At 70.6% G+C, this 55,071-nt stretch carries 53 protein-coding genes and 4 pseudogenes (2 of these 57 cut by a window edge); 35 read left to right on the top strand and 22 right to left on the bottom strand.

What is annotated here, in order from left to right:
• Positions 1-410, top strand: partial view of a CitMHS family transporter gene (locus ABCR94_RS21415; protein WP_347121241.1) — the 3' end only. The gene continues 997 nt to the left of window position 1, outside the view; only the last 410 of its 1,407 coding nucleotides appear in the window; the start codon falls outside the window, past its left edge; its stop codon occupies positions 408-410.
• A gap of 203 nt (positions 411-613) precedes the next feature.
• On the opposite strand, the gene ABCR94_RS21410 is transcribed toward ABCR94_RS21415, so the two are convergent.
• Positions 614-1,522, bottom strand: a complete 909-nt coding sequence (locus ABCR94_RS21410; RefSeq protein WP_347121239.1) for an alpha/beta fold hydrolase — start codon at positions 1,520-1,522, stop codon at positions 614-616.
• Between the two features lie 132 nt (positions 1,523-1,654).
• On the opposite strand from ABCR94_RS21410, the gene ABCR94_RS21405 reads away from it, so the two are divergent.
• The 4 genes from ABCR94_RS21405 (at position 1,655) to ABCR94_RS21390 (ending at position 4,451) form a co-directional block, all read left to right on the top strand.
• Entirely contained in the window at positions 1,655-2,302 is a 648-nt protein-coding gene (locus tag ABCR94_RS21405) for a TetR/AcrR family transcriptional regulator (RefSeq protein WP_347121237.1), read from the top strand.
• 245 nt (positions 2,303-2,547) lie between these two features.
• Positions 2,548-3,123 (top strand): hypothetical protein, encoded by a 576-nt coding sequence (locus tag ABCR94_RS21400; protein ID WP_347121235.1) that lies wholly within the window; start codon positions 2,548-2,550, stop codon positions 3,121-3,123.
• Positions 3,110-3,814, top strand: coding sequence for a class F sortase (locus tag ABCR94_RS21395; protein ID WP_347121234.1), 705 nt, complete (start codon positions 3,110-3,112; stop codon positions 3,812-3,814). Before ABCR94_RS21400 ends, ABCR94_RS21395 begins: the two co-directional genes overlap by 14 nt.
• A 172-nt stretch (positions 3,815-3,986) precedes the next feature.
• Positions 3,987-4,451, top strand: a complete 465-nt coding sequence (locus tag ABCR94_RS21390; protein WP_347121233.1) for a DUF3574 domain-containing protein — start codon at positions 3,987-3,989, stop codon at positions 4,449-4,451.
• Here ABCR94_RS21390 and ABCR94_RS21385 read toward each other — a convergent pair.
• The gene (locus tag ABCR94_RS21385; RefSeq protein ID WP_347121232.1) at positions 4,403-4,900 is read right to left on the bottom strand and encodes an ATP-binding protein; all 498 of its coding nucleotides are present in this window, start codon (positions 4,898-4,900) and stop codon (positions 4,403-4,405) included. The two genes, ABCR94_RS21390 and ABCR94_RS21385, sit on opposite strands and share 49 nt — an antisense overlap.
• Before the next feature lie 157 nt (positions 4,901-5,057).
• Here ABCR94_RS21385 and ABCR94_RS21380 point away from each other — a divergent pair, with 157 nt between their 5' ends.
• The 5 genes from ABCR94_RS21380 to ABCR94_RS21360 all read left to right on the top strand — a co-directional run bounded on the left by ABCR94_RS21380 (position 5,058) and on the right by ABCR94_RS21360 (position 10,635).
• A complete protein-coding gene (locus ABCR94_RS21380; RefSeq protein ID WP_347121231.1) occupies positions 5,058-5,888 on the top strand; it encodes a helix-turn-helix domain-containing protein in 831 nt (276 codons plus the stop codon).
• The gene (locus tag ABCR94_RS21375) at positions 5,885-6,130 is read left to right on the top strand and encodes a DUF397 domain-containing protein (protein WP_347121230.1); all 246 of its coding nucleotides are present in this window, start codon (positions 5,885-5,887) and stop codon (positions 6,128-6,130) included. Before ABCR94_RS21380 ends, ABCR94_RS21375 begins: the two co-directional genes overlap by 4 nt.
• 128 nt (positions 6,131-6,258) lie before the next feature.
• Positions 6,259-7,671, top strand: a complete 1,413-nt coding sequence (locus ABCR94_RS21370; RefSeq protein WP_347121228.1) for an aldehyde dehydrogenase family protein — start codon at positions 6,259-6,261, stop codon at positions 7,669-7,671.
• 46 nt (positions 7,672-7,717) lie between these two features.
• Positions 7,718-8,797, top strand: coding sequence for a Zn-dependent alcohol dehydrogenase (locus ABCR94_RS21365; protein ID WP_347121226.1), 1,080 nt, complete (start codon positions 7,718-7,720; stop codon positions 8,795-8,797).
• Positions 8,798-9,288: 491 nt separating this feature from the next.
• Positions 9,289-10,635: an MFS transporter gene (locus ABCR94_RS21360; protein ID WP_347121225.1), complete on the top strand. Its 1,347-nt coding sequence runs from the start codon at positions 9,289-9,291 to the stop codon at positions 10,633-10,635.
• Here the strand turns inward: ABCR94_RS21360 and ABCR94_RS21355 are convergent.
• Positions 10,589-11,578, bottom strand: coding sequence for a DMT family transporter (locus tag ABCR94_RS21355; RefSeq protein WP_347121224.1), 990 nt, complete (start codon positions 11,576-11,578; stop codon positions 10,589-10,591). The two genes, ABCR94_RS21360 and ABCR94_RS21355, sit on opposite strands and share 47 nt — an antisense overlap.
• A gap of 32 nt (positions 11,579-11,610) precedes the next feature.
• Positions 11,611-12,327, bottom strand: a complete 717-nt coding sequence (locus ABCR94_RS21350; RefSeq protein ID WP_347121223.1) for an ArsR/SmtB family transcription factor — start codon at positions 12,325-12,327, stop codon at positions 11,611-11,613.
• A 271-nt stretch (positions 12,328-12,598) separates the two neighbouring features.
• Here ABCR94_RS21350 and ABCR94_RS21345 point away from each other — a divergent pair, with 271 nt between their 5' ends.
• Positions 12,599-13,663 carry a class I SAM-dependent methyltransferase gene (locus ABCR94_RS21345; RefSeq protein WP_347121222.1) on the top strand — a complete coding sequence of 355 codons (1,065 nt, stop codon included), beginning with the start codon at positions 12,599-12,601 and terminating at the stop codon, positions 13,661-13,663.
• Here the strand turns inward: ABCR94_RS21345 and ABCR94_RS39160 are convergent.
• Both ABCR94_RS39160 and ABCR94_RS21340 read right to left on the bottom strand, forming a co-directional pair.
• Positions 13,645-14,001, bottom strand: a pseudogene (locus tag ABCR94_RS39160) (HNH endonuclease); the annotation flags it as partial. The gene ABCR94_RS21345 and the pseudogene ABCR94_RS39160 sit on opposite strands and share 19 nt — an antisense overlap.
• A 160-nt stretch (positions 14,002-14,161) precedes the next feature.
• Entirely contained in the window at positions 14,162-14,815 is a 654-nt protein-coding gene (locus tag ABCR94_RS21340; protein WP_347121221.1) for a TetR/AcrR family transcriptional regulator, read from the bottom strand.
• Between the two features lie 77 nt (positions 14,816-14,892).
• Here ABCR94_RS21340 and ABCR94_RS21335 point away from each other — a divergent pair, with 77 nt between their 5' ends.
• From ABCR94_RS21335 to ABCR94_RS21325, 3 genes are all read left to right on the top strand, one after another.
• Positions 14,893-16,044, top strand: a complete 1,152-nt coding sequence (locus tag ABCR94_RS21335) for an acyl-CoA dehydrogenase family protein (protein WP_347121220.1) — start codon at positions 14,893-14,895, stop codon at positions 16,042-16,044.
• Between the two features lie 90 nt (positions 16,045-16,134).
• Complete coding sequence (locus tag ABCR94_RS21330; protein WP_347121218.1) at positions 16,135-16,425, top strand: YiaA/YiaB family inner membrane protein; 291 nt, start codon at positions 16,135-16,137, stop codon at positions 16,423-16,425.
• Positions 16,426-16,523: 98 nt separating this feature from the next.
• Positions 16,524-17,150 carry a TetR-type transcription factor C-terminal domain-containing protein gene (locus ABCR94_RS21325; RefSeq protein WP_347121217.1) on the top strand — a complete coding sequence of 209 codons (627 nt, stop codon included), beginning with the start codon at positions 16,524-16,526 and terminating at the stop codon, positions 17,148-17,150.
• Between the two features lie 48 nt (positions 17,151-17,198).
• Here the strand turns inward: ABCR94_RS21325 and ABCR94_RS21320 are convergent, their stop codons facing one another.
• On the bottom strand, positions 17,199-17,660 hold the full coding sequence (locus ABCR94_RS21320) for a MaoC family dehydratase (RefSeq protein ID WP_347121216.1): 462 nt from the start codon (positions 17,658-17,660) through the stop codon (positions 17,199-17,201).
• Between the two features lie 131 nt (positions 17,661-17,791).
• Between ABCR94_RS21320 and soxR the strand changes: the two genes are divergently transcribed.
• A complete protein-coding gene (gene soxR / locus ABCR94_RS21315; RefSeq protein WP_347121215.1) occupies positions 17,792-18,295 on the top strand; it encodes a redox-sensitive transcriptional activator SoxR in 504 nt (167 codons plus the stop codon).
• Between the two features lie 66 nt (positions 18,296-18,361).
• Here soxR and ABCR94_RS21310 read toward each other — a convergent pair whose 3' ends face one another.
• The 3 genes from ABCR94_RS21310 to ABCR94_RS21300 all read right to left on the bottom strand — a co-directional run bounded on the left by ABCR94_RS21310 (position 18,362) and on the right by ABCR94_RS21300 (position 21,858).
• On the bottom strand, positions 18,362-18,973 hold the full coding sequence (locus tag ABCR94_RS21310) for a hypothetical protein (RefSeq protein ID WP_347121214.1): 612 nt from the start codon (positions 18,971-18,973) through the stop codon (positions 18,362-18,364).
• Between the two features lie 148 nt (positions 18,974-19,121).
• Positions 19,122-20,435, bottom strand: coding sequence for a serine-threonine protein kinase (locus ABCR94_RS21305; RefSeq protein WP_347121212.1), 1,314 nt, complete (start codon positions 20,433-20,435; stop codon positions 19,122-19,124).
• A gap of 148 nt (positions 20,436-20,583) precedes the next feature.
• Positions 20,584-21,858 carry an exo-beta-N-acetylmuramidase NamZ family protein gene (locus ABCR94_RS21300; protein ID WP_347121211.1) on the bottom strand — a complete coding sequence of 425 codons (1,275 nt, stop codon included), beginning with the start codon at positions 21,856-21,858 and terminating at the stop codon, positions 20,584-20,586.
• Between the two features lie 167 nt (positions 21,859-22,025).
• Here ABCR94_RS21300 and ABCR94_RS21295 point away from each other — a divergent pair, with 167 nt between their 5' ends.
• The 3 genes and pseudogenes from ABCR94_RS21295 to ABCR94_RS21285 all read left to right on the top strand — a co-directional run bounded on the left by ABCR94_RS21295 (position 22,026) and on the right by ABCR94_RS21285 (position 23,676).
• The gene (locus ABCR94_RS21295) at positions 22,026-22,790 is read left to right on the top strand and encodes an SDR family oxidoreductase (RefSeq protein WP_347121209.1); all 765 of its coding nucleotides are present in this window, start codon (positions 22,026-22,028) and stop codon (positions 22,788-22,790) included.
• Between the two features lie 129 nt (positions 22,791-22,919).
• Positions 22,920-23,048: pseudogene (locus ABCR94_RS21290) on the top strand (AMP-binding enzyme); the annotation flags it as partial.
• A 34-nt stretch (positions 23,049-23,082) separates the two neighbouring features.
• A complete protein-coding gene (locus ABCR94_RS21285) occupies positions 23,083-23,676 on the top strand; it encodes a TetR/AcrR family transcriptional regulator (protein WP_347121208.1) in 594 nt (197 codons plus the stop codon).
• Between the two features lie 154 nt (positions 23,677-23,830).
• Here ABCR94_RS21285 and ABCR94_RS21280 read toward each other — a convergent pair whose 3' ends face one another.
• The 4 genes from ABCR94_RS21280 to ABCR94_RS21265 all read right to left on the bottom strand — a co-directional run bounded on the left by ABCR94_RS21280 (position 23,831) and on the right by ABCR94_RS21265 (position 27,503).
• Complete coding sequence (locus ABCR94_RS21280) at positions 23,831-25,045, bottom strand: acyl-CoA dehydrogenase family protein (protein ID WP_347121206.1); 1,215 nt, start codon at positions 25,043-25,045, stop codon at positions 23,831-23,833.
• Between the two features lie 6 nt (positions 25,046-25,051).
• Positions 25,052-26,089 carry a phosphotransferase family protein gene (locus tag ABCR94_RS21275; protein ID WP_347121204.1) on the bottom strand — a complete coding sequence of 346 codons (1,038 nt, stop codon included), beginning with the start codon at positions 26,087-26,089 and terminating at the stop codon, positions 25,052-25,054.
• A 94-nt stretch (positions 26,090-26,183) separates the two neighbouring features.
• On the bottom strand, positions 26,184-27,095 hold the full coding sequence (locus ABCR94_RS21270; protein ID WP_347121202.1) for an MBL fold metallo-hydrolase: 912 nt from the start codon (positions 27,093-27,095) through the stop codon (positions 26,184-26,186).
• A gap of 111 nt (positions 27,096-27,206) precedes the next feature.
• On the bottom strand, positions 27,207-27,503 hold the full coding sequence (locus ABCR94_RS21265; protein ID WP_347121201.1) for a hypothetical protein: 297 nt from the start codon (positions 27,501-27,503) through the stop codon (positions 27,207-27,209).
• 170 nt (positions 27,504-27,673) lie between these two features.
• On the opposite strand from ABCR94_RS21265, the gene ABCR94_RS21260 reads away from it, so the two are divergent.
• Complete coding sequence (locus ABCR94_RS21260; protein ID WP_347121200.1) at positions 27,674-28,600, top strand: NADP-dependent oxidoreductase; 927 nt, start codon at positions 27,674-27,676, stop codon at positions 28,598-28,600.
• A gap of 161 nt (positions 28,601-28,761) precedes the next feature.
• Here the strand turns inward: ABCR94_RS21260 and ABCR94_RS21255 are convergent, their stop codons facing one another.
• The 3 genes from ABCR94_RS21255 to ABCR94_RS21245 are packed head-to-tail and all read right to left on the bottom strand — an operon-like array spanning position 28,762 to position 30,057.
• Positions 28,762-29,100: a DUF202 domain-containing protein gene (locus ABCR94_RS21255; protein ID WP_347121198.1), complete on the bottom strand. Its 339-nt coding sequence runs from the start codon at positions 29,098-29,100 to the stop codon at positions 28,762-28,764.
• Positions 29,097-29,492, bottom strand: coding sequence for a YidH family protein (locus ABCR94_RS21250; RefSeq protein ID WP_347121196.1), 396 nt, complete (start codon positions 29,490-29,492; stop codon positions 29,097-29,099). The genes ABCR94_RS21255 and ABCR94_RS21250 overlap by 4 nt, the downstream gene beginning before the upstream one ends.
• Positions 29,493-29,502: 10 nt before the next feature.
• Positions 29,503-30,057 (bottom strand): NUDIX hydrolase, encoded by a 555-nt coding sequence (locus ABCR94_RS21245; RefSeq protein ID WP_347121194.1) that lies wholly within the window; start codon positions 30,055-30,057, stop codon positions 29,503-29,505.
• A gap of 105 nt (positions 30,058-30,162) precedes the next feature.
• Between ABCR94_RS21245 and ABCR94_RS21240 the strand changes: the two genes are divergently transcribed.
• From ABCR94_RS21240 to ABCR94_RS21225, 4 genes and pseudogenes are all read left to right on the top strand, one after another.
• The gene (locus ABCR94_RS21240) at positions 30,163-31,818 is read left to right on the top strand and encodes an FAD-binding dehydrogenase (protein WP_347121193.1); all 1,656 of its coding nucleotides are present in this window, start codon (positions 30,163-30,165) and stop codon (positions 31,816-31,818) included.
• Positions 31,819-31,912: 94 nt separating this feature from the next.
• Positions 31,913-33,076 carry a substrate-binding domain-containing protein gene (locus tag ABCR94_RS21235; protein ID WP_347121397.1) on the top strand — a complete coding sequence of 388 codons (1,164 nt, stop codon included), beginning with the start codon at positions 31,913-31,915 and terminating at the stop codon, positions 33,074-33,076.
• 80 nt (positions 33,077-33,156) lie between these two features.
• Positions 33,157-34,186, top strand: a pseudogene (locus ABCR94_RS21230) (hydroxyacid dehydrogenase).
• Positions 34,183-36,144, top strand: a complete 1,962-nt coding sequence (locus ABCR94_RS21225) for a DUF2264 domain-containing protein (RefSeq protein ID WP_347121191.1) — start codon at positions 34,183-34,185, stop codon at positions 36,142-36,144. Before ABCR94_RS21230 ends, ABCR94_RS21225 begins: the two are co-directional and overlap by 4 nt.
• 235 nt (positions 36,145-36,379) lie before the next feature.
• Here the strand turns inward: ABCR94_RS21225 and ABCR94_RS21220 are convergent, their stop codons facing one another.
• Positions 36,380-36,820 (bottom strand): ASCH domain-containing protein, encoded by a 441-nt coding sequence (locus ABCR94_RS21220; protein ID WP_347121190.1) that lies wholly within the window; start codon positions 36,818-36,820, stop codon positions 36,380-36,382.
• 159 nt (positions 36,821-36,979) lie between these two features.
• Between ABCR94_RS21220 and ABCR94_RS21215 the strand changes: the two genes are divergently transcribed.
• The 4 genes from ABCR94_RS21215 to ABCR94_RS21200 all read left to right on the top strand — a co-directional run bounded on the left by ABCR94_RS21215 (position 36,980) and on the right by ABCR94_RS21200 (position 41,029).
• Positions 36,980-37,930 carry a hypothetical protein gene (locus tag ABCR94_RS21215; RefSeq protein ID WP_347121188.1) on the top strand — a complete coding sequence of 317 codons (951 nt, stop codon included), beginning with the start codon at positions 36,980-36,982 and terminating at the stop codon, positions 37,928-37,930.
• A gap of 26 nt (positions 37,931-37,956) precedes the next feature.
• Complete coding sequence (locus tag ABCR94_RS21210; protein ID WP_347121187.1) at positions 37,957-39,540, top strand: APC family permease; 1,584 nt, start codon at positions 37,957-37,959, stop codon at positions 39,538-39,540.
• Between the two features lie 186 nt (positions 39,541-39,726).
• Positions 39,727-40,392 (top strand): molybdopterin-dependent oxidoreductase, encoded by a 666-nt coding sequence (locus ABCR94_RS21205; protein WP_347121396.1) that lies wholly within the window; start codon positions 39,727-39,729, stop codon positions 40,390-40,392.
• On the top strand, positions 40,376-41,029 hold the full coding sequence (locus ABCR94_RS21200) for a cytochrome b/b6 domain-containing protein (protein WP_347121186.1): 654 nt from the start codon (positions 40,376-40,378) through the stop codon (positions 41,027-41,029). The genes ABCR94_RS21205 and ABCR94_RS21200 overlap by 17 nt, the downstream gene beginning before the upstream one ends.
• On the opposite strand, the gene ABCR94_RS21195 is transcribed toward ABCR94_RS21200, so the two are convergent.
• Complete coding sequence (locus ABCR94_RS21195; RefSeq protein ID WP_347121185.1) at positions 40,991-42,388, bottom strand: GntT/GntP/DsdX family permease; 1,398 nt, start codon at positions 42,386-42,388, stop codon at positions 40,991-40,993. The two genes, ABCR94_RS21200 and ABCR94_RS21195, sit on opposite strands and share 39 nt — an antisense overlap.
• A gap of 68 nt (positions 42,389-42,456) precedes the next feature.
• Entirely contained in the window at positions 42,457-42,966 is a 510-nt protein-coding gene (locus tag ABCR94_RS21190; protein WP_347121182.1) for a gluconokinase, read from the bottom strand.
• A 134-nt stretch (positions 42,967-43,100) separates the two neighbouring features.
• Here ABCR94_RS21190 and ABCR94_RS21185 point away from each other — a divergent pair, with 134 nt between their 5' ends.
• The 4 genes from ABCR94_RS21185 (at position 43,101) to ABCR94_RS21170 (ending at position 47,780) form a co-directional block, all read left to right on the top strand.
• Positions 43,101-43,802, top strand: a complete 702-nt coding sequence (locus ABCR94_RS21185; protein WP_347121180.1) for a FadR/GntR family transcriptional regulator — start codon at positions 43,101-43,103, stop codon at positions 43,800-43,802.
• Between the two features lie 135 nt (positions 43,803-43,937).
• Entirely contained in the window at positions 43,938-44,666 is a 729-nt protein-coding gene (locus tag ABCR94_RS21180) for a FadR/GntR family transcriptional regulator (RefSeq protein WP_347121178.1), read from the top strand.
• A gap of 3 nt (positions 44,667-44,669) precedes the next feature.
• Positions 44,670-46,136, top strand: a complete 1,467-nt coding sequence (locus ABCR94_RS21175; RefSeq protein ID WP_347121177.1) for an amino acid permease — start codon at positions 44,670-44,672, stop codon at positions 46,134-46,136.
• Between the two features lie 63 nt (positions 46,137-46,199).
• Positions 46,200-47,780 carry an IS1182 family transposase gene (locus ABCR94_RS21170; RefSeq protein ID WP_347119510.1) on the top strand — a complete coding sequence of 527 codons (1,581 nt, stop codon included), beginning with the start codon at positions 46,200-46,202 and terminating at the stop codon, positions 47,778-47,780.
• Between the two features lie 118 nt (positions 47,781-47,898).
• Here ABCR94_RS21170 and ABCR94_RS21165 read toward each other — a convergent pair whose 3' ends face one another.
• Positions 47,899-48,618, bottom strand: a complete 720-nt coding sequence (locus tag ABCR94_RS21165; protein WP_347121175.1) for a TetR/AcrR family transcriptional regulator — start codon at positions 48,616-48,618, stop codon at positions 47,899-47,901.
• Positions 48,619-48,730: 112 nt separating this feature from the next.
• Between ABCR94_RS21165 and ABCR94_RS21160 the strand changes: the two are divergent.
• The 4 genes and pseudogenes from ABCR94_RS21160 to ABCR94_RS21145 all read left to right on the top strand — a co-directional run bounded on the left by ABCR94_RS21160 (position 48,731) and on the right by ABCR94_RS21145 (position 53,533).
• A pseudogene (locus ABCR94_RS21160) lies at positions 48,731-50,048 on the top strand (APC family permease).
• Between the two features lie 44 nt (positions 50,049-50,092).
• Positions 50,093-51,736, top strand: coding sequence for an amidohydrolase (locus ABCR94_RS21155; RefSeq protein ID WP_347121174.1), 1,644 nt, complete (start codon positions 50,093-50,095; stop codon positions 51,734-51,736).
• Positions 51,737-51,818: 82 nt separating this feature from the next.
• The gene (locus tag ABCR94_RS21150) at positions 51,819-52,904 is read left to right on the top strand and encodes an S-(hydroxymethyl)mycothiol dehydrogenase (protein WP_347121173.1); all 1,086 of its coding nucleotides are present in this window, start codon (positions 51,819-51,821) and stop codon (positions 52,902-52,904) included.
• Positions 52,904-53,533: an MBL fold metallo-hydrolase gene (locus ABCR94_RS21145; protein ID WP_347121171.1), complete on the top strand. Its 630-nt coding sequence runs from the start codon at positions 52,904-52,906 to the stop codon at positions 53,531-53,533. Before ABCR94_RS21150 ends, ABCR94_RS21145 begins: the two co-directional genes overlap by 1 nt.
• 272 nt (positions 53,534-53,805) lie before the next feature.
• Here the strand turns inward: ABCR94_RS21145 and ABCR94_RS21140 are convergent, their stop codons facing one another.
• Positions 53,806-55,071, bottom strand: partial view of an FAD-binding oxidoreductase gene (locus tag ABCR94_RS21140; protein ID WP_347121169.1) — the 3' portion only. It continues 144 nt past the right edge of the window; 1,266 of the gene's 1,410 nt are visible here — the last part of the coding sequence; the start codon falls outside the window, past its right edge — the gene reads right to left on this strand; the stop codon is at positions 53,806-53,808.

Raw genomic sequence — 55,071 nt, 5'->3', positions numbered from 1 at the left:
TCGCCGCGGCCGTCTTCACCGGAGTTCTCACCGGCACCGGCATGGTCGAGCACATGGCCGACTGGCTCGTCGGCGCGATCCCCGAGGGCATGGGCCCGCACATGGGCATCGTCACCGGCCTGCTGAGCCTCCCGCTCACCTACTTCATGTCGAACGACGGCTTCTACTTCGGCGTCCTGCCCGTCCTCGCCGAGGCCGGCGCCGCGCACGGCGTCTCGTCGCTGGAAATCGCCCGCGCCTCGCTGGTGGGCCAGGCCCTGCACATGTCGAGCCCGCTCGTTCCCGCCGTATACGTTCTGGTCGGCATGGCCAAGGTCGAGTTCGGCGACCACACCAAGTTCACGGTGAAGTGGGCCGCGCTCACCTCGCTGGTGGTGCTCGGCGCCGGAATACTCTTCGGCATCATCTGATGGAAAAGCTGGGGAGCCGGGGCTGGCTGCTGCGCCTGGTCATTGCCTTCGGCTTCGCGCAGGCGGCGGCCCCGGCCGAGGTGGCGCCCGCCCCCACCCCACGACGCCTGCACGACGTCTGTACGGGAACAGACACTCCCCAGTTCGAAACGCGCCCTTTGACGGACCCTTCCCGTCCGTTTCCATGCACAAGCACCGGCCGGTTAGTTGTTGTTGATGAAGTGCAGCATTTGGGTGTTGGTTTGGGCGGCGTGGTCGATTTGGGGTCCGTGGCCGGTGTTGGAGACGATCTCGGCGCGGGCGCCCGGGATCAGGTGGGGGACGCGCTCCACTTGCCGCTGCGGGTGTACGAGAAGGCTTCGCTTGCCGAGCAGCAGATGGAGCGGGGTGCGGATGGTGCGCAGCTCGTCCTCAAGGAGTGGGAGCGGGGCCGGGCGGCGGATGCGGTAGGCGCGGACGCCGGACCTGATCATGGTGCGCAGCTCGGGCACGATGAGGACCGGCTGCTCCAGCCAGGCTGCCAGGCGAGGGCGGAGCGCTTTGGGTGCGAAGGTCGCGAAGAGGCTGGCGAAGATCCAGACGAAGAAGCGGAGCCCTACTTTCTCCAGCCCGCCGGGGTCGAGCAGGGTGACCGAGGCGAGGCGTTCGGGCCTGCGGTGCGCCTGGTTCAGGGCGAGCCATCCGCCGTAGGAGGAGCCGATGAGGTGGACGCGGTCGAGGCCGAGGCCGGTGAGCGTCTCGTCGAGCCATTGGGCGGCGCGTTCGGGCCGGTGGATGGGTTCGCGCTGCACGCTGCGGCCCGGGTCGCCGGGGGTGTCGATCGCGTAGACCGGGCGTTCGGCGCTGAGCGCGGCGGTGTTCGGGTACCACATGGCGGAGCAGGAGCCCGCTCCGTGTACCAGGACGACCGGGGTGCGGGACTGGGCGGCGGCATCCGTGGGGCCGTACCGGTAGACGTGGGTGGTGCCGGCGCTGGTCTCCACGTCCATCTCCGCGAACGCGGGCGCTCCCAGGGCGTAAACCGCGTCGCAGGCCGCGAAGTACCGGTCGCGCAGGGTCTCGTTCACATAGCGGCCGACATCGGCCTGGGGGCGGGGTGTGGTCTCGGGCATGGGTGGGCCACCTCCGGGAGTGTGCGTTCTTCGTGGTACGACCGCACCATCATGATGATACGGGCGTATCATGAAGGTGGCCTGCGCAGGTGCAGGGCTCAGAGTTGAGGACCGATCAGCGGAGGCGCGGCGATGCCCAAGCGTGTGGACCACGATGTGCGGCGCACCGAGATTGCCGAGGCGCTCGTGCGAGTCGCCGGGCGGCGCGGATTGCATGCCGTGGGGATGCGTGATGTGGCCGCGGAGGCGGGGGTGTCGCTGCGGCTGGTGCAGTACTACTTCCAGACCAAGGAGAAGCTACTGCTCTACGGGCTGCACCACTTGGCCGCCGGGTTCGGCGAGCGGGTCGCAGCCCGGGTCCGGGCGGCCGGGGACGACCCGGGGCCGCGCGCGATGATCGAGGCGATGCTGATGGCGTCGTTGCCGACCGACGAAGAGAGCCGCACCTTCCACCTCGTCTACACCTCGTACGCCGTACTGGCCGTCACGGACGAGCCGCTTGCCGCGCAACCTTTCATCGACGGCCCCAATGCCGCCGAGGAGGCCGTGGCCGGACTGCTGCAGAAGGCGAAGGATGCCGGGCTCGTCGGACCTGATGTGGATACGCGTGCGGAGGCGATCAGCCTGCTCGCCATGTCGGCGGGGCTCGGCATCAGCATTCTGGTCGGCAAGCGCGAACCGGAGTCCGCCGACGAGGTTCTGGGCTACCACTTGGATCGGCTTTTCCGAGGCGGGCGTCGTGGGGGCGATCCCGTTCGGACTGGGCGGGCGCCGGCGTGAGGTTGCCGTTGCAGTAATTGACCCTGGCCACCGGGGAATCGGTGATCCGGAAGTCGGAGATCTGGTGGCACGGGACCGCGCCCAGGCCCTCCGGTATGTACGACGCGGGCGCCACGGGGTAGGGCCGGACGGGGGAACGCCGGAGGGCGCGTGGGCGTTTCTCCCGCCTGTCGTGTCCTTTGTGTGACAGATAGTCGGATTAGCTGTTGATCTGTCCGACATCTTCACGCTCTGGAGGACCCCGCATGACCGTCAAAACCCTTCTGCGCACCACCGTCGCCGGGCTCACTGTGGGCGGAGTGACCCTCGCAGGGGCACCCGCGGCCATGGCTGCTCCCGGAGACAACGGCGACGTGAAGATCCACGCTGTCGGTACGCCCTTCAACGATCAGCGCAACGAGCCCAAGGTCTGCGCGTTCTATCTCGCCGCGTTCAACTTCGACACGCTTCAGGAGGTCACCTGGAGCATCGCTCCCCAGCCGCCCAAGGTGAACGGTGCCAACCGCGACGGGCAGATCACCCTCGCCACCGGCACGGGACACACCATGCCGCTCTCGCTGCCCAACGGCATGTACAAGCTCACCTGGACCTTCGCGGGGGAGAGCGGCGCCGGCAAGATGAAGGTGTTCAAGGTCGACTGCCCGGACGGCGGCAACGGCCAGCCGAACGGACCCGTCGGTGCGGGCGGCGGCGGCACCGCCACGCCCGCCGCCGACAGTTCCTCGTTCGGCGTCGGTGCGACGCTGGCCGCGGGCCTGGCGGGAGCGGCCGGACTGATCCTCGTGCGCCGATCCCGTCGCCGCAGCGATGGCGCGTCCTAGGTCCAGGTACTCGCGCAGGCAAAGACGCCTCCTGCGTCTCGCCAGGACGCTGGTCCTGGTTCTGCTGCTCTTCGGCGGCATCCGGTGGGCCCTGGGCGGAGATCCGTCGGGCCCGCCGGCCACTGCCGGGACAGCAGCCGACGGGCCGGTGCAGGCGGCCCCGGGGCCCCGGGCCGAGCCGAAGGCCCGGCCCCGGCCCGCGCCGCGTCCACCGCCTGCACCACTGGCACCGTCGCGCGCGATACGTCTCGCCGTCCCGTCGATCACGGTCGAAGCGCCGGTCGTGGGGCTGGGACTCGACCGGTCCGGGCACCTCCTCACCCCGCCGGTGGACCATCCGCGTCTGGTCGGCTGGTACCGGGGCGGTCCCACCCCCGGCGAGGCGGGAACCGCGGTGGCCGTCGGACACCGCGACACCCGGACCGGGCCGGCCGTCTTCCTCAACCTCAACTCGCTCAAGCCCGGCAACACCGTCCGGGTCACCCGCAAAGACGGCCGTACCGCCGTGTTCACGGTCGACTCGGTGCGGACGTACGAGAAGTCGAAGTTCCCCGACGACGAGGTGTACGGCGCCACCGGCCGCCCGGAGCTCCGACTGCTCACCTGCGGGGGCGCGTTCGACCCCAGGGCGGGCTACGCGTCCAACGTGGTCGTCTTCGCCCATCTCACCGGGGTCACGAAGGAGGCCTGAGCCGGCGGGGCCCTCTGCGGTCCGGCTGCCCCGGACGTGCGTTCACAGGGTTCGCGCCAAACAGGTACGGATCCGCGCGAAACCTGTGAACGCGCCCCCGCGTGTCCGTCGTCGCTGCCAGGGTGGACGTCGCCTCCGACAGACCTGTTGAGCCGAATCGAAGGGACACTCCATGCCGTTCCTGACCACACGAACCCGCATCGCCACCGCCACCGCCGGTGTGCTGCTCGCCGTCGGCGCGCCCGGCGCGTACGCCACGCTCGCCGATGAAGCCCCGGCCGCCTCTCCTTCGGCCGCTGCCCGGGGCAAGGCGTACGTCGAGACGCGGCTGTTCTTCGGGACCGAGCGGCCCGACGGCGGTCCGGACGTCACCGACAAGCAGTTCATGGGCTTCATCGACCGCGAGGTGACCCGCAGCTTCCCGTCCGGGCTCACCATCCAGGAGGGGCGCGGGCAGTATCGGGACGCCAACGGCGTGATCGAGCGCGAGCGTTCGTACGAGCTGATCCTGCTGTATCCGACATCCGAGGCGAAGAAGCGCGACCCGCAGATCGAGCGCATCCGTACCGCCTATGAGCGCGCGTTCGGTCAGGAGTCCGTTGCCCGGCTCGAAGACCGGGCCTCGGTCGACTTCTGATTGAGGGTTCGTACGGTCGCCCACACCGTCTTTCCGACCTCCCGGTCCGCCACGCCCCACCCATCGGCCAGTGCCTCGACGAGCAGCAGGCCCCGGCCGCTCGCCTCTGTGCCGGTGGGTGGGGCGAGGTGCGGCGGTACGGGCCGGCGTTCCGCGCGGGCGTCGCTCACCTCGATGCGCAACACGCCCTCGCCGTCCAGCGCCAGCCGCAGCTCGAAGTCGCGGCCCGGCACCCGGCCGTGCGTGACGGCGTTCGCGGCGAGCTCCGCGACGATCAACGCTGTGTTGTCGGACGGCTCGCTGCCGTAGGGGATGCCCCAGGTGTGGAGCTGGTGCACGGCTAGGAGTCTGGCCAGCCGGGCGGCTTGGTGAGTGGCGGAGAATGACTGCTTGAACACACGTACGGTAGTGGGTGGTTGGGCATCGGACGGCCGCGTATCGGTGTGCATGGCCCCACCGTGGCGGGCATCCTCCAGGCTCCACCAGCAGACACGTCCGTACGCTGCGTCAGCGTACGGACGCGCGGTGTGGACAGTACGTCGTGCGGACCGTCACCCTGGGTGAGTTGAGTGCGGGGAGATCCACTCACCAGGAGGGTGGCCGGACATGGCCGGAGACGGTGAATACGACGAGCCCGAATCGTCGGACAGCCTGAGGACTTTCGGGGGGTTCGTGCAGGGGCTGCGCGAACACGCGGGCCTCACGCGCGAGGAGTTCCAACCGCTGGTGCGGTTCTCCAAGCACACGATCGAGTCGATCGAGCTGGGGAGGCGGATGCCGGACCGGGAGTTCGTGGAGCGGGCGGAGGCGGTGTTCGGTGAGACGGGTGCGTTGCGGCGGGCGTTTACTCACCTGACGCGACAGCCGGGGTTGGCGACGTGGTTCAAGAAGTGGGCGCGGCTGGAGCAGACGGCCGTCAGCCTGGACACGTACGAATGCAGGCTGGTGCCGGGGCTGTTGCAGTCCGGGGGCTACATGCGTGCTGTGTTCGAGGATGACACCCCGCCGCTGTCCGACGAACAGGTAGATACTCAGCTTGCTGCTCGTCTGGACCGGCAGCGGTTGCTGCGTGAACGGTCCAACACTTCGTTCAGCTTCATCATCGATGAGGCGGTCTTCCGGCGTCGTATTGGTGGTGCTGAGGTCACAGCGGGACTGATTGATCACGTGCTGCTCAGCACGGAACCGCGCAATGTAGTGCTCCAGATCATGCCGTTGGACTGTGAGCATCATGCGTGTCTCTCGGGGCCCATACAGTTGTTGGAGACACCGGACGGGCGGCGCTTCGCCTACTCGGAAGGTCAGCAGAACGGGCGGCTGATCTCCGTGGTGAAAGAGGTCGTCGTACTCCATCAGCGTTATGCGACACTGCGCTCGCAGGCCCTCACACCCAAGGACTCCCGTGGCCTGCTGGAGCGGATCCGAGGAGCCTTATGAGCACCGCCGAACTCGCCTGGTTCAAGAGCAGCTACAGCAGCGCGCAAGGTGACAGCTGCGTCGAAGTCGCCTTGACCTGGCGCAAATCCAGTTACAGCAGCGCGCAAGGCGACGACTGCGTAGAGATCGCCACCCGCCCCACCACCGTCCACATCCGCGACTCCAAGGACAAGGACGGCCCCGTCCTCACCCTCCCGCCCCGCGCCTGGGCGGACTTCCTGGGCCTCGCCACACACAGCTGAGGCGGGGCGGATGGGCGGGCCCGTACCGCTGCACCGGCTTGAGGTGCCCGCCGGGGCCTCTGGCGTCAAAAAACTATCACCGCTAGTTTGGGGCGTGGACGACTACGGCCACCCCTGGAGGAACAGCGATGAAGGCCCACGACGGGATGTACATCGGCGGTCAGTGGCGGCCCGCCGCAGGCCAGGACACGATCGCGGTCGTGAACCCGGCCGACGAGCAGGTCATCGGCCATGTCCCGGCCGGGACCGCCGAGGACGTGGACGCTGCGGTGCGTGCCGCTCGTGACGCCTTTCCGGGCTGGGCCGCGACCCCGCCCGCCGAGCGCGCGGCGCGGATAGGCGCGCTGCGGGACGCGCTGGTGGCCCGCAAGGACGAGATCGCGCAGACCGTCACCGCCGAGCTGGGCTCGCCGCTGGGCTTCTCGCAGATGGTGCACGCGGGGGTGCCGATCCTGGTCGCGGGGTCGTACGCCGAGCTGGCGGCGACGTACTCCTTCGAGGAGACGACCGGCAACTCGACGGTGTTCATGGAGCCGGTGGGTGTGGTCGGCGCGATCACGCCGTGGAACTACCCGCTGCACCAAATCGTCGCGAAGGTCGCCCCCGCGCTTGCGGCGGGCTGCACGGTGGTCCTCAAGCCCGCCGAGGACACCCCGCTGACCGCCCAGCTCTTCGCGGAGGCCGTGGACGAGGCCGGTATCCCGGCCGGGGTGTTCAACCTGGTCACCGGGCTCGGCCCGGTCGCGGGCCAGGCGCTCGCCGAGCACGAGGGCGTCGACCTGGTCTCCTTCACCGGCTCCACCGCCGTCGGCAAGCAGATCGGTGCGACGGCCGGCGCCGCAGTCAAGCGGGTCGCGCTGGAGCTGGGCGGCAAGTCCGCGAACGTCGTGCTGCCCAGCGCGGACCTGGCCAAAGCGGTCAAGGTCGGCGTCGCCAACGTGATGTCCAACTCCGGCCAGACGTGCAGCGCGTGGACCCGGATGCTGGTCCATCGCGACCAGTACGACGAGGCCGTCGCGCTCGCCGCCGGCGCGGTCGCCAAGTACGTCGCGGGGGACCCGCACGACGAGAACAGCCGCCTGGGCCCCGTTGTCAACGCCAAGCAGCAAGCGCGCGTGCGGGGCTACATCGAGAAGGGCGTCGAAGAGGGCGCGCGGCTGGTCGCGGGCGGCCCGGACGCGCCGCACGAGAAGGGCTACTACGTCAGCCCCACCGTCTTCGCGGACGTCACGCCCGGGATGACCATCGCCCAGGAGGAGATCTTCGGCCCGGTCCTCTCGCTCATCGCGTACGAGGACGAGGCGGACGCGCTGCGGATCGCCAACGGCACGGTCTACGGGCTCGCGGGTGCGGTCTGGGCGGCGGACGACGCGGAGGCGGTCGCCTTCGCCCGGCGCATGGACACCGGGCAGGTCGACATCAACGGGGGCCGGTTCAACCCGCTCGCGCCCTTCGGCGGCTACAAGCAGTCGGGGGTCGGCCGCGAGCTGGGGGCGCACGGGCTGTCCGAGTACCTCCAGACGAAGTCCCTCCAGTTCTGATCAGCCCTCACTGGCCCTGATACCCACCTCACGGGAGCAACGCTTCATGGTTCGCGCCGCAGTCCTGTCCGCCGTCGGCGCCCCGCTGACGATCACCGACATCGAACTCCCGGAGCCGGGCCCCGGCCAGGTGAGGATCCGTCTCGCCGCCGCCGGGGTCTGCCACTCCGACCTCTCCCTCACCAACGGCACCATGCGGGTGCCGGTGCCTGCCGTCCTCGGGCACGAGGGGGCGGGCACGGTCGTATCCGTCGGGGAGGGCGTCACCCATGTCGCCGCCGGTGACGGTGTTGTCCTCAACTGGGCGCCGTCGTGCGGCAACTGCCACTACTGCGGCCTCGGCGAGGTGTGGCTGTGCGCCAACGCGCTCACCGGCGCGGGGAATGTGTATGCCCGTACGGCCGACGGGACGGACCTGCATCCCGGCCTGAACGTCGCGGCGTTCGCCGAGGAAACCGTCGTCGCCGCGAACTGCGTCCTGCCGGTCCCGGACGGCATCCCGCTCACCGACGCGGCGCTGCTCGGCTGCGCGATCCTCACCGGGTACGGGGCGGTGCACCACAGTGCGCGGGTCCGGGCGGGGGAGTCGGTCGTGGTCTTCGGCGTCGGCGGGGTCGGTCTCGCCGTCCTGCAGTCGGCGCGGATCGCCGGTGCGGGGCGGATCGTTGCCGTCGATGTGTCGTCGGCGAAGGAGGATTTGGCGCGGGCCGCCGGGGCCACGGACTTCCTCATCGCCTCCGACACGACGGCCAAGGAGATCCGGAAACTGACCGGCGGCCATGGTGCGGATGTCGCCATCGAGTGCGTGGGGCGGGCCGTCACCATCCGTGCGGCGTGGGACTCCACGCGGCGGGGCGGGCGGGCGACGGTCGTCGGGATCGGCGGCAAGGACCAGCAGGTCACGTTCCACGCACTGGAGCTCTTCCACTTCGGGCGGACGCTTTCTGGGTGTGTGTACGGGGACTGCTCTCCCGAGCGGGATCTGCCGGTGATCGCGGAGCATGTGCGGGCGGGGCGGCTCGATTTGGGGAGCATGGTTACTGAACGGATCGGGCTGGACGGGATTCCGGCGGCGTTCGACAACATGCTTGCGGGTAAGGGGGGTCGGGCGCTGGTGGTGTTCTAGGGGGACGTGCGGGGCGGCGGGCTGCGGGTGCTCCTGCGGCGGGCTGTTCCCCTAGCCCGCCCCTTCCCGAAACCGGGGCAGGCCCCGGACCCCGGACGCCCTTCGGGCGTGTCCTCAAGCGCCGGACGGGCTGGATTTTCTGCGGCTCGGCTGGTTGCGTGCATGAGGCCTTCAGCCTTGCGGTAACCATTCAGCCCGTCCGGCGTTTGAGGACCGGGGTCTGGGGCGGAGCCCCAGTTACGGGATGGGGCGGGTAGGGGAAAGCGCCGCAGGCAACCTCCGCCACGGCCCGCCCGCACCCGCACGCCCGCGCAAGCGCCCCGCACGCCCGCGCCCACTCCACCCGCACGCCCCCACCTGCCCCCACCACCCCAAAACTCCCCCCGCACAACCAGTTGACCTCCGTACCATCCGGTCGGTACGTTCCCCGCACATCTCGCCGCCGCCCCCCCCGTCCCCTCCCGCCCCGCACCCACCGGAGTGTGCACCGCATGGACACGGCCGCATCCCCGCTCACCGGAACCCCCGATTCCGCCGCCCCCGCCCCCGCCGACCGCAACCGCCGCAAGGTCGCCACCGCTGCCGCACTCGCCTCCGCCGTCGAGTGGTACGACTACTTCGTCTTCGGCATCGCCGCAGCGCTCGTACTTGGCGATCTGTACTTCCCGTCAGGCAGTTCCTCCGCCGGCGTCCTCGCCGCGTTCGCCACCTTCGCCGTCGGCTTCCTCGCCCGGCCCGTCGGCGGCGTCATCGCCGGGCACTTCGGCGACAAGCACGGCCGCAAGCCGATGCTGGTCATCGCCCTGACCCTGATGGGCCTCGCCACCACCGGCATCGGCCTGCTTCCGACGTACGAGACGATCGGGATCGCCGCTCCGATCCTGCTCGTGTTCCTGCGTGTGCTCCAGGGCATCGCGGTCGGCGCGCAGTGGGGCGGTGCGATGCTCATGGCCACCGAGTACGCCCCCGAGGGCAAGCGCGGCCTCTACGGCAGCCTCGTTCAGCTCGGGGTGCCCATCGGTGTTGTCACCGCCAACACCGTCTTCCTCATCGCGGGCGCCACGACCAGCGAGAGCACCTTCGCCTCCTGGGGCTGGCGGGTGCCGTTCTTCGTCGGCATCCTCGTGCTCGTACTCGCCTGGTACATCCACACCCACGTCGAGGAGACCCCCGCGTTCCGCGAGGCCGAACGGGCCCTGGCGGCGCAGGAGAAGGGCGAGAGCCGCTCCCCGATCCGTACGATCCTGCGCAAGCACCTCGGCACGGTCTTCCTGGCCGGCGGCTCCTTCGCCGTCAACACCGCGACCTTCTACATCGTCATCACCGGCGTGCTCGACTACGCGACCCGTGAACTCGACATGAAGCGCAGCGCGGTGCTCACCGTCTCGCTCTGCATCAGCCTCACCCAACTGGTGCTGATCCCCGCGTCCGCCGCCCTCTCCGACCGCATCGGCCGACTGCGGATCTACGCACTGGGCGCGGCGGGCCTGGGGCTGTGGGCGATCCCGATGTTCCTGCTGATCGACACGAAATCGCTGCTCTGGCTGGCCGTGGGCACCTTCGTGACCAGCTGCTTCCTCAGCATCATGTACGGCCCTCAAGCGGCCCTGTTCGCCGAGCTGTTCACCGCCGAGATGCGCTATACGGGAGCCTCGCTCGGCTACCAGATCGCGGCGGTCTTCGGCGGCGGCCTCGCCCCGTTCATGATGGTCCTGCTGCTTGAGACGACCGGTACGTCCATGGCGGTCTCGGCCTACATCATCGGTCTGGCCGTGATCTCACTGCTCTCGATCAGGATTCTCGCGAAGCGCGCGGCTGCTCGGGAGGCGCAACCGTAGGACCCCCGGCGTCCACCCCCGTGGTCACCACCCGGGTGGACGCCCGCGTCCTCGCCCGCGAGCGTGAAACCGCCACGCCCGCCAGGCAGATCACACCGCCCAGCAGCGTCAGCCACCCCGGCACCTCGTCGAGCAGCAGCCCTGACATCAGCACCACCAGCGCAGGCACCGCGTACGTCGTCGAGCCCATCTTGCCCGCCGTCGTCCTGGCCAGGGCGTACGCCCAGGTGGTGAACGCGATCGCGGTCGGGAAGACGCCCAGGTAGACCATGTTGAGCGTCGCCGAGAGCGGCGCCCGCGCGGCGTCCTGGAACAGCTGCCCCGCGAAGGGCAGGCAGCCGACCATCCCCACCAGGCAGCCGTACGTCGTCACTTGCAGCGGGCTCGCATGCGCGAGGGTGGGCTTCTGCGCGACGACGCCGCACGCGTAGGTCACCGCGGCCACCAGGCAGAGCGCCACACCCAGCACCGAAGTGCTGCCGCCGCCCGACATCGACAGGCCGACGACCGCAGCCCCCGCGAAGGACACCACCATCCCGGCCAGCAGCCTCGGCGGCAGCCCCTCGCCGAGCAGACGGCCCGCGAGCAGGGCCATCAGGATCGGCGCGACATTGACCACCAGGGACGCGGTGCCCGCGTCTACCAGCTGCTCGCCCCAGTTGAGCAGCACCGCGTAGCCGCCGAACCACAGCAGCCCGGACACCGCGATCCCGCGCCACGCGGCACGCGGGGGGAGGCCCTCGCGACGTATCAGCAGGATCGCGACGAGCACCAGCGATCCCGTCACCAGCCGGCCCAGGGCGAGCGCGCCGGGCGCGTACGCCTCACCCGCGCTCCGGATCGAGACGAAGGCCGAGGCCCACAACACAACGGTGACCCCGGCGGCGGCGAGCGCGAGAGGCTCGGCGCGGCCGGAAAGCGAGGGAGTAGCAGTAGCAGCCATGCGGCGATACTAGGTGCTCGACACTTCGGTTGTCACCGAAGTATGGACGACTCGATGTCGAGCAGCTCCCCGAGAGCCCGCTCCCCGGCCGGGGTCACCCGCACCGCCCGCTCGGTTCCGATCCGTACGCACCACTCGGCCTCCAGTGCATGACGGCACAGGGCCGCTCCGGCGACGCCCGCCAGGTGCCGCTTGCGCTCGGTCCAGTCCAGGCAGGAGCTGACCAGCGGGCGTCGGCCCTTGCCCTCAAGTGGGATGCCGGTCTCCCGGAACCACCGGGCCCCGTCGTCGGTGAGCGTGAAGCCCGTGTCCAGGATCAGCAGCCCGCGCCGCTCCATGGCCTCCGTGATGACGACGGCCAGGCGGCCGGCGAGATGGTCGTAACAGGTGCGCCCACGGGCCATCGCGCTGCTCGCACTCGACGCGCGCAGGGTGTGCGGGTTGTCGCGGCCGGGGATGGCGTGGGCGGCGAGGGACTCGACGAGCTGCGCGGTGGGCGCGTCGGCCAGCCGTACGTACCGGTGTCTGCCCTGCCGTTCCTCAGTGAGCAGCCCTGCCGCGACGAGCTTGCCGAGGTGCTCGCTGGCCGTGGAGGCGGCGACGCCTGCCTGCCGCGCCAGTTCGCTCGCGGTCCAGGCCCGGCCGTCGAGCAGGGACAGGCAGAAGACGGCCCGGGTCTCGTCGGCGAGGAGAGCCGCGAAGGCGGCGAGCCTGGCGCCGGGGGTGCCGGCCGAGTCGGTGGGAGACATGCCTCCAGCGTGCCTCATGAATGATTCGGAGCGCACCGAACTGTTGCGGTTGTGGGGGGTCGGCTGCGGCACTGCCCGGCCCGGACGCGAGGCCTCGGCGGCGGCACCGCCAAGATGCCGGTGGGATTCTCCGGACAGCCGTCGGGGCCTGGTCGGCGTAGCGTGGCAGAGAGGAAGGACTCCATCGCAGTCTCATCGAGCCGCCCGCCGTGAGCGCGATCAGGCCGCGTGCCCCGCCTCCCGTAGTGGCCCGATGGTGAGAGGAGAAGCGATGTCCGTTGAAGCACTGGACACGGTGAAGCAGGAGGCGTTCGCGGGCCGCATGATTCAGGTGGTGAACGACGCCTGCCTGGGTCTGATGGCGGGCCTGGGCCACGAGAGCGGTCTGTTCGACACGATGGCCGGCTTGGCGCCGGCCACGAGTGGGGAGATCGCGCGGGCCGCCGGGTTGAACGAGCGTTACGTCCGGGAATGGCTGGGCGCGATGGTGGTCGGGGGCATCGTCGACTACGAGCCCGAGCGGGTCACGTACGCGCTGCCGCCCGAGCATGCCGCCTCTCTGACACGGGCGGCGGGGCCCGACAATCTGGCCCGGATCGCGCAGGACTTCGGCATGATGGGCGAGGTCGAGCAGCAGGTGCTGGAGGCGTTCCGCACCGGGGGCGGGCTGCCGTACTCGGCGTACCCGCGATTCCAGGCCCTTCAGGCGGAGGAGTCCGGGGAGGTCTACGACCTGGCCCTGGTGGACGGGATCGTTCCGCTGGTGCCCGGTCTCACCGAGCGATTGCGCTCGGGCATCGACGTGCTGGACATCGGTACCGGCCAGGGCCACGCGGTCAACGTGCTGGCCAAGACCTTCCCCGCGAGCCGCTTCCGCGGGCTCGACATGTCCGAGGACGGCATCACCGCCGCGCGTGCCGAGGCCGCCGCCCTGGGCCTGGCCAACGCCGACTTCCAGGTCGGCAACTGCGCCGAGCTGACCGGCTCCTACGACCTGATCACGGCGTTCGACGTCATCCACGACCTGGCCCAGCCGACGCGCACGCTCGCCGCTGTCGCCGGCGCCCTGAAGGACGACGGCGTGTTCCTGATGGGGGACATCGCGGCGTCCAGTCGTCTGGAGGAGAACATCGACCACCCGCTGGGGCCCGCGCTGTACACGTTCTCGGTGTTCTACTGCATGACTGTCTCGCTGGGCGAGGGCGGCGAGGGCCTGGGCACCGTGTGGGGTGAGCAGACCGCCCGGCGGATGCTCGGCGAGGCCGGATTCAGCCGGGTCGACACCCAGCGGGTCGAGGGCGACATCCTGAACGTCTACTACGCGGCGCGGCGCTGAGATCGGACCGCGGGCGCGGTGGCCGACCGGCTGCATGATCTCCTCCAGGAGGGTCGGACAGTCCGGGGGGCCACCACCACCTCGGCCAGCCCGTCCCGGATCAGGTTGCCAACTGCCCAGTCGATGCCGCGAGGGATGTCGATCTCTCGGCGGGTCGTGTCATCAGCAAACCACTGGAGAGCCTGGAGTTCCAATGGGCCGTACCTACCGGAGAGAAGGCTCAGGTTCAACTTGTACTGGTGCATGCATCTGAGGTCGATGTCCCCACGGTCAAAGCGGGTGTGGCAGGTGGGGCACAACGCGATCAGGTTCTCGAGTGCGTGCTCCTTGACCTGGGCGTATGGCTATATGTGCGCGAACTCTACTGGGGTGGCCCGACAGGTTGGGATGGCGCAACGGTGGTCGGCTTCAACGAGCACCTGGCGTTGCATCAGCATCGGGATGGCCGGACGTCCTTGAGGCATGGAGCACACCGTAAGCAAGGTGTCGTCCAGCTAGCTAGGGAGCGTCGCTCGCCCCGCGCCGCTCGTACTGGAGGGCCAGCCCGTCGACGAGCGCCCGCAGCCCCGTCTCGAACGCGCCCTCGTCGACCTTCTGCCGGTGCTCGGCCAGCAGGTGGGCCTGGCCGAGATGCGGGTAGTCGGCCGGGTCGTACGCGCTCTCGTCGTCGACGAAGCCGCGGGCGAAGGAGCCCAGCGCCGACCCGGTGATGAAGTACCGCATCAGCGCCCCGATGTACGTCGCCTGGGCCGGCGGCCAGCCTGCCCTGACCATGGCGCCGAACACCGCGTCGGCGACCCGCAGGCCCGCCGGGCGACGGCCGGGGCCCTGCGCCAGGACCGGGACGATGTTGGGGTGTTCGGTGAGGGCCGCGCGATAGGACACGGCCCAGTCGTGCAGCGCGGTGCGCCAGTCGCGGTCGTCCCCGGTGTCGAACATCGACAGGTCGACCTGGGCGCTGACCGCGTCGGCGACCGCTTCGAGGATCTCGTCCTTGTTGCGGAAGTGGTTGTAGAGGGAGGGGCCGCTGACCCCCAGCTCGGCGGCCAGCCGTCGCGTGGAGACCGCCGCGAGCCCTTCGGCGTCCACGAGCGCGCCCGCCGCCCCGACGATGCGGTCACGGCTGAGGAGGGGCTTGCGTGGTCGGGCCATGCGGCTCATAGTAGGCGTGCCAGCAAGAAACTAGCAGTGCTAATTAAAAGCAGTGCTGATCACAGTGGGGTGCCCGGATGAATCTGGAGCTCAGTGAGGAGCAGACCGCCGTGCGGCGGCTCGCCAGGGACTTTGTGAGCCGCGAGGTCACCCCGCACGTCGTCGAATGGGACCGGGCCGAGTCCGTGGACCGGGGGCTCGTGAAGAAGCTCGGCGCCCTCGGCTTCCTGGGCCTGACGATCCCCGAGGAGTACGGCGGCTCCGGCGGCGACCACCTCGCGTACTGCCTGGTCACCGAGGAACTCGGCCGCGGTGACTCCTCGGTGCGCGGCATCGTGTCCGTATCGCTCGGTCTCGTCGCCAAGACCGTCGCGCACTGGGGGACCGAGGAGCAGAAGCGGCAGTGGCTGCCCGGACTCGCCTCCGGTGACCTGATCGGCTGCTTCGGCCTGACCGAGCCCGGCACCGGCTCCGACGCGGGCAACCTCACCACCCGCGCCGTCCGGGACGGCGACGACTACGTGATCAACGGCTCCAAGATGTTCATCACCAACGGCACCTGGGCCGATGTGGTGCTGCTCTTCGCCCGTTCCACCGACGCGCCCGGCCACCGGGGCGTCTCCGCCTTCCTGGTGCCCGCCGACTCCGTCGGCCTCACCCGCCACGAGATCCACGGCAAGCTCGGCCTGCGCGGCCAGGCCACCGCGGAGCTGTTCCTGGAGGATGTACGCGTCCCCGCCTCCGCGATGCTGGCGCCCGAGGGCAAGGGCTTCTCCGTCGCGATGTCGGCCCTCGCCAAGGGGCGGATGTCGGTCGCGGCGGGCTGCGTCGGCATAGCCCAGGCCGCGCTCGACGCGGCGGTGAAGTACGCCACCGAGCGCGACCAGTTCGGAAAGACGATCGCCCACCACCAGCTCGTCCAGGAGCTGCTCACCGACATCGCGGTGGACGTGGATGCCGCGCGGCTGCTGACCTGGCGCGTCGCCGATCTGATCGACCGCGGCCTGCCGTTCGTCACCGAGGCGTCCACGGCCAAGCTCTTTGCCTCCGAGGCCGCCGTACGCGCCGCGAACAACGCGCTCCAGGTCTTCGGCGGCTACGGCTACATCGACGAGTATCCGGTGGGCAAGCTGCTGCGCGACGCCCGCGTGATGACGCTCTACGAGGGCACCAGCCAGATCCAGAAACTCGTCATCGGCCGTGCGCTGACCGGGGTTTCGGCCTTCTGAGGTTCGGCCTTCCGGCATCTGAGTACCGGGGCTCTCCGTCTGAGTACGGCAACGGATGTGGCGGGCGCCACGCCGGACGATGCTGTGGTCATGAGCGACACACAGGTCAAGCAGCAGAACAACACAGCGGCGTACTACGGACAGGCGGTCGCCGCCTTCGCGGTCGCCCTGGGCGCCGTGACCCTCGGCATCCTCAAGCTCGAAGCCGACGCTTGGGTGCGTGCCTTTCTCGGCATCGGCGTCCTGTACCTCGTCACCTCCGCCTTCACCCTCGCCAAGGTGATCAGGGACCGGCAGGAGGCCGGGCAGATCGTGAGCCGTGTCGACCAGGCCCGGCTGGAGAAGCTGCTCGCCGAGCACGACCCGTTCCAGAAGCTCTGAAGCTCCACACCCCTAGCCCCGAACGCCTAAGCGCTTGCTCACCTTCGGGGTATGGTGTTCGTCCTGGTAGGACGGGCCGACCGGGCGGAAGGGGCGCGATGAGTACGGCGGAGGAGCTGATCGGCGGTGAGGAGAAGCCGTGGGGTGAGGTGACCCCCGAAGCGGCCAGGAAACTGCTGGTCGCCGCCGTCGAAGCGTTCGCCGAACGCGGGTATCACGCGACCACCACCCGTGACATCGCCGGCCGCGCCGGGATGAGCCCGGCGGCGCTCTACATCCACTACAAGACCAAGGAAGAGCTGCTCCACCGGATCAGCAGGATCGGGCACGACAGGGCCCTGGAGATCCTCCGGGCGGCGGCGGACGGCGAGGGCACGGCCGCCGAGCGGCTCACCGACGCGGTACGTTCCTTCGTCCGCTGGCACGCCGAGCGGCACACCACGGCGCGCGTGGTCCAGTACGAGCTGGACGCGCTCGGTGACGCGCACCGCGCCGAGATCGTCGAACTGCGCCGCAGGAGCGACGCCGCCGTGCGCGAGATCATCAACGACGGTGTGAAAGCGGGGGAGTTCGACGTCCCGGACGTCCCCGGCACCACCCTCGCCGTGCTGTCGCTCTGCATCGACGTGGCGCGGTGGTTCAACACGCAGGGGCGCCGGACGCCCGACGAGGTCGGCGCGCTCTATGCCGACCTCGTTCTGCGGATGGTCACCGCCCAGAAGTAGCGCCAGGAGCCTCCGGGCGACCGTTCGCCGCGGTCGCCCCCGGGGCGTTCAGAAGTAGTAGCGGGACACCGACTCGGCCACGCAGGCCGGCTTCTCGGCGCCCTCGCGCTCCACCGTGACCACGGCCGTCACCTGGAAGCCGCCGCCCGCGTCCGTGACCTCCTTGAGGACCGCCGTCGCGCGCAGCCGCGAGCCCACCGGCACGGGGGAGGGGAAACGCACCTTGTTGGTGCCGTAGTTGATGCCCATCTTCATGCCCTCGACCCGCATGATCTGCGGGACCAGTGCGGGCAGCAGTGAGAGCGTCAGATAGCCGTGCGCGATCGTCGCGCCGAACGGGCCCGTGGCGGCCTTCTCGGGGTCCACATGGATCCACTGGTGGTCACCGGTCGCGTCGGCGAACAGATCGATCCGCTTCTGGTCCACCTCCAGCCATGCGCTGTGCCCCAGTTGCTCGCCGACCCCGGCGCGCAACTCCTCGGCGGAAGTGAAGATCCTCGGCTCTGCCATGTCTCTGGCCCCTGCCTCTCCAGCACGGTTACGTTCCAACAGCATCTCTGACCAACAGCCTGTCTAAGCGCTTGCTCAGCATCGTTGGGCGCATGCGTTCCTGTCAACGGACTCCCAGTAGGGTTCACTGAGTGCCGCAGATTCCAGAGAAGATTCACGAGCTCACGGTCGGCCAGCTGTCCGCGCGAAGTGGCGCCGCCGTTTCCGCCCTGCACTTCTACGAGTCCAAGGGCCTGATCAGCAGCCGCAGGACCAGCGGCAACCAACGCCGCTTCGGCCGCGACGCCCTGCGGCGCGTCGCCTTCGTCCGGGCGGCCCAGCGCGTCGGTATTCCGCTCGCCACGATCAGGGAGGCGCTGACCGAACTCCCCGAGGAGCGGACACCGAACCACGACGACTGGGCCCGGCTCTCCGAGGGGTGGCGCTCCGAGCTGGACGAGCGGATCAAGCAGCTCGGCCGACTCCGCGACCACCTCAGCGACTGCATCGGCTGCGGCTGCCTGTCGCTGGAGACCTGCGTCCTGTCCAACCCGGACGACGTCTTCGGCGAGCGCATGACAGGCTCCCTGCTGCTCCCCGGCCGCAAGGCCGCGAAGGAGAGCGAGGAGCCTGGCGCCGGCTCGTCGGCCCCGTGAGTGCCGGGACGCGGCCGAAGCAGCCGGCTGCCCACCGCGTCACCGCGTCACCGCGTCCCCGCGCCCTTACGCCGCCGACGCCAATTCCTTGCGCTGTACCCTCTTGGCCTCCGCCAGCGCCGCCGAGGTCAGAACCGGCCGGGGCACCAGGATGCCGCAGCCCGCACAGACCGGCCCGAACCAGGGTTCATGGTCGAGATCCTGTGTCCAGACGATCCGGCTCTCCGCGCATGCCGGGCACCGCGCGCCGGGATCCGCCCCCAGGGCGGAGATCAGCCGCCGCAGTACGTCGCCGAGCGGGGCCGTCGGATGGACCGCGGGATCGGGACACAGGGCTGTACCGCACCCTCCCCAGGTGTGCCGGTGCCAGTCGTCGAACGAGCCGGGCTGCCGCAACCCGTCGTGCTTCTCGCGTTTGCGGCGCTCCGCGAACTCCTCCTCGTAGCCGAGCCAGACGCCCCGTGCCTCCTCCAATTCATCGAGCGCGGCCACCAGCCGCGCCGGATCGGGCGCCCTGTCCTCCGGTTCGATCCTGTGCCGTGAGCACAGATGGTCCCAGGTTGCCCGGTGACCATAAGGGGCAAATCGTTCCAGGCATTTGCGCAGTGAATATCGCCGCAGGGCAAGATCGCACTGCGGGTCGCGCACCTGTCTCGCAAGACTCCGGAAACCGGCCATCGCACTGCCACCTCCGTCGCTGGTACTTCGGCGTCATGGAATGGACGTACGGGTGCCCGTTTCGGCTCCATCGAAAAACAAATGGGCCTCATAAGCGGTATTTCGTCTACATCGTGAGACGCGAGTACGACGCTCCGGCCCCCGGTGGTCAGCGCCCCACGCGCCCCGCCGCCAGCACCACCCGCGCCAGATCCGTGTGACAGACGTCGTTGTGCGCCCCCGCAGGCGGGCCGCCGCGCCGTACCAGCGCGGACGCGTCGACATTCACGCACCCCCGGTCCGGGATGCCTCCGCGCAGGGCCTGCGCCACCGTGAGCGTCGGGGTGTCCGCCACCGCCTGCACCCCGTCGTAGCCGACCGCACCCCACTTGTTGCCGAGCGCGATCAGCCCCGTCGCGTCCCCGGCCAGCCGTGAAGCCAGCGGATAGATCACCCCGAGTGCCGTGTCGTGGTGCGAATAGCAGGCGACCAGGGGGCCGTCGATCCGCCGCTGGGCGTCACGCAGCGCACCGCCGCCGCGCATCGAGTGCGGCAGCCGACCGGCGAACGCGTAGTGCGAGAAGGCCCCTTGGAGCAGCGTCACGGACTTCACGTTCCGCACACCCTCGGGCAGGCCGCGCAGCGCGAACGACACCACCCGGGCGCCCTGACTGTGACCGACCAGATGAACCCGCATCGAGGGCGAGGACCGGGCCAGCTCCCCGACCAGCGGCCCGAGCCCCAGCCGGCCGACGGTCCCGGACCGCCGCTTCATCGCGTAGTACGTCGCCTGGCGCAGCAGTTCCTTCGCCCCGTTCCAGGCCTTCTTCAGGCCGCCGCCCAGCGCGATGCTCCGCGCCGGACCCTCGTCCAGCTCCGCGCCGAGCTCCTCCAGCGCCTCGGTGAACCCGACGCACACCGCGAGCGTGTCCTCGTACAGCATCGTCGGATCGCTCTGCGGGTGATCCTCGGACTCCATGTCCGAGCCGAACAGCACGGCGAGCCCGCCCTGCGGCTCCTCCACCAACTGACGTATCAGCATGCCGAATTCGTCGAACGCAGTCCGGTCCTGCGGGCACTCGTCGAGCAGCCCGGCCAAGCGCTCGACGAGCTGCTCACGGTCGGGGAAGGCCTGCACCAAGGCCTGCTTCGTCGCGTCGTCGAGGCCGGGGGTGACCCGCGGCGGCGCCGCGCCGCGCGGCTCGAAGTCCGGGATCGGCTTGTCCGCGAACCTGATCGACGGCCACATGATCCCCGCGTAGCCGAGCCGGACGCCCGGCTCGTCGGCGACCAGGCCGGGGAAGGGGGCGAGAAAGCTGTCGTACAGCCGGTTGGCCGTTTGGCGGTCGTTGTTCCAGCCGTGCGCGAACATCACCAGGTCGGTGACGTCGAGTTCGGCGAGACGATCGCGCTGTCGTACGTCGATGTCGCCGTCCGCGTCGAACGTCACTTCCCGGTACGGCTCCACACCCACATCCACCATGACCCATCCCTCCGGTCCACGCAGACACGCTGGGAAGCTCAGCATCCCGCCGGACCGGAGGATGGGCCATACGCGCGGCAAGGCCGGCCCGAGCCGGTCCCACGCGCGGCAGGCCCCGCGCGGATTGTGCCCGCGGCCCCAACTGCCGTCACCGGTAGAGCAGATACTCCCGGCGTACGGCCCGGAACGCGGCGAGGTCGCTCCGCCAGGCACCGACCACCTCGTCCGTCCCCGCGCCCGCGTCGATCATCGTGCGGACCCGGGTGTTGCCCGTCAGCTTGTCGATCCAGTTGTCGGGACGCCAGGCGAAGCCGCTCCAGCTCCTCTTCGCGGTCACCAGGAGCCCAATGCCGGTGCGCACAGGGTCGAACAACTGGCGGTCGTGCACATGCAGTTGGACTCCGCCGATCGTCTTGCCCTGGAACTTCGAGAACGTCGGCGCGAAGTACGCCTCGCGGAAGTCCACACCCCTGAGCCCCGCCGCGTTCGCCGCCTCGGCCCACCGGCGGTCGATGCCCTCGGCGCCAAGCAGCTCGAAGGGCCGTGTGGTGCCGCGGCCCTCCGACAGGTTCGTGCCCTCGAAGAGACAGGTGCCGGAGTACACCAGTGCGGTCTCCGGCGTCGGCATGTTGGGGCTCGGTGGCACCCAGGGCAGGCCCGTCTCGTCGAAGAAGTCCGAGCGCCGCCACCCCGACATCTTCACCGTCTCCAGCGGCACCGGGGTCGTCAGGAACTCGCCGTTGAACAGCCGCGCGAGCTCCGTCACGGTCATGCCGTGCGCCTGCGCGATGGGCTCGCGCCCCACAAAGGTCGCGAACGCCCTGTCGAGCACCGGACCCAGCGCCGCCCGCCCCGTCACCGGGTTCGGCCGGTCGAGCACCACGAAGCGCTTGCCCGCCAGCGAGGCGGCCACCATGCAGTCGTAGAGCGTCCAGATGTACGTGTAGAAGCGCGCCCCGGCGTCCTGGATGTCGAAGACGACGGTGTCCACACCGGACGCCGTGAAGATGTCCGCGAGAGGCCTACCGCTCTTCAGATACGTGTCGTAGACGGGCAGCCCGGTCGCCGGGTCGTCGTAGCGCCCCTCGGACCCGCCCGCCTGGGCGGTGCCCCGGAAGCCGTGCTCGGGGCCGAAGACGGCGGTCAGGTTCACCCGGTCGTCGGCGTGCATGACGTCGACGATGTGGCGTACGTCCGAGGTGATACCCGTCGGATTGGTGACGACGCCGACCCGCTGCCCGTCGAGGAGGTCGTACCCGTCGGCGGCCAGCCGGTCGAAGCCGGTACGCACCCTGCCCCGACCGCCGCCGTGCCCGCCGCCCCGCTCGCCCACGGCGGCGGCGCCCGTGGTGGAGGCCGCGAACGCCCCCACCGCTCCCGCGGCTCCCGTCACGGCCAGCAGTCCCCGTCTGGACAGGCTCATCCCACTACCTCCGGTATCGGCACTGTCTGTCATGGCCACGCACGCTAGCGTGTGGACAGGCCGCGGGGAACGCGCCGCACACGGCGGTTCGCGGCCCTCCACCCCTTTCGCCTCGACATACCGACTGGTTAGTCTGTTGAGGTTGTCGGCATCGAGAGGCGGGTCACGTGAGTACGTTCCAGGGCGAGACGGTTGTGGTCACGGGCGCGGGAGGCGGCATTGGAGCCGCACTCGCCCGCAGATTCGCGGCGGAGGGCGCACGGGTTGTCGTCAATGACCTCGAAGCGCAGAAGATCAAGGCGATCGCCGACGAGACCGGCGCGATCGCCGTCGCCGGGGACGCCTCCACGATCGTCGAAGAGGCCCGCGACGCACTCGGCGGCACCATCGACGTCTACTGCGCCAACGCGGGCCTCGCCTCACCGGGCGACGCCTTCGCCGACGAAGCGGTCTGGGCCGCCGCCTGGGACGTCAATGTGATGGCCCACGTCAGGGCGTCCCGCGCGCTGCTGCCTGACTGGCTGGAGCGCGGCAGGGGCAGGTTCGTCTCCACCGTCTCGGCCGCCGGGCTGCTCACCATGGTCGGAGCCGCGCCGTACAGCGTCAGCAAGCACGGCGCGCTCGCGTACGCCGAGTGGCTCTCGCTGACCTACCGCCACCGCGGCGTCAAGGTGCACGCGATCTGCCCGCAGGGGGTACGCACCGACATGCTGACCGCGGCGGGCTCGGCCGGTGAACTGGTGCTCGCGCCGACCGCCATCGAGCCCGAGGACGTCGCGGACGCGCTCTTCGACGGCATGGCCGCCGACCGGTTCCTGATCCTGCCGCACCCTGAGGTCGCCGGGTACTACCAGGCGCGCGCCGAGAACCCGGACCGCTGGCTGTCCGGCATGAACCATCTCCAGCAGAAGTGGGAAGAGGCCGCCGGTTGAGCGGGTCGATCCATGCGGCCAAGCCCTGGCTCACGCAGCTCAGCGAGGCCCAGCGGGCCCCCGTGAAGCCCGCGGAGACCCTGCTGCACGCCTTTCGCGCCGCCTGGAAGGCCGGCGGCCACACCGGAGGAGATCTCTGCGCACTGCGAGGAACGGCTGGCCGCGTACAAGTACCCGCGCCAAGTGGAGATCCTGCCCGAGCTTCCCAGGGCGGCGAGTGGGAAGATCCTGGGGCGGGAACTGCGTTCCCGTTCCTGAACACGGACTCTTCGACGAAAGGCAGGTGGCGGCAATGGCCAGGACGACGGACGGGAGCGGCATTCCCGTCCCCCAGAGGCTGCTGGCCGCCGCCACCCGCCTGTTCGCCGAGCGCGGCTACGACCGGACCTCCGTCCAGGAGATCGTCGAGGCGGCCGGTGTCACCAAGGGCGCCCTCTACCACTACTTCGGCTCCAAGGACGACCTGCTGCACGAGGTGTACGCGCGCGTGCTCCGCCTCCAGCAGGAGCGCCTCGACGCCTTCGCGGACGCGGACGCGCCGGTGGAGCAGCGGCTGCGGGACGCGGCGGCGGACGTGGTCGTCACCACCATCGACAACCTCGACGACGCGTCGATCTTCTTCCGCTCCATGCACCACCTGAGCCCGGAGAAGGACAAGCAGGTGCGGGCGGAGCGGCGGCGCTACCACGAGCGGTTCCGGGCGCTGGTCGAGGAAGGGCAGAAGAACGGGGTGTTCTCGCTGGCCACACCGGCGGATCTGGTGGTCGACTACCACTTCGGCTCCGTGCACCACCTGTCGACGTGGTACCGCCCGAACGGCCCGCTCACCCCGCAGCAGGTCGCGGACCACCTGGCGGATCTGCTGCTGCGGGCGTTGCGGCCGTAGGGGGTGCGGGGGTGCCGCTGCGCGGGGCTTTCCCCTACCCGCCCCTTCCCGAAGCTGGGGCTCCGCCCCAGACCCCGGTCCTCAAACGCGCCGGACGGGCTGAAAAGAATCCTTCAGCCCGTCCGGCGTTCGCAGGCGCCCCGCCCCACCCGCCCTACACGTACTTCTTCAGCTCGCGCCGGGCCAGCGACCGCTGATGCACCTCGTCCGGCCCGTCCGCCAGCTTCAGCGTCCGCGCCCCCGCCCAAAGCTCCGCCAGCGGGAAGTCCTGGCTGACCCCGCCCGCGCCGTGCAGCTGTACCGCCTTGTCGATGATGTCGACCACCGCGCGCGGCGTCGCGATCTTGATGGCCTGGATCTCGGTGTGCGCGCCCCGGTTGCCCACGGTGTCCATCAGCCACGCGGTCTTGAGGACCAGCAGCCGCAGCTGCTCGACCGCGACCCGCGAGTCGGCGATCCAGTTCTGTACGACCCCCTGCTGGGCGATCGGCTTGCCGAAGGCCGTCCGCTCCACCGCCCGCCGGCACATCAGCTCGATGGCCCGCTCGGCCATGCCGATCAGCCGCATGCAGTGGTGGATGCGGCCGGGGCCGAGCCGGGCCTGGGCGATGGCGAAGCCGCTGCCCTCCTCGCCGATCAGGTTCGCGGCGGGCACCCGCGCACCGGCGAAGACGACCTCCGCGTGGCCCCCGTGGGAGTGGTCCTCGTACCCGTACACCTGCATTGCACGCCGGATCTCGACCCCCGGGGTGTCGCGCGGCACCAGGATCATCGACTGCTGGCGGCGCGGGTCCTCGCCGTCCGGGTCGGTCTTGCCCATCACGATGAAGATCTTGCAATCCGGGTTCATCGCCCCCGAGATGTACCACTTGCGGCCCGTGACGACGTACTCCTCGCCGACCCGCTCGATCCGCGTCTGGATGTTCGTTGCGTCCGACGAGGCCACCTCGGGCTCGGTCATCGCGAAGGCCGAGCGGATCTCACCGGCGAGCAGCGGATCGAGCCACTGCTTCTTCTGCTCGTCGGTGGCGAACTGGGCGAGCACCTCCATGTTCCCGGTGTCCGGGGCCGCGCAGTTGAGAGCCGTGGGCGCCAACTGCGGGCTGCGGCCGGTGATTTCGGCCAGCGGCGCGTACTGCAGGTTGGTCAGCCCGGCGCCGTGCTCGGCGTCCGGCAGGAAGAGGTTCCACAGCCCCTGCCGACGGGCCTCGGTCTTGAGGTCCTCGACGATCTGCGGGGTGTCCCAGGGCGAGGCGAGCTGCCCGCGCTGCTCGTGCGCGACTGTCTCGGCCGGATATACGTGCTCGTCCATGAAGGCGAGCAGTCGGGTCCGGAGCTCTTCGGTCCGCGCGTCGAATGCGAAGTCCATGGTGTCTCAGCCTTCCTGGAGGGTGGTGAGGCCGTGCTCGATGAACACGGGGACCAGATCGCCGATTTGGTCGAAGCCGGGGCCGACGGTCTGCCCGAGCGTGAAGCGGTAGTGGATGCCCTCCAGGATCACGGCGAGCTTGAACCAGGCGAACGCCGTGTACCAGTCGATCGCGGAGGTGTCCCGGCCGGACCCGGCGGCGTACCGCTCGACGATCTCGCGCGCCGACGGATGCCCGGGGGCGCCGCTGGTCGTGCTGATCGGCGAGTCGGGGAGCGACAGCTCCGAGCTGTACATCACCAGCAGGCCGAGGTCGGTCAGCGGATCGCCGAGCGTCGACATCTCCCAGTCGAGGACGGCCGTGATCCGGTCGCCGCCGCCGACGCCGGTGGGGGCGATCAGGACGTTGTCGAGCCGGTAGTCGCCGTGCACCACGGTCGGCGCGGGGGAGGCGGGCAGCGAGCGCCCGAGCGCGGAGTGCAGCTCGTCGATGCCGGGCAGGTCACGGTTGCGGGAGGCGTCGAGCTGCTTGCCCCAGCGCCGCAACTGCCGGTCGAGGAAGCCCTCGGGCCGGCCGAAGTCGCCGAGTCCGACCGCGGCGGGGTCCACGGAGTGCAGCGTGACGAGGGTGTCGACCAGGTCGAGCACCGCCTCACGGGTGCGCTCGGCACCGAGGACGGCCAGTTCCTCGGCCGTACGGTACGGAACACCCTCCACGAACTCCATGACATAGAACGGCGACCCGATCACCGACTCGTCCTCGCACAGCAGCACCGGCGCGGGCACCGGCACATCCGTCGGGTGCAGCGCGCTGATCACCCGGAACTCGCGCTTCATGTCGTGCGCGGTGGCCAGCACATGCCCCAGTGGCGGCCGGCGCACGACCCACCGCGTGTGCCCGTCGGTGACGGCGTACGTCAGGTTCGACCGGCCGCCCTCGATCAGCCGGGCGCTGAGCGGTCCGCTGACCAGCCCCGGCCGCTCGCGGTCGAGAAGACCGCGCAACTGCTCAGGATCAAGACCTGGCGGGTGGGCTGCGCTCATGGACTGCACCTCCGAGGGCGTTTAGTACGTCGCATCTCATCATGCCGACCAGTCGGTATGTAGTCCAGTGCGCCGACGCGCCCCGAGACCGGAATCACGCATGACAGGCGACCGGACGGCCTCCGTTCATGATCGCCATGTCGGTGAAGAGGGCCATCGGATCGAGCGGCGAGCCCAGCGGAAGCCCGTCCAGCTCGGCGTAGGCGCGGTGCAGATTGGCGACGAGCCGCTCGCTCTCGCGCAGCTCGGCGAAGTCCCCGAGATCCGCCTGCTTCGCCGTCTCCAGCGGAGTGAGCCCCTTGGTGCGACCGGCCTCGGCGAGCTCGGCGACGTACCGCAGATAGCGCTCTGTCGCGTCGTACGCGGACGGATCGGTGATCGGCCCGTGGCCCGGCACGACCGTGCTCGCGTCCAGTGAGCGCAGCAGGTCGAGTGCGCGCAGCGAACCGCTCAGGGATCCCATCGGGACGAAGGGGGTGCCGCCCTGGAAGACCAGGTCGCCGGTGAAGACGATGCCGTGCTCCGGCAGATGGACGACCGAATCGCCGGTGGTGTGCGCGACGCCGGGGTGAATGATCCGTACTTCGGTCCCGCCCACGTGCACGGTGAGGCGCTCGCTGTACGTGAGGGTGGGCGCGGTGATGGTGATCTCACCGAAGTCGGTCTGTGGCCACACCGTGTGCAGCTGGTGCCCGACCGCCAGGACCTCGGCGCGGCAGGTGTCGTGCCCGACCACGGTGGCCTCGGGCAGGAAGACGCTGTTGCCGTAGGTGTGGTCGCCGTGGTGGTGCGTATTGACGACGGTGCGGGGGAGCGGCGCCCCGGTCGCCAGCAGCGCCTCGCGCAGCGCGTGCGCTCGGCGCTCGGTGGCCGCCGTGTCCACCAGCAGGGTGGACTCGCCGTCGCTGACGAACCCCGCGTTGCTCAGGCACCATCCGCCGTCCGGCTGGATGTAGGCGTGGACTTCGGGCGCGAGCCTGACGGTGTACGGATCGGTGGCGGGCATGAGGGTCCCCCGGGTCGAGATCGAGCTGATCGAGGTGATCACACTGATCGAACTGGTCGATGAGAGCCTGCCAGTTGATGCGGACCCGGGGGAAGGGGGGTACCCGCTGGGTCAGTGATCGTCCCAGTGGCCCTCATGGGCGGCGTGCCGGTGGCCGTCGTGGACGTAGTCGACATGGTCGCCGTGGGTGACCGCGGGGTGTCCGCAGTTCTGCCCGTGCGCGTGGCCGTGCTCGCCGTGCGTGACGTGGTCCGTGGACTCGCACTCGTCCCAGTGCCCGGAGTGCTCCCGGTGCAGGTGCCCGTCGTGGGCGTAGTCGAGGTGGTCGCCGTGCGGGATTTGGGTGTGCCCGCAGGCCGGACCGTGCGCGTGCTCGTGGGTCGGGTGCTCCTGGTGGAGGATGGCCATGACGTTCACCTCTGGTGCGATGCGGACAAATCAGTGCACTTCAGAGGCTAGTCCTGAATAGCCGATTGATCCCGGTACCGCTCCGTGGTCCGTGTGCCCTTCCGCACGTCGCACCCCACTGTTTCCGCTTCGGCTTGCGCCCGGGCCGGGCTGCGCGGAGGGTCGGAGGCATGAAGGCGATCAGTTACTCCCGCTACGGCGGCTCAGATGTCCTCGAATACGGCGAGCGCCCCGACCCCAAGGTCGGACCCGACTCCGTCCTGGTGAAGGTGACGGCCGCGGCCGTCAACCCGGTCGACTGGAAGTGCCGGCAGGGCTATCTCGACGGCGCGTTCGACGCCGTCTTCCCGGTGATCCCCGGCTGGGACGTGTCCGGGGTCGTCGTCCAGCCCGGTGCGTCCGTGACGGAGTTCGCCGTCGGTGACGAGGTCATCGGGTACGTACGCGAGGACTTCCTCTCCCGCGGTACCTTCGCCGAATTCGTCGCCGCCCCCGTTCGCACTCTCGCCCCCAAGCCCACGAGCCTGAGCTTCGAGGAGGCCGCCGGGCTGCCGCTGGCCGGTCTCACCGCCTACCAGGTGCTGCACGGGGCACTGGAGGTGCGCAAGGGCGACACGGTGCTGGTGCACGCGGCGGCGGGCGGTGTGGGCTCCCTCGCGGTGCAGATCGCCCGGCACGCGGGCGCCCGCGTGATCGGCACGGCCAGCGAGCGCAACCACGACCACTTGCGGAAGCTGGGTGCGGAGCCGGTGACGTACGGCGACGGACTGGTGGAGCGGGTACGGGCCCTGGCGCCCGGCGGCGTCGACGCGGCGTTCGACACGGTGGGCGGCGACGCGCTCACGGCCTCGGTCGAGCTGCTGACCCCGGGCGGCCGACTGGCCTCGATCGCGGACGGGTCGGTCACCGAACACGGCGGACGCTATGTGTTCGTACGGCCCGACGCGGGCGATCTGCGGAAGCTGGGCGAGCTGGCGGACGAGGGTGTCATCACCGTCCATGTGGACCGCGTGTTCCCGCTGGAACAGGCGGCGGAGGCGTACCGCCTCAACGAGCAGGGGCGCACGCGGGGCAAGATCGTGGTGACGATGCTGTGACATTCTGCGGCTGCCGCCGCAGGTCCTCGCCTGTACGGCGTCCGGGGGTCCGGGGCCTGCCCCGCCATGCGGCGGCAGCCGCAAAATGTCACAGCGGGAAGGGGCGGGTAGGGGAACAGCGCCGCAGGCAACCCGCACCACGGCCCGCCCGCACCCGCCCCTCACCCCACCATCGCCACCGCGAACCCCGCCAGAGCAACCGTGCACGCCGCCGCCACCAAGGCACCCCCCACCGACATCGCCCCCGGACTCGGACTGCTGCCCACCACCCGCATCCGCCGGTGCGCAACCCACAGGAACGCCAGCCAGACGAGCATCGTCAGCGACACCGCGACCACCGAGGCCACGGAAATCTCCTCACCGGCCGCCTGCCGTCCCGCCAGCACGGCCACCACCGTGCAGGAGAGCGTCGTACGCCGCCAGGCCAGCCTGGTCCGCTCCGGCTGAAGGCCGGGGTCCCGGGCAGGGACGGGCGAGGCAGGCGAGGCAGAGGCAGTCACTTGCCCTCCCAGCCGAAGATGACGACCACCACCATCGCCACCGCGACAACGGCGACCACCAGGCTCAGCACCGTCGGGAAGCGCGTCACCGGAAGGTCCTCGCCCCGCCGCATCGCCTGCTCGCAGCGCATCCAGTGGTTCACGGCCCGCAGCGCGCACAGCACACCGGCGACCAGCAGCCCGAGTGCCATGGTCGCTTTGACGGCCCGGGGCAGGTCCGGCAGAAACTGATCAACGGCGAAACCGCCCCCGATCAGGGCAAGAGCCGTGCGGATCCAGGCCAGGAAGGTACGTTCATTGGCCAGCGAGAACCGGTAGTCGGGGGTCTCGCCCTCTTCCTTGATGCGCTGCGGAGCGAACCACAGCCGCAGGCTCCGCACGAAGTCGATCACGCGCCGCACCCTACCGGCCGACCGCCTCCGCCCCACCCGTGCGAAACGCCCGTACCCGCTCCCACGCGGCGAGCCCGTCCGGCACCCACTCCCACACGCCGAGCCGCTTCTCCAGCTCCGCACCGGGCAGGAAGGTGTGCCAGGCGACCTCCTCCACCTGCGGGTTCACCGGAAGCTCGCAGCGCACCTCGTAGACGTACGACCACCAGGTCCGCGCGCCGTCGGGGCTCTCGTAGAGGAACTTCAGCAGCGGTACGGGCCGGGGCAGCCCGCTGACGCCGAGCTCCTCCTCCGCCTCGCGCAGCGCCGCGTCGTCGTACGACTCGCCCGCGCCGACGACCCCGCCCACGAACATGTCGTACAACGAAGGGAAGACGAGCTTCACCGGCGTCCTGCGGTGCACGAAGTACCGTCCATCGGCGTCCCGCGCGAGCACGAAGACGCAGCGGTGGCGCAGGCCCCGGGCGTACGCCTCGCCGCGTGGGGCCTGCCCGACGACATCGTCGTTCTCGTCGACGATGTCGAGGATCTCGGCGGCGGGGTCGGATGTTCCTTCGGTCGTCATGGAACCAATCCAACACCCCGCACGGTTGACGCTTCGACTGCCTGTCCCGAAGATCTGACGCACGAGTAACTTCCCACTCCACTCGCCCCGGCAAGGACGGAAACCATGGCGTACGACGCTGATGTGATCGTGATCGGGGCGGGCCTCGCCGGCCTGGCAGCCACCGCTGAACTGGTCGACGCGGGCCGCACGGTGATCCTGCTCGACCAGGAACCCGAGCAGTCCATCGGAGGCCAGGCGCACTGGTCCTTCGGCGGCCTCTTCTTCGTCGGCTCCCCCGAGCAGCGCCGGATGCGGATCAAGGACAGCCGCGAACTGGCCCTCCAGGACTGGCACGGCACGGCCGGCTTCGACCGCGAGGAGGACCACTGGCCCCGCAAGTGGGCCGAGGCGTACGTCGACTTCGCCGCGGGGGAGAAGCGCGCCTGGCTGCACGGCCAGGGCGTGCGCTTCTTCCCGATCGTCGGCTGGGCCGAGCGCGGCGGGTACGACGCCAACGGGCACGGCAACTCCGTGCCCCGCTTCCACATCACCTGGGGCACCGGGCCCGGCCTCGTCGCACCGTTCGAGCGCCGGGTGCGCGACGGCGTCGCGCGCGGCCTCGTCAAGCTGAAGTTCCGCCACCGCGTCACCGGCCTGGCCCGCAGCGCGGGCTCCGTGGACACCGTCACCGGCGAGATCCTGTCCCCCTCCGGCGTCGAGCGGGGTGTTGCCAGCAGCCGTGAGACGGCCGGCGAGTTCGAGCTCAGGGCCCAGGCAGTGATCGTCACCTCGGGCGGCATCGGCGGCAACCACGACCTCGTACGCGCCAACTGGCCCCAGCGTCTTGGCACTCCGCCCGCCTCGATGCTCTCCGGCGTGCCCGCGCACGTGGACGGCCTGATGCTCGGCATCACCGAGGGCGCCGGTGGCCGCATGATCAACCGCGACCGGATGTGGCACTACACCGAGGGCATCGAGAACTGGAATCCCATCTGGGCCAAGCACGGCATCCGCATCCTGCCGGGCCCCTCGTCCCTGTGGTTCGACGCCACCGGCAAGCGGCTGCCCGTGCCGCTCTTCCCCGGCTTCGACACCCTCGGCACGCTCGACCACATCATGAAGACCGGTTACGACTACACCTGGTTCGTCCTCGACCAGCGGATCATCGGCAAGGAGTTCGCGCTCTCGGGCTCCGAGCAGAACCCGGACCTGACGGGCAAGTCGATCCGCGATGTCATCGGCCGGGCGCGGGCCGACGTACCCGGCCCGGTCAAGGCGTTCATGGACAAGGGCGCGGACTTCGTCGTGGAGAAGGACCTGGCATCGCTGGTGCGCGGGATGAACGCGCTGACCAAGGAGCCGCTGATCGACGAGGCCGCGCTGCGCCACGAAATCACCGCGCGCGACCGGGAGATCACCAACACCTTCACCAAGGACCTCCAGGTGATGGCGATCCGCGGAGCCCGCAACTACCTGGGCGACAAGCTCATCCGTACGGCGGCGCCGCACCGCATCCTCGACCCCAAGGCGGGCCCGCTCATCGCGGTGCGCCTGCACATCCTCACCCGCAAGTCGCTCGGCGGCCTGGAGACCGACCTGTCCTCGCGAGTGCTCACCGACAGTGGGGACACGCTGCCCGGGGTGTACGCGGCGGGCGAGGCGGCCGGGTTCGGCGGCGGCGGGATGCACGGATACCGCTCGCTCGAAGGCACCTTCCTCGGCGGCTGCCTCTTCTCGGGGCGTACGGCGGGCCGCGCCGCGGCGAAGGCTGTCGGCTAGCCCCCTTACCGGCGGTCCCGGGCGTGCGATCGGTATGCTCGATCCGAAACGCTCAAACGAACAACACGCGGGTAACGCCGCGAGGGGGCCACGCATTCGGGAGCCGAGCGACGTCAGGCGTCAGCGCATTCTGGCGGTCGTGCAGTCGCGCGGCACGGTCCGGGTCACCGACCTCGCGACCGAGCTGGAGGTCTCGGTGGTCACGCTCCGCCGGGACGTCGAGGAACTGGCGCGGGCGGGCAAGCTGCGACGCGGTCACGGCGTGGCCCGCTCGCTCGTCCCCGTGGAGCCCGTGGGGCCCGTGCGGCCCGTGGGCCAGGGCCCGGTGACCGCCGGGCCGCCGGGCGAGGGCGGGGCGGTGGCCCTCGTCGTACCGGAGCGGCACACCTATCTGTACGAGACCATGAACGGCGCGCGCATCGCCCTGGAGAAGGCCGGTATCCGGGTCACCCTGCACATCGCGCCGCAGGTGACCGGCGCCGAGCGCCCCATCGTCGAACGGGCGCTGGCGGACGGGGTGCGGGGGCTGCTGATCGCGCCGCGCTGGCGCACCGCCGCCGCTGAGGAGGCGGACTACGGCTGGCTGGCGCAGGCCGGGGTGCCCACGGTGCTCATGGAGCGAAGGCCGCACCGGGGCGGCGCGCTGCACGCCATGGACTCGGTCTGCTCGGACCACTGGTACGGGACGCAGCTCGCGGTGGACCACCTCGTCTCGCTCGGCCATCGGCGGATCGTGCTGGCCGCCCGCGACGACAGCCCCACCGCCCGCGCCGTGCGGGCGGCCTTCGCCGAAATCGCCGCGGCCCGGCCGGAGATCGAGGACTGGACCGTGGTGCTCAGCGCCGCGGACGCCGGGCCCGAGCGGGGCGGTGAGGCAGTGGACGGTGGACCGGAGGCCGACGCCGCCTTCGCGCCCGGCGGTCTCGCGGCGCTGCTGCGGGAGCGGGGGAGCACGGCGGCCGTGCTGCACGGTGATGTGGACGCGCTGATTCTGGTCCAGCAGCTCGCCGACAGCGGGATGCGGGTGCCGCAGGACTGCTCGGTGGTGGCCTACGACGACGTGGTGGCCGCGCTGGGCAGCACGCCGCTGACCGCGGTGGCGCCGCCGAAGGCCGAGGTGGGGCGGGTGGCGGCCGAGCTGCTGCTGCGCCGGCTCACGGAGCCGCGGGAGCCGGGGACGGGCGGGGCGCGCCGGGTGGAGCTGCTGCCCGAGCTGATGGTGCGGGGGTCCGCCCAGCCACTCCGCCCGATCGTGTGACCGCTTTGAGTTTCTATTGATCGGTCTATTGACCTGATCCAAACGACACCCCCCAACGCCACAGACGTCTCAGGAGACAGATGCCCACCACTGCCGGCGGCCACCCCCGTCCCCGTGCCGCCCTCGCCATGGCGCCGGACACGGCGGCGGCCGTGTTCGACCCGGCGGCCCTGGCCGCCCTCGGCCGGGTCTGCGACCTCGCGCCGCCCCCCCGTCATCGCCGACTTCACCACCGCACAAGCCCGCGCCGTGCTGCAGGACGTGGAGGTCCTGGTCACCGGCTGGGGCTGCCCGCCGCTCGACGCCGGTGTGCTCGACTCCGCACCCCGGCTGCGCGCCGTCGTCCACACGGGGGGCTCGGTGCGCGGCCACATCACCGAGGAGTGCTGGAATCGTGGCATCGAGGTGTCCTCCGCAGCCGCGGCCAACGCGCTGCCCGCCGCGGAGTACACCGTCGCCATGATCCTGCTCAGCGGCAAGCACGTCCTGGAGCGCGCACGGGAGTTCCGCACCACGCGCCACCGCGGCGACTGGCTGAGCACCCCGCGCGACATCGGCAACTACGGCCGCACCGTCGGCATTCTCTCCGCCTCGCTGATCGGGCGCAGAGTCGTGGAACTGCTGCGCCCGTACGACCTGAGGGTGCTGCTGCACGACCCGTACGTCACCGAGGAGGAGGCCGCGTCGCTCGGCGTGCGGGCGGTCGGCATCGCCGAACTGTTCGAGCGCGGCGACGTCGTCAGCGTCCACACGCCGCTGCTCCCCGCCACCCACGGACTGGTCAGCCGGGAGCTGATCGACGCGATGCGACCGGACGCGGTGCTCATCAACACCGCCCGCGGAGCCGTCGTCGACCAGGACGCGCTCACCGAAGCGCTGAAGGAGCGCCGGATCCGGGCCGTGCTGGACGTCACCGACCCCGAGGCCCTGCCGCCCGAACACCCCCTGTGGGACTGCGACAACGTCACCATCACCCCGCACCTCGCAGGATCGCAGGGCAACGAGTGGGGGCGGCTGGCCGCTCTCGCCGTGTCCGAGACCGGCCGCTGGGCCGCGGGCGACGGTTTCGGCCATCCGGTACGACGCGAAAGGCTGGACTATCTCGCATGAGCACGCCAAGCAGCACCCCCAGCCGGTCGAACCCCCTCGGACTCCCCGGCGACGACCGGGACCTGAGCCCGTACACGGGCTACACCCGCGCCCACTGGGAGGCCGCCGCCGACGGACTGCTGAGAGCCGCTTGGCGATGGGCCACCCCGCGCGGAGCCCTGCTCGACCTGCCGGGACGGCCCTCCGCCTCCGGCGTGCGCTCGGACGGCCTGGAGGGATACGCCCGCACCTTCCTCGCCGCCGCCTTCCGGGTCGCCGGGGCCGACGGCAAGGACCCGCACGGCTGGCTCGACCGGTACGCGCAGGGGCTCGCGGCCGGCACCCGCACGCCGGGCCGTGACGACACCGAGTCCTGGCCGCTCATCCTCGACCAGCACCTCGGGGGCCAGCCGATGGTGGAGTCCGCGTCCGTGGCGCTCGGCCTGCGCCTGACCCGGCCCTGGCTGTGGGACCGGCTCGACGCGGACGTACAGGACCGGGCGGAGGAGTGGCTGCGCGGCGCGCTGCGCCATGTCCCCGCTCCCAACAACTGGTATCTCTTCCCCTTCACCGTGGCCGGGTTCCTGGAGTCGGTGGGCCGCGGCGACGCGGAGACCGCCCGTGCCCGCGAGCGTGCCCTCGCTCTGCTGGAGACCTGGTACCGGGGGCAGGGCTGGTACGCGGACGGCGAGGGCCGCGCCTTCGACCAGTACAACGGCTGGGCCCTGCACCTGTATCCCGTGCTCGACGCCTTCCTGGCGGACGACAACGGCCTCGCCCCGTACGGCGCCCGGCTGCGGGAGCACCTGGAGAGCTTCTCGCTGCTCTTCGGGGCCGACGGCGCGCCCCTCCACTTCGGGCGCTCGCTCACCTACCGCTTCGCCGCGTCCTCCGCGGTGGCGCTGGGCGCGGTGACAGGCCATACCCCGCTCGCTCCCGGGGTGGCGCGGCGGTTGCTCAGCGGATCGCTGCGCTACTTCGTCGACCGCGGCTCCGTCGGCCCCGACGGGCTGCTGAGCGTGGGCTGGCACGGCCCGCACGCGGCGACCTCGCAGTCCTACTCCGGTCCCGCTTCGCCGTACTGGGCATCGAAGGCCTTCGTATGCCTGCTCGCCCCGGCGCAGCATCCGCTGTGGACCGCGCCCGAGGAGCCCGCGCCCAGCGAGGGCCAGGACCGGGTGCTGGCGCTGCCCGCGCCCGGCCTGCTGGTGCAGAGCACCCGGGCCGACGGGATCGTACGGCTGCACAACCACGGCAGCGACCATGTACGGCCGCACGAGGGGGAGTCGGCCGACGGCAACGATCCGCTCTACGCGCGCCAGGCCTACTCCACCAGGACCGGCCCGACGGCAGCGGGAAACACGGCGGACAACCACTTCTGCGTCGAGGTCGCCGGGGTGCGCAGTGTCCGCCGCCGCATCCGTCCGCTCGGCGCCGGACACGGCGACGGCTGGGGCTGGGCGGCCTCCTGGCACCTGCCGGTCTTCGCCGCAGGACCGCCGATGGTGCCCGGCCTCCGGGTGGAGAGCGTCACCGTGGTCCGGGGCAGCCGTGAACTGCGGGTCCACCGTGTGGTGGGCGCACCGCCCGGAGCCCGGGTCGCGCAGACGGGCTGGGCGACGGACCCCGCCGAGCCCCTGCTGTCCGCGCTTCACCCGCTGCACGGCTGGACCGGGCAGGACCGGCCGCGGGCGCCGCGGGGCACGGCGTTCACGCCCTGGGCGGACCTGCCCCGGCTCACGGCCGGAGCCGAGGGCACGGCGGTCTACGCGGCCCTGGCCACGCTCACCGGGGAGCCGCGGTCCGATGCGTCCGACCCGTCCGACCCGTCCGACGCTCTGGCCGGGGCGGTCACCGCGGTGTCGGTGGACGTGGACCGCGTGGAGGTGCGGTGGGCGGACGACGGCTCGGTGACCCGTATCGCCTTCGAACCGCTCACGGTGGAGCACGTGGACGCCACCGCCGACCAGGCCGACTGAACGGACCCACACCGACCCGACCCTAGAGACCCGACCCGACGCGAACCTGAAGAGGGGGGACCCACTGTGCGAAGGAAAGCCCGCCTCATGACGGTCCTTACGTCTTTGCTCGCCGCGACCACCCTGTCCGTGGTGGACACCAGCCGCAACGGCAACGGTTCGAGCGGCCAGTGGTGCAACCCGGCCCCCCGCGCCCCGGCCGTACCACCGCGACCACCCCCCGCCCGGAGCCCACTCAGACGGTGTCCGCCCCGTCCACCCGCTCGACGACCCGGAAGCGCTCCGCGACCACCATCGTCGAGTCGTCGACCTCGAACTCCGGATCGCCGAGCGCCTCCCGCATCTCCTCGCCGTGCCAGAACGTCTCGTGCCCCGCGCGCCAGGCGGCGACCGACGTGTAGCCCTCGCCCTCGTCCAGCGCGTGCTGGAGGTTCACGTCGCCGAGCGCCAACACCCGCACTTCGGCCAGCTCGATCACCGCGACATGCCGGCCGTCCGAGTCGACCACCACGGAACGCTCGCCGACCGGCGGCAACTCCTCCTTCTCCACCTCGTATTCGACGAGCAGACCGGTCGTCGACACCTTCTCGCCGGACAGCGTGGCAGCGACCAACCGGTCGCGCAGCGGGCCGGGATGGGCGAACAGGCAGAGTGGGAGCGCCGAGGTGTCAGACATGGCGCAAGTGTAGAGGGAGGCCGCCCCGTCCCCCGGGCGGCGAGCCAAGTACGGCGACCGACACTCGTGTTGACACCGATCGGTCTTGACGTGGAGCCGTCCCTACCGGTTTGCTGTCGGTGATCAAACGCTCGCACACTGCGTGTGGAGGACCCGCGGATGAGCCCACCTCCGCCGCCGCTCGGCCGCTCACGCCGCCGGGCCGACCACTTTTTCGACCCCGCACTCGACGACACCGAACTGGCCGACGTACGAGGGCAGCTCGCCCAGGGCCGCTGGACCCGCGTCCGCTCCCTGCTCACCGCGACCGGTGACGACTGGGACCGCCGCGGGCACCGTCTTGTTGTCCTCGCCGAGGGCGCCGGGTCGGCCGCCTGGGCCGAGGACTGGCTGCTCGCCGAGCCGGAGAGCGCCGACGCCCTGACGCTGCTGGCCTGCGCCCGTGTCTCCACGGCCCTGCGCGGCAAGAAGTCCGCGGACCGGGCCCGCGAGGCCTGCCGCCGCGCCGCCGACCGGTCGCCCGACGACCCGACGCCCTGGCTCGGTCTGCTGCTGCTGGCCCGCTCGCTCGGTACGGAGGAGGAGGTCACCCAGCTCTTCGACCAGGTGCGGCTGCGCCACCCCGAGCACCATCACGCCCACCATCTGGTGGTCGCCCGGCTCGCCGAGCGCAGACCGGACACCGGCCGCGACCCCCTGCACGAGGTGTACGACTTCGCCGCCTGGGCCGCCGAACAGGCCCCCGCGGACTCCCCGCTCGCCGTACTGCCGGTCGTCGCGCACGCCGAGCGCTACCGCGCCCTGGCCGTGGCGGGCCGCGAGTCCCCGGACCCCGTCGCCTCCGGCCACTGGACGGACCGGCGCGCCCGCCAGGTCATGAAGGCGGCCTTCGACTGGTGGCTGGAGTGGGAGCACGAGGACAGCCCACGCCACTGCATAGACCTCAACTTCCTGGCCCACGCGAAGTTCTGCGAGGGCAGGTCGGCCGAGGCGGCGGCACTCTTCGGCCGCATCGGACCGCATCTCACCCCGGCGCCCTGGTCCTACCCGGACCGGGACCCCTATCAGGCGTTCGTCGCCGCACGCAGTGCCGCGTTCGGCTCCGTGTAACTCCTCACCGAAGGGACAACCCCGCCATGTCGACGGGCAGATCGAGCACGAGCGAGACCGGTGTGCGCAGCGAGAGCGCCGGCACCAGCGGCAAGGCCGGTGAGATCCGTACGTACAAGGGACAGGACCGTGCGCTGCGCGCGGGCCGTCTTGGCACCACCGGGCTGCTGCTGTCCGTCCTGGCGGCCAGCGCGCCCCTGATGGTGGTTGCGGGTGTCATGCCCACTACATACGGCGTGATGGGCATCGTCGGCCAGCCGCTGCTCTTCGTCATCCTCGGCGTGGTCCTGATGCTGTTCAGCGTCGGATACGCGGAGATGAGCCGGCACGTCCACAACGCCGGGGCCTTCTACGCGTACATAGCCCGCGGCCTCGGCCCGACCGCGGGCGCCGGGGCCTCGGTGGTCGCCCTCGTCGCGTACAGCGCCATGCAGGTCGGCATCTACGGCATCCTCGGCTTCGAGGTGTCCGGGATCTTCGCCACCTACTTCGACATCACCGTCGCCTGGTGGATACCGGCGCTGGTGGCCGTGGTGCTGGTCGGCGCGCTCGGCTGGCTCAAGATCGACCTCAACGCCAAGGTGCTGGGTGTGCTGATCGTCGTCGAGTGCGCGCTGGTCGTGATCTTCGACGTGGCGGCGATAGCGGAGCCCGGCAAGGAGGGCCTGTCCCTCCAGGCGTTCAACCCCGACACGCTCACCGGCGCGGGCCTGGGCACCGCGCTCTGCTTCTGCATCGCCGCCTTCGTCGGCTTCGAACAGGCCCCGGTGTACGCCGAGGAGACCAGCCGCCCGCAGATCGTCGTCCGCCGCGTGATGTTCCTCGCGGTCGGCTACGCCGCGCTCTTCCTCGCCTTCAGCGCCTGGGCGCTGAGCGTCGCCGTGGGCCCCGGCGAGATCGTCAAGGTGGCGGGGGAGCAGGGACCCGGCCTCCTCTTCGGCCTCACCGAGAGCAGGCTCGGCTCGACCTTCACCGACGTCCTGCACATCCTGTTCGTCACGGGCATGTTCGCGGCCCTGCTCAGCTTCCACAACGTCGTCGCGCGGTACGCCTTCGCGATGGGCCGCGAGGGCCTGCTGCCCGCCGCCTTCGGCCGTACGAACAAGACGAGCGGCGCCCCCGCCGGCGGCTCGCTGCTCCAGTCCGCGGTCTCCGTGGCCGTCGTCCTGGCCTTCGCGCTCACCGACGACAAGCCGGCCGGCGACCCGACGGCGCCCGTGCTGCACCTGTTCACCTGGATGGGCAACGTCGGCGCCCTCGGCGTCATCCTGCTGATGGCGACCGCCTCGCTGGCCGTCATCGCCTTCTTCGTACGGCGCGGGGCCGGTCGTACCCAGGCCGGCCGTCTGGTGGCCTCCGGCCTCTCCGGGCTGGCCCTCCTGGTGATCGCCTTCTATACCGTCAAGGACTTCGATGTGCTCGTGGGCGCGGGTCCCGGTTCCGCCCTGAGCTGGATCCTGCCCGCCATCATCGGCGCCGCCGCCGTCGTCGGCCTGCTGTACGGCGCGATCCTGCGCTCCACGAAGCCCGAGGTGCATGCCCGCATCGGCCTGGGCAACGAGGCCTTCCAGCTGGAGAAGGCCGCCGAGTCCGAGCGGATCCAGGTCTGAAGCGAGTCCGCCGAGGTGCGACGCGAGTCCGCCGAGGTATGACGCGAGTCCGCCGAGGTATGACGGAAGTCTGACGAACATCCGCGGTCGCTGGCCATCGGCGGCCGCGGGTGCTCGAATCGTCTTGTGACTCATCAACCAGCGGACGAAGGTGGCGCGCCGGTAGGCCGCCGCGTCGTCCTCGGCATGCTCGGCCTCGGCGCCGCGGGTGTGGCAGCGGCGCCGTACCTCCAGAGCGGTCTGGAATCCTTCCTCGGCTCGGCCGCAGACAAGGACCCCACCGGCCTCACCCGCCTGCTGCCCAACGGCGGCGGTTTCCGCTACTACTCGGTGGCCACCTCCGTGCCCCGCAAGGGCCCGAACAACTACCGGCTCAAGATCGACGGCCTGGTGGAGCGGCCCGTCACCTACACCCTCGACGACCTGCGCGCGATGGAGCAGACGCGGATCGTTCGTGACGTCCAGTGCGTGACCGGCTGGCGGGTCCCCGACACCCCCTTCGAGGGCGTACAGCTTTCGCGGCTGCTGGCCGCCGCCGGGGTGCGCCCCGAGGGCAGGGCGATCCGCTTCACCTGCTTCGACGGCACGTACAGCGAAAGCCTCACGCTCCAGCAGGCCGGCCGCAAGGACGTGCTGGTGGCCCTGCGCATGCAGGACAAGCCGGTCAGCCACACCCACGGCGGCCCGGTGCGGCTGTACGTCGCGCCCATGTACTTCTACAAATCGGCGAAATGGCTCTCCGGCATCACCGTCACCGACAAGGTGCGCCCCGGATACTGGGAGGAGCTCGGCTATGACGTCGACGCATGGGTCGGCCGGTCGAACGGACGCGACGATGCTCCTACGGTCTGAACTCCCCGCAAGACTGCGCCGGTTCAGCCGCTCCGAGCGCTGGGTGCACCGCGCCACCGCGGGCCTGACCCTGCTGTGCATCGCGACAGCGGCTTTTCTGTACGTGCCCGCGCTCGCCGAACTCGTCGGCCGCAGGCACCTGGTGGTGACCGTGCACGAGTGGTCGGGGCTGCTGATTCCCGCCCCGTTCCTGCTCGGCCTGGTCTCCCGTCCTTTCCGCTCCGACCTGCGCAGGCTCAACCGTTTCGGCCCGCACGACCGGCGCTGGCTGCGGGCCGCGCTGCGCCGCGACCACCGCCGGGCGTCGCGCCCCGCGGGGAAGTTCAACGCGGGGCAGAAGCTCTACGCGGGCTGGGTCGCGGGCGCGGTGCTGGTGATGCTCGGCACCGGGCTGCTGATGTGGTTCACCGACCTGGCGCCGCTGCTGGTGCGTACCAGTGCGACGTTTGTGCACGACTGGCTGGCGCTGGCCATGGGACTGGTGATCGCCGGACACGTGGGGATGGCCCTGATGCGGCCGGAGTCCCGGCGCGGAATGCGCACCGGGACCGTCGACCGCAGATGGGCCCAGGAGGAACACCCCTTGTGGGCCAAGGAGCTACAGAACGAGCGAGAGCAGCAGGATGAAGATCAGTGAGACCACCGAGATGATCGTCTCCATCACCGACCAGGTCTTGATCGTCTGACCGACGCTCATCCCGAAGTACTCCTTCACCAGCCAGAATCCGGCGTCGTTGACATGGCTGAAGAAGAGCGAGCCCGCGCCGACCGCCAGCACCAGGAGCGCCGCGTGCGACGTCGACATGTCGGCGGCGAGCGGCGTCACCAGACCGGCCGCGGAGATCGTCGCCACGGTCGCCGAGCCCGTCGCGAGCCGGATCGCGACGGCGATCAGCCAGGCGAGCAGCAGGGTGGGGATCGCCCAGCTCTTGGAGAAGTCCAGGATCATCTGGCCCACGCCCACATCGATGAGCGTCTGCTTGAAGCCGCCGCCCGCGCCGACGATCATCAGCACGCCCGCGATCGGGGCGAGCGACTTCTCGACGGTCGAAGCGAGGCGGTCCTTGGTGAAGCCCGCAGCGCGGCCCAGCGTGAACATACCCACGAGCACGGCGGCGAGCAGGGCGATCAGCGGGGAGCCGATGACGTCGGTGACCCGCTGGACGGGGTGCTCCGGATCGTCCACGACGATGTCCACCAGGGCCTTGGCCAGCATCAGCACGACCGGCAGCAGCACGGTTGAGACGGTGGCGACAAAGCTGGGACGACGCTCCAGGTCCTCCGAAGGGCGCTGCGGGATCATGCGCTCGGGCGCCGGTATGTCCACCCAGCGGGCGGCGTACTTCGAGAACACAGGCCCCGCGATGATCACGGTCGGGATCGCCACCGCCACGCCGAGTGCCAGCGTCACGCCCAGGTTCGCGCCGATCGCGTCGATCGCCACCAGCGGCCCCGGGTGCGGCGGAATCAGCCCGTGCATCACGGACAGACCGGCGAGCGCCGGGATCCCGATGCGCATGAGCGAGTAATTGCCGCGCTTGGCGACAAGCAGCACCACCGGGATCAGCAGCACGATGCCGACCTCGAAGAAGAGCGGCAGCCCGATGATGCTGGCGATCAGCACCATCGCCCACGGCATCGCCCGGCCGCTCGCCTTCGCGAGGATCGTGTCGACGATCTGGTCCGCGCCGCCGGAGTCGGCGAGCAGCTTGCCGAGGATGGCGCCGAGCGCGATCAGCACCCCGACACCCGCGACCGTACTGCCGAGCCCGGCGGTGAAGCTGGTGATCGCCTTGTCGAGCGGGGCGCCCGCGAACGCGCCGAGCAGCAGTGACCCGATGGTCAGGGCCAGGAAGGCATGGAGCTTGAACTTGGTGATGAGCAGGACGATGACGGCAATGCCCGCGAGCACTGCGATCCCCAACTGGGCGTTGCCCGCCGAGGTGATCGGCTCGACGGCGTCCGCTGCCAGCGTCTCGACGCTGAGACTGGTCACGGTTTACTTCTTCCTGAAGGCTCTGAAGGCTCTGAAGGCTCTGAAGGCTTGGAGGGCTTGGCTGAGGCTCAGTTGTCGAGCCGTCGCAGGGCCGCGACGGCTCGCTCGGTGATGGCTTCGGGGGTGCCGGAGACGTCGACGTCCACGCCCCTCTCGTCGCCCTGCAGCGGCTGGAGGGTGGCGTACTGCGAATCGAGGAGCGCGGTGGGCATGAAGTGGCCCTTGCGCTCCCGCATCCGCTCCTCGATCAGCTCGCGGTCCCCGGTGAGGTGCAGGAACACGGCGTCGGGGGCGGCGGCGCGCAGCCGGTCGCGGTAGGAACGCTTGAGCGCGGAACTGCTCACCACCCCGCCGAGCCCCGCCCGGCCGTGCGCCCACTGCCCGATCGCGTCGAGCCAGGGCCACCGGTCCTCGTCGTCCAGCGGTGTGCCGGCCGACATTTTCGCGATGTTCGCCGGCGGGTGGAAATCGTCGCCCTCGGCGTACGGAACGCCGAGCCGGGCGGCGAGCAGGGGACCGATGGTGGTCTTGCCGGTCCCTGCGACGCCCATCACCACGACGACATGGGGGCTGTTCATGAATGGATGCCTCGCTGTCTTCATCGACATCGGTCCTTCACGCCACTGAAACCCATTAGGTATGACGTATTCAAGAGCCTGTGACATAAACGTCGTACTTATTATTCCCGGAGGGTGCCCCGTAGGCTGACTCCATGACCAATCAGGCCCGGGGACTGCACGCGCAGCTGCTCGACAGCCTCGGCCCTGCGATCACAGCCGGTGAGTACCCGCCCGGCAGTGTGTTGCGCACGGACGAGCTGGCTCAGCGCTTCGATGTCTCGCGCACCGTCATCCGCGAGGCGGTGCGGGTCCTGGAGTCGATGCGCCTGGTGGAGTCCCGGCGCCGGGTCGGCGTGACCGTACGCCCCACCGAGGAATGGAATGTCTACGATCCGCAGGTCATCCGGTGGCGGCTGGCCGGCGCGGACCGGCCGCGCCAGCTGCGCTCGCTAACCGTGCTGCGCTCCGCCGTGGAGCCTGTCGCGGCCGGGCTCGCCGCCCGCCACGCCACCCCCGAGCAGTGCGCGACGCTGACTGAGCACGCGCTGGGCATGGTCGCGACCTCGCGCGGCAGGCAGCTCGACGCGTACCTCGTGCACGACATCGCGTTCCACCGGGTGGTGCTGCGCGCCTCGGGCAATGAGATGTTCGCCCGGCTCGGCGACGTGGTCGCGGAGGTGCTGAGCGGGCGCACCAGGCACCAGGTGATGTTCGAGGACCCCGACCCCGCGGCGGTCACGCTGCACGTCCAGGTCGCGGCGGCGGTACGGGAGGGCGACGCCGTGCGGGCGGAGGAGCTGACCCGCGAAATCGCCGTCGGCGCCCTCCAGGAGCTCGACGTCCTCGCGCCCTGAGGGAGCCCCTTGTCGAACCTTGCACGGAGCGCTGGCATGACCGATTATGTCCGGTCCATTATCCTTTCCTTGATTTTAAATCAACTCTTCGATCACTCTTGACGCTTAGGTGTCTCACCTCCGAGCATTCACCGCATGGTCTTGTCAGACAGCCGGACAAGTGGCGGCGTTCCCCGGCGTATCAGCGCCATGGACGCCGTCCTCGCGCACCTCAGGGACGCGATAGAGCGCGGCGAGCTCACTGTGGGGGAGAAGCTCCCCACGGAGGCCGAGCTCGGCAAGCACTTCGAGGTGAGCCGCTCCGTCGTGCGCGAGGCGCTGCGCACCCTCCAGGCGCTCGGCCTCACCATTTCACGAGCCGGCAAGGGGACCTACGTCGCCGCCAGCGGGCCCGACCAGAACCCGATCTTCGGCTCGTACTCGGCCCGTGACCTGCTGGAAGTCCGGCGGCACGTCGAGATCCCCGTCGCGGGTTACGCTGCTTCCCGCCGTACGCAGGACGACATCGACCTGCTGACGCACCTGATCGCGAAGATGGAGCAGGAGCCCGACCCCACCGCCTGGGTGGCGCTGGACACGCTCTTCCACATATCGGTCGCCCAGGCGTCGGGCAACCCTGTCTTCCGCAAGATCATCGAAGAGATCAGGGACGCACTCGCCCGGCAGTCCACCTTCCTGAACCAACTCGGGGACCGGCGACGCCAGTCGGACCTTGAGCACCGGGCCCTCGTCGAGGCGATTCTCGACGGCTCCGAGGGGGCGGCCGTGCAGGCCATGGCCGCCCACCTCGAACACGTCGAGATCACTCTCAACGCGATCGTGCGGCCCGGTACCGCACACTCCCCCCCAATGAAGGCGAAGTAATACATGAGTGACCGCACCCTCTCTGCGGCCGACCCCGGCACCGGCACCGACCCCCACATGCAGACGTCACCGCATGTCGATGCCGGTGACGCGGGTTACAGCAAGGACCTCAAGCCCCGTCACATCAGCATGATCGCGATCGGCGGTGCGATAGGCACCGGCCTCTTCCTCGGCGCCGGCGGCCGGATGGCCGGCGCGGGCCCCTCGCTCGCCATCGCGTACGCCGTCTGCGGAGTCTTCGCCTTCTTCGTCGTCCGCGCACTGGGCGAGCTGGTCCTCTACCGCCCCTCCTCGGGCGCCTTCGTCTCGTACGCCCGTGAGTTCATGGGCGAGAAGGGCGCCTTCGCGGCCGGCTGGCTCTACTTCCTCAACTGGTCCACCACCGCGGTGGCCGACATCACGGCGGCCGCCACCTACGCCCACTTCTGGGCCATGTTCAGCGACGTACCCCAGTGGGTGCTCGCCCTCATCGCCCTCTCCGTCGTCCTCACCGCGAACCTGATCTCGGTGAAGTACTTCGGTGAGATGGAGTTCTGGTTCGCGATCGTCAAGGTCGCGGCGCTGGTCGCCTTCATGCTGGTCGGCATCTACCTGGTGGTCACCCAGCATCAGATCGACGGCCACACCCCGGGCTTCTCCACCATCAGCGACAGCGGCGGCCTCTTCCCGGTCGGCATGCTGCCGATGCTCCTGGTGATCCAGGGTGTCGTCTTCGCGTACGCCTCGGTCGAGCTGTGCGGCGTCGCCGCCGGAGAGACCGAGAACCCCGAGAAGATCATGCCGAAGGCGATCAACTCGATCATGTGGCGCGTCGGCATCTTCTACGTCGGCTCGGTCGTCCTGCTCGCGCTGCTGCTCCCGTACACGGCGTACTCCGACGGCGAGAGCCCCTTCGTCACCGTGATGAACAAGCTCGGCGTCGCGGGCGCCGCGGACGTGATGAACCTCGTGGTCCTGACGGCGGCGCTCTCCAGCCTCAACTCCGGCCTGTACTCGACCGGCCGCATCCTGCGCTCCATGGCACTGTCGGGCTCCGCGCCCCGCTTCACCGGCCGCATGAACAAGGGCCAGGTGCCCTACGGCGGCATCCTGCTGACCGCCGGCTTCGGTGTCCTCGGCGTCGCCCTGAACTTCGTGATGCCCGGCGAGGCCTTCGAGATCGTCCTCAACTTCGCCTCGATCGGCATCCTCGGCACCTGGGGCATGATCATGCTCTGCTCGCTGCTGTTCTGGCACCGGGCCCAGGAGGGCAAGGTCACCCGGCCCTCCTACCGGCTGCCCTGGGCCCCGTACACCCAACTCGTCACGCTGGCCTTCCTCGCCACAGTCGTGGTCCTGATGTGGTGGGGCGGCGGCGTCGGCCGCACGACCGTGATGTGTCTGCCGCTGATCGCGGCGGCGCTGGTCGGCGGCTGGTTCCTGGTCCGCAAGCGGGTCGCCGTGATGGCCGCGGAGCGCGAGAGGTTCTAGAAGTGCACTGAAAATGTTGGGTTCTGGACCCGTCCTGGGTGGGATGGGGCCAGAATCGTTTTCATGCAGGGGGACTGGGCCGGGGAGCCGGTCGGGGCGGATGTGTGGGAGACCTGCCGGGAGCTGATCCCGGCCGGGAGCGTGTTCGCGTTCTTGGCCGAGCACCGCGAGACGCTGTTCCCCAGGTCGATGTTCGCGGACATGTACCCCTCGGCCAACGGCCGGCCGAGTATGCCGCCGCAGGTGCTGTCCGCCGCAGTGGTACTGCAAAGCCTGTACGGGGTCTCGGACTTCGATGCCGTCCAGGAGTTGCGGTGCGACCTGCGGTGGAAGGCGGCCTGCGGTCTTGGACTGCACGACACCGCCTTCGACCCCTCCTTGCTGACCTATTTCCGTCGTCGCCTGCAACGCTCGGCGGATCCGAACCGGATCTTCACCAAGGTCAAGGAGGTCGTGGCCGCGACCGGTGTCCTCAAGGGCAAGCACCGCCGGGCGCTGGACTCCACCGTGCTGGACGACGCGGTGGCCACCCAGGACACCGTCACCCAGCTCGTCGCCGCGATCCGGCAAGTGATCCGCGAGGTCCCCGGCGCAGGCGAGGTCGTCTCGCGGTGGTGCACCGCCCACGACTACACCGACCCCGGCAAGCCCCGCATCGCATGGAACGACGAGGCCGCGCGGGCCGACCTCGTCGACGCCCTGGTCAGCGACGCCCTGAACCTGCTCGGCCGGCTCCCCGAGCAGGAACTCGGCGAGCGCGCGGCCCAAGCCCTCGCCCTGCTGGCCCTGATCGCCGGGCAGGACGTGGAACCCGTCGAGGGCTCCGACGGCCGGGACGGCCGCTGGCAGATCACCAAGGGAACCGCCCACGACCGCGTGGTCTCCACCGTCGACCCCACCTCCCGGCACATCCACAAGAACCGAAGCCGCCACCAGGAAGGCTTCCGCGCGCACGCCGCCTTCGAGCCCGAGGCCGGACTGTTCACCGAGGTCACCCTCACCGCCGGAAGCGGCGCCGACAACCACGAAGCCGCCGTCGCCGAGGACCTCCTCGCCGACGAGGACCAGGACCTGACGGTGCTGGGCGACGCCGCCTACGGCACCGGCGAGTTACGCGAGAACCTCCAGGCGGACAGCCACACCCTGGTCATCAAGCCCCCACCGCTGCGGCAGACCATCCCCGGCGGCTTCACCGGCGACGACTTCCAGGTCGACACCTCCGCCGGCACCGTCACCTGCCCGGCGGGCAACACCGTCACCCTCGGCCGCCCCCTCAAAGGCGGCAACCGCCAGGCCCAGTTCAAGAAACTCTGCCGCGACTGCCCCCTGCGCGAGCGCTGCACCACGTCCAAGACCGGACGCGTCTTCAGCGTCCACCCCCAATACGACACCCTCAAAGCCGCCCGACACCAGGCCGCCACCAGCAAGGAATGGCAGGACGAGTACCGCCGCTGGAGACCACCGGTCGAACGCGCCATCGCCTGGCTCGTCGCCCGCGGCAACCGCCGGGTCCCCTACCGAGGCGTCCTCAAGAACGACACCTGGCTCCACAACCGCGCCGCCGCCCTCAACCTCCGCCGACTCATCAACCTCGGACTCACCCGCACCAGCGGCACCTGGACACTCACCCCTGCCACCACATAGGCCAGCCGGGGATGTCCCATCCCGATCCAGCCGAGACCCAAGACAAGATTTTCAGTGCACTTCTAGGGGGTGTCCGGCCGATCTCCGGGCGGGCCGATTGATTCGGCCCGCCCGGAGATCACCCGTCCTCTTCCGCATGTACCCGGCACAACCGCGCCGCAGCCGCCGCCAGCATCATCTCCAGCGCCGCCGGATACGCGCTGTGCCGCATCTCCGCCACCAGCACCGCAGCGGTGGCCGCGACATGGGGGTGACTGTCCGCGGGCAGCCGCGCGTACGTCCCCGGCCAGGCCCGCTCCTCCGCCTCCCGCACCTCCGCCGGCAGCGCCAGGGTGGCCGCGTCCAGCGCCGCGAACGACAGCGTCTGGTCCACGAACACGTGGTAGATGCGCACCGCTTCCGCGTCGGGGAAGCCCGCCCCGCGCAGGATGCCCAGGATCGTCTCCACCGACCGCGTCTCGTTCGCCCGGCCCGTCACCCGGGCGCAGATCAGCAGCGCCGCCTGCGGATGGGCCTGATAGTCCGCGTGCATCCGCAGGCCCAGCGCGCGCAGATCGGCCCGCCACTCACCGGTCGGCCGCCAGCCCCGCAGCGTACGGCCGATCAGCTCGTCGGCGACCGCGAGCAGCAGATCGTCGGTGTCCCGGAAGTAGCGGTAGAACGCGCTCGGATCCGCGCCCAGGGCCGAGCCGAGCCTGCGCACCGTGAGAGCCGCCGCGCCGTGCTCATGGATCAGCCGCAGCGCGGTCCCGACGATCAGCTCCTCGGACAGGACCGTCCCGTGCTTGGTGGGACGCCTGCGCCGCCGCCCCTCCTCGGACACCACTCGCTCGCTCATGCCCGCACGTTACGACAACAGCGTTGACGTGTGAAGGGCCCGCGGAGTTCGATGTGCCGCCACCGGGGCCGTCGTGGGCGGTCCATCGCCGAAGGAGTTGAAGGAGCGAGTTATGTCGGCCTCGAAGACCTCTTACAGCAGCGACCCACCGGCGCCGGGCGCCCTGCCCAGGACCCTCGGCGTCGCGGACAGCTTCGCCATCGCCGCATCGAGCACCGCGGCCACCAGCAGCATCGGCATCGGGCTCGGCGTCACCGCGGGCGTCGTCGGACTGCATCTGCCGATCATCATGCTGCTCGCTTTCCTGCCCATACTCGGCATCGCGAGCGCCTACGCCCGGCTCAACAAGGCGGAGCCCAACATGGGCAGCGGCTACGTCTGGGTGGGCCGCTCCCTCAGCCCCTGGCTCGGCTTCCTCGTCGGCTGGATCGGCCTGGTCGCGACCGTCGTCTTCCTCGCCTACACCACCACCGTCACCGGCTCCGCACTCCTCCAGCTCGCCGGCGAGGCGGGCCTGCACAGCGCCGCCGGAATCACCCTCGACCCCGACTCCACGGCGCAGTCCACCGCGCTCGGCATCTTTGTCCTGGTCGCTGTCACCTTCACCGCAGTCACCGGCATCAAGTCCGCCGCGAATCTGCAGAAGTACCTGCTCGTCGGCGTTCAGCGTCAACGAGGAGGTCCGCGACCCGGCGGACGCCTCCAAGGCCGGTCTGATCACGCTCTTCACCATGCTGGGCCTCTTCATGCTCGGCTCCTTCGCCTTCCAACGGGTGCTCTCCCAGGAGGAGTTGGCCAACAATGGCGCGCAGGGCCTCACCTTCTTCGGCGACCGCCTCGCCGAGCAGCCGCTTGCCGCGCTCCCGCTGATCGCCCTCACCTTCTCCGCCGTGGCCTCGCTCCAGGCCGGTGTGATCCCCACGGTGCGCGGCATGTTCGCAATGAGCCGCGACCGTACGATGGGCCCCCTCTGGAAGAAGATCAGCCCCCGGTACGGAACCCCGGCGGCCGGGACCGTCGCCATCGGCTGCATAGCGGCGGCCGTCGCCGTCCTGTCGCTGGTCATCCCGAAGGTCGCCGACCTGATCCTCGCCTCGGTCAACGCGATCGGCGTCGTCGTCGCCGTCTACTACGCCCTCACCGCCCTGGCCGCCGCCGTGCGCTTCCGCTCCACACCGTGCGTCGTGATCCTGCCGGTGCTGAGCGCCGCCGTCCTGCTCGGCCTCGGCGGCTATCTCTGCTGGACCTTCTACACCTCCGCCGACCACTTCGAAATCAGCCCGGACAACGGCTGGTTCATGCTCGCCTGCCCCGCGGTCATGCTACTGAGCGGCTTCTTGACGGCAGCCTGGGCCAAGTGGGTACGTAAATCCCCGTACTTCGTCACCGGACGGGCCACCGACCCACAGCAAGCCCTCATCTCCGCCTGACACCCATCGCCCGCCCCCTCCTGCCACCGAAGGAACCCCGCACCATGCGCCACACCCCTGCCGACCTGGTCCTCACCGGCGGCCCCGTGCTCACCCTGGACGCCGCCCGCAGCCGCGCCACCACCGTCGCCGTCACCGGTGACCGCATCACCGCCGTCGGCCACGACGAGGTACGCGACCTAATCGGCCCGAAGACCGAAGTCGTCGACCTCGCGGGCAAGTTGCTCGTCCCCGGCTTCCAGGACGCCCACGTCCACCCGGTGTCGGCCGGCCTCGAACTGGCGCAGTGCGACCTGACCGGCATCCTGACCGCCCCCGAAACCGTCGCCGCCGTACGGGCGTACGCCGAGGCCCGCCCCGAAGCGGAGTGGATCACTGGCGGCGGCTGGTCCATGGAGGCGTTCGCCGGCGGCAGCCCCACCAAGGACCTGCTCGACGCGGTCGTCCCCGACCGGCCCGTCTACCTGCCCAACCGCGACCACCACGGAGCCTGGGCCAACAGCCTCGCCCTGCGCCTCGCGGGCATCACCCGCGACACCCCCGACCCCGCCGACGGCCGCATAGAGCGGGACGCGGACGGCGAGCCCACCGGCCTCCTCCAGGAGGGCGCCATGGACCTGATCGCCCGCCTCACCCCGCCCTCCACCCCGGCCGAGCGGCTCGCCGCCCTGCTGCGCGCCCAACGGCTGCTCCACTCGTACGGCATCACCGCCTGGCAGGACGCCATCGTCGGTACCTTCGGCGCGATGGGGGACCCCTCCGACGCCTACCTGACCGCGGCCCGCGACGGCACGCTCACCGCCCGCGTCGCCGGAGCCCTGTGGTGGGACCGCGAGCGCGGCGCCGAACAGATCCCCGAACTCGTCGCACGGCGGGCAGAGTTGAGCCACGGCCGATTCCGCGCCGGATCGGTCAAGCTGATGGTGGACGGGGTCGCGGAGACGGGCACCGCCGCACTCCTCACCCCCTACCTGGACGGCTGCGGCTGCGCCACCGCCAACCGCGGCACCAGCTTCATCGAGCCCGCCGACCTGCGCCGGTACGTCACCGAGCTGGACGCCCTCGGCTTCCAGGCCCACTTCCACGCGCTGGGCGACCGCGCGGTGCGCGAGGCCCTCGACGCCGTCGAGGCGGCCCGCAGGGCCAACGGCTGGCGCGACACCCGCCCGCACCTCGCCCATGTCCAGGTCGTCCACCCCGACGACATCGGCCGCTTCCGGGAACTCGGCGCCACCGCCAACATCCAGCCCCTGTGGGCCGCGCACGAACCGCAGATGGACGAACTGACCATCCCCTTCCTCGGTACGGAACGGGCAGGGTGGCAGTACCCGTTCGGGGCGCTGCTGCGCTCCGGCGCCACCATCGCGGCGGGCAGCGACTGGCCGGTCAGCAGCCCCGACCCGCTGCACGGCATCCACACCGCGGTCAACCGGGTCGGCCCCGGCGACACCGGACCGGCTTTCCTCCCCGACCAGCGCATCGGCCTGACCGCCGCCTTCGCCGCGTACACCGCGGGCTCCGCCCATGTGAACCACCTCGACGACACCGGCAGCATCCGGGCAGGTGCCCTCGCCGACCTGGTGGTCCTGGACCGCGACCCGTACGCGGCGCCGCCCGAGGAGATCGCCGCGACCCGCGTCGCCCGTACCTATCTGGGCGGACAGCAGGTCTACGACGCCGGTCTGTAGGCCACCGCTCCGCGGACGCCGGGCAGCGGGTACGGTGCGGAAAACGGGGGCGTACCCGACACGCGAGGAAGGAAGTTCAGGTATGACGCAGCAGGTCCAAGGGGTAATCGCGCCCGGAAAGAACCAGCCGGTACGGGTGGAGACCATCCTCGTCCCGGACCCGGGACCCGGCGAGGCCGTCGTGAGCATCCAGGCGTGCGGGGTCTGTCACACCGACCTGCACTACAAGCAGGGCGGGATCAACGACGACTTCCCCTTCCTCCTCGGCCACGAGGCGGCGGGCATCGTCGAGTCCGTCGGCGAAGGCGTCACCGATGTCACCCCCGGCGACTTCGTCATCCTCAACTGGCGCGCGGTGTGCGGCCAGTGCCGGGCCTGCCTGCGCGGCCGCCCCCAGTACTGCTTCGACACCCACAACGCCAAGCAGAAGATGACCCTCCTCGACGGCACCGAGCTGTCCCCGGCCCTCGGCATCGGCGCCTTCGCCGAGAAGACCCTGGTCGCGGCAGGACAGTGCACCAAGGTCGACCCCGCCGTGTCGCCCGCCGTCGCCGGCCTGCTCGGCTGCGGCGTCATGGCGGGCATCGGCGCCGCCATCAACACCGGCCAGGTCGGCCGCGGCGACTCCGTCGCCGTCATCGGCTGTGGCGGCGTCGGCGACGCGGCGATCGTGGGCGCCAAGCTCGCGGGCGCGGCCAAAATCATCGCGGTCGACATCGACGACCGCAAGCTGGAGACCGCCCGCACCATGGGCGCCACCCACACCGTCAACTCCCGCTCCACGGACGCCGTCGAGGCCATCCGCGAGCTGACCGGCGGCTTCGGCGCCGACGTCGTCATCGAGGCGGTGGGCCACCCCGAGACGTACAAGCAGGCCTTCTACGCCCGCGACCTGGCCGGCACGGTCGTCCTGGTCGGTGTCCCCACCCCGGAATTGAAGCTGGAGCTCCCGCTCCTCGACTTCTTCGGCCGCGGCGGCGCGCTCAAGTCCTCCTGGTACGGCGACTGTCTGCCGTCGCGCGACTTCCCCATGCTCATCGACCTGCACCAGCAGGGCCGTATCGACCTGGGCGCCTTCGTCACCGAGACCATCGCGCTCGGCGACGTGGAGAAGGCCTTCGAGCGTATGCACGAAGGCGATGTCCTGCGCTCGGTGGTGGTCTTCTGATGGGCGCCCGCATCGACCACCTGGTCACCTCAGGCACCTTCTCGCTCGATGGCGGCACCTGGGACGTCGACAACAACGTGTGGATCGTCGGCGACGACACCGAGGCCGTCGTCATCGACGCCGCCCATGACGCGGACGCCATCGCGGCCGCACTCGGCGGCCGTACGCTGCGCGCCATCATCTGCACGCACGCCCACAACGACCACATCGATGCCGCCCCGGCCCTCGCCACGGCCACCGGCGCCCCGATCCTGCTGCACGGCGACGACCTCCCGCTGTGGAAGCAGACCCACCCGGACCGCGCCCCCGACGGTGAACTCACCGACGGCCAGAGCATCACGGTCGCCGGAGTCACCCTCACCGTCCTGCACACCCCCGGCCATGCGCCGGGCGCCGTCTGCCTGTACGCGCCGGAGCTGTCCACGGTGTTCACCGGGGACACCCTCTTCCAGGGCGGCCCTGGCGCGACGGGCCGTTCCTTCTCGCACTTCCCGACGATCGTCGACTCGATCAGGGACCGGCTGCTGACCCTGCCGCCGGACACCGAGGTTCGTACCGGCCACGGCGATCCCACCACCATCGGCGCGGAGGCCCTGCACCTCCAGAAATGGATCACCAGGGGCCACTGACCCGGCTCGTGGGGCGGCCGGACAGGCCCGGCCGCCCCACACCCCCGGCTACCTCTCCTTGATCCGCAGGAAGGTCACGGAGTTCGCCGGGAAGGTGTACGTGAAGGAGTCGTCCACCCCGCGCAGCGTCGAGTGCAGTGGCGCCACCGGCCGCGCGGACGCGGGGAGCCGGTCACATCCCCCACATCAGCCATCCCGAGGCCTACGTGGAGCGCCTGATCTCCTTCGTCGACGGGAACCGGAACACCGCGTAGCCCCGCCGGCCCCGTGCCTCACGGCGTGATGTTGTGGTTCAGGCGGAACAGGTTGCCGGGGTCGTAGCGGCGCTTCAGGGACCGGAGCCGGTCGTGGTTCTGCCGGTAGTTGGCGGGCACCCGGTGCTGTTCGTCCGCATCCATGAAGTTCACGTACGCCCCCTCCGCGGAGTGCGGGGCCAAGGCCGCCGCGAAGTCGCGCACCCAGCCCATCGCCCCCTCGCACCCGGCGCGGGTCGACAGGGTCGCGCTGAGAGCCGTGGCGAAGTCCACGTCCCTGTAGGCGAACGCGGTGTCCTCGGGCCCCACCCGTTGCACGGCGCCGTCGAGGGGGAACACCACGGTCGCGCCCTCAATACTGGGCGTGTCGGCGCCGAACGACGCGTACGCCTCGATCGCCGCGTCCGGCAGGCCGCGGCTGAACGTGCCCTTCCAGTAGTGGAAGAGCCCGGCGGGCAGCAGCTCGTCGAAGAGCGTGTTGACCACCGGATAGGGCATCCGCCCCAGGTACTGCCCGAGGACGGAGCCGAGGTCGGCCAGCCGGGCGCGGATCCGGTCGTCCTCCTCCTCGGGACCGGACCAGCAGGTCACGACCCCGCAGAGCGGCCGCCCGTGCCAGCGCTCGGGCAGGAACGGCTCCGGCGGCCCCAGCCCGACGACCAGCAGCGCGCCGAACTCCTCGGGGGAATCGGCGATCAGTTCCCGGTACCGGCGCATCACGTCGGGGTCGAGGGGATAGAACGTCGGCCCGCCGAGGATGTCGGGCACCGGGTGCAGCCGGTAGGAGAGCGAGGCGAGCACACCGAAGTTGCCGCCCCCGCCGCGTACGGCCCACAGCAGATCACTGTCACGCTCCTGTGTGCACGTGACGAACGAACCGTCCGCCGTGACCACGTCGGCCGCGATGAGGTTGTCGCAGGCCAGGCCGCAGCGCCGGGACAGATAGCCCATGCCGCCGCCCGTGGTCAGCCCGCCGATGCCGGTGCTGGAGATGACTCCGCCGGTGGTGGCCAGGCCGAAGGCGTGCGCGGCGTGGTTGAGGTCGGCCCAGGTGCAGCCTCCCTCGGCGCGGGCGGTGCGCGCCTCGGGGTCGATGCGGATCCCGCGCATCCGCCCGAGGTCGAGCACCACCCCGCCGTCGCAGGTGCCGTAGCCGGCGACGGCGTGGCTGCCGCCGCGCACCGCCAGCGTGAGCTCCTGCTCGCGGGCGAAGTCCACGGCGGCGATGATGTCGCCCGCGTCGGCAGCGCGAACCACGGCCGCCGGCCGCCTGTCGTGCATGGC

Source organism: Streptomyces changchenzhani, from assembly GCF_039766235.1.
Lineage (GTDB): Bacteria > Actinomycetota > Actinomycetes > Streptomycetales > Streptomycetaceae > Streptomyces.
Note: the sequence above shows the minus strand (reverse complement) of the source record. Positions and strands in the feature narration are given on the sequence as shown.

Coding starts and splice junctions, on each gene's coding strand:
- ABCR94_RS21180 (WP_347121178.1), top strand. CDS start 43,938: ATGGTCTTGTCAGACAGCCGGACAAGTGGCGGCGTTCCCCGGCGTATC.
- ABCR94_RS21320 (WP_347121216.1), bottom strand. CDS start 17,660: ATGGCAGAGCCGAGGATCTTCACTTCCGCCGAGGAGTTGCGCGCCGGG.
- ABCR94_RS21375 (WP_347121230.1), top strand. CDS start 5,885: ATGAGCACCGCCGAACTCGCCTGGTTCAAGAGCAGCTACAGCAGCGCG.
- ABCR94_RS21150 (WP_347121173.1), top strand. CDS start 51,819: ATGACGCAGCAGGTCCAAGGGGTAATCGCGCCCGGAAAGAACCAGCCG.
- ABCR94_RS21385 (WP_347121232.1), bottom strand. CDS start 4,900: ATGCACACCGATACGCGGCCGTCCGATGCCCAACCACCCACTACCGTA.
- ABCR94_RS21265 (WP_347121201.1), bottom strand. CDS start 27,503: ATGGCCATCCTCCACCAGGAGCACCCGACCCACGAGCACGCGCACGGT.
- ABCR94_RS21190 (WP_347121182.1), bottom strand. CDS start 42,966: ATGAACAGCCCCCATGTCGTCGTGGTGATGGGCGTCGCAGGGACCGGC.
- ABCR94_RS21210 (WP_347121187.1), top strand. CDS start 37,957: ATGTCGACGGGCAGATCGAGCACGAGCGAGACCGGTGTGCGCAGCGAG.
- ABCR94_RS21330 (WP_347121218.1), top strand. CDS start 16,135: ATGAGCGACACACAGGTCAAGCAGCAGAACAACACAGCGGCGTACTAC.
- ABCR94_RS21305 (WP_347121212.1), bottom strand. CDS start 20,435: ATGGTGGATGTGGGTGTGGAGCCGTACCGGGAAGTGACGTTCGACGCG.
- ABCR94_RS21365 (WP_347121226.1), top strand. CDS start 7,718: ATGGTTCGCGCCGCAGTCCTGTCCGCCGTCGGCGCCCCGCTGACGATC.
- ABCR94_RS21360 (WP_347121225.1), top strand. CDS start 9,289: ATGGACACGGCCGCATCCCCGCTCACCGGAACCCCCGATTCCGCCGCC.
- ABCR94_RS21260 (WP_347121200.1), top strand. CDS start 27,674: ATGAAGGCGATCAGTTACTCCCGCTACGGCGGCTCAGATGTCCTCGAA.
- ABCR94_RS21350 (WP_347121223.1), bottom strand. CDS start 12,327: ATGTCTCCCACCGACTCGGCCGGCACCCCCGGCGCCAGGCTCGCCGCC.
- ABCR94_RS21325 (WP_347121217.1), top strand. CDS start 16,524: ATGAGTACGGCGGAGGAGCTGATCGGCGGTGAGGAGAAGCCGTGGGGT.
- ABCR94_RS21285 (WP_347121208.1), top strand. CDS start 23,083: ATGGCCAGGACGACGGACGGGAGCGGCATTCCCGTCCCCCAGAGGCTG.
- ABCR94_RS21220 (WP_347121190.1), bottom strand. CDS start 36,820: ATGTCTGACACCTCGGCGCTCCCACTCTGCCTGTTCGCCCATCCCGGC.
- ABCR94_RS21145 (WP_347121171.1), top strand. CDS start 52,904: ATGGGCGCCCGCATCGACCACCTGGTCACCTCAGGCACCTTCTCGCTC.
- ABCR94_RS21370 (WP_347121228.1), top strand. CDS start 6,259: ATGAAGGCCCACGACGGGATGTACATCGGCGGTCAGTGGCGGCCCGCC.
- ABCR94_RS21240 (WP_347121193.1), top strand. CDS start 30,163: ATGGCGTACGACGCTGATGTGATCGTGATCGGGGCGGGCCTCGCCGGC.
- ABCR94_RS21390 (WP_347121233.1), top strand. CDS start 3,987: ATGCCGTTCCTGACCACACGAACCCGCATCGCCACCGCCACCGCCGGT.
- ABCR94_RS21200 (WP_347121186.1), top strand. CDS start 40,376: ATGCTCCTACGGTCTGAACTCCCCGCAAGACTGCGCCGGTTCAGCCGC.
- ABCR94_RS21245 (WP_347121194.1), bottom strand. CDS start 30,057: ATGACGACCGAAGGAACATCCGACCCCGCCGCCGAGATCCTCGACATC.
- ABCR94_RS21175 (WP_347121177.1), top strand. CDS start 44,670: ATGAGTGACCGCACCCTCTCTGCGGCCGACCCCGGCACCGGCACCGAC.
- ABCR94_RS21380 (WP_347121231.1), top strand. CDS start 5,058: ATGGCCGGAGACGGTGAATACGACGAGCCCGAATCGTCGGACAGCCTG.
- ABCR94_RS21215 (WP_347121188.1), top strand. CDS start 36,980: ATGAGCCCACCTCCGCCGCCGCTCGGCCGCTCACGCCGCCGGGCCGAC.
- ABCR94_RS21410 (WP_347121239.1), bottom strand. CDS start 1,522: ATGCCCGAGACCACACCCCGCCCCCAGGCCGATGTCGGCCGCTATGTG.
- ABCR94_RS21270 (WP_347121202.1), bottom strand. CDS start 27,095: ATGCCCGCCACCGATCCGTACACCGTCAGGCTCGCGCCCGAAGTCCAC.
- ABCR94_RS21345 (WP_347121222.1), top strand. CDS start 12,599: ATGTCCGTTGAAGCACTGGACACGGTGAAGCAGGAGGCGTTCGCGGGC.
- ABCR94_RS21165 (WP_347121175.1), bottom strand. CDS start 48,618: ATGAGCGAGCGAGTGGTGTCCGAGGAGGGGCGGCGGCGCAGGCGTCCC.
- ABCR94_RS21340 (WP_347121221.1), bottom strand. CDS start 14,815: ATGGCCCGACCACGCAAGCCCCTCCTCAGCCGTGACCGCATCGTCGGG.
- ABCR94_RS21185 (WP_347121180.1), top strand. CDS start 43,101: ATGACCAATCAGGCCCGGGGACTGCACGCGCAGCTGCTCGACAGCCTC.
- ABCR94_RS21300 (WP_347121211.1), bottom strand. CDS start 21,858: ATGAGCCTGTCCAGACGGGGACTGCTGGCCGTGACGGGAGCCGCGGGA.
- ABCR94_RS21275 (WP_347121204.1), bottom strand. CDS start 26,089: ATGAGCGCAGCCCACCCGCCAGGTCTTGATCCTGAGCAGTTGCGCGGT.
- ABCR94_RS21225 (WP_347121191.1), top strand. CDS start 34,183: ATGAGCACGCCAAGCAGCACCCCCAGCCGGTCGAACCCCCTCGGACTC.
- ABCR94_RS21205 (WP_347121396.1), top strand. CDS start 39,727: ATGCTCGGCCTCGGCGCCGCGGGTGTGGCAGCGGCGCCGTACCTCCAG.
- ABCR94_RS21355 (WP_347121224.1), bottom strand. CDS start 11,578: ATGGCTGCTACTGCTACTCCCTCGCTTTCCGGCCGCGCCGAGCCTCTC.
- ABCR94_RS21170 (WP_347119510.1), top strand. CDS start 46,200: ATGCAGGGGGACTGGGCCGGGGAGCCGGTCGGGGCGGATGTGTGGGAG.
- ABCR94_RS21155 (WP_347121174.1), top strand. CDS start 50,093: ATGCGCCACACCCCTGCCGACCTGGTCCTCACCGGCGGCCCCGTGCTC.
- ABCR94_RS21280 (WP_347121206.1), bottom strand. CDS start 25,045: ATGGACTTCGCATTCGACGCGCGGACCGAAGAGCTCCGGACCCGACTG.
- ABCR94_RS21335 (WP_347121220.1), top strand. CDS start 14,893: ATGAATCTGGAGCTCAGTGAGGAGCAGACCGCCGTGCGGCGGCTCGCC.
- ABCR94_RS21405 (WP_347121237.1), top strand. CDS start 1,655: ATGCCCAAGCGTGTGGACCACGATGTGCGGCGCACCGAGATTGCCGAG.
- ABCR94_RS21310 (WP_347121214.1), bottom strand. CDS start 18,973: ATGGCCGGTTTCCGGAGTCTTGCGAGACAGGTGCGCGACCCGCAGTGC.
- ABCR94_RS21395 (WP_347121234.1), top strand. CDS start 3,110: ATGGCGCGTCCTAGGTCCAGGTACTCGCGCAGGCAAAGACGCCTCCTG.
- ABCR94_RS21400 (WP_347121235.1), top strand. CDS start 2,548: ATGACCGTCAAAACCCTTCTGCGCACCACCGTCGCCGGGCTCACTGTG.